The sequence below is a fragment of the Streptomyces sp. JJ66 genome (assembly GCF_019303495.1).
Lineage (GTDB): Bacteria > Actinomycetota > Actinomycetes > Streptomycetales > Streptomycetaceae > Streptomyces.
In genome coordinates this window covers 1-57,201 of sequence record NZ_JAEVFI010000024.1, presented here as the reverse complement: position 1 = coordinate 57,201, position 57,201 = coordinate 1, and the positions used below count along the sequence as shown (strand labels likewise).

At 72.7% G+C, this 57,201-nt stretch carries 45 protein-coding genes, 1 tRNA gene and 3 pseudogenes (1 of these 49 only partly in view); 29 read left to right on the top strand and 20 right to left on the bottom strand.

The genetic code is table 11. The annotated features are described in order from the left end of the window. A protein-coding gene (locus tag JJV70_RS17230) for a DNA methyltransferase (RefSeq protein WP_219048890.1) crosses the window boundary here: on the bottom strand, nucleotides 1-1,849 show its 5' portion. The gene continues 791 nt to the left of window position 1, outside the view; 1,849 of the gene's 2,640 nt are visible here — the first part of the coding sequence; it begins with the start codon at nucleotides 1,847-1,849; its stop codon lies beyond the left edge, outside the window. After that, complete coding sequence (gene drmD, locus JJV70_RS17225; protein WP_257574103.1) at nucleotides 1,846-5,079, bottom strand: DISARM system SNF2-like helicase DrmD; 3,234 nt, start codon at nucleotides 5,077-5,079, stop codon at nucleotides 1,846-1,848. The genes JJV70_RS17230 and drmD overlap by 4 nt, the downstream gene beginning before the upstream one ends. Nucleotides 5,080-5,293: 214 nt before the next feature. Here drmD and JJV70_RS23285 point away from each other — a divergent pair, with 214 nt between their 5' ends. Then, a complete protein-coding gene (locus JJV70_RS23285; protein WP_308294867.1) occupies nucleotides 5,294-5,944 on the top strand; it encodes an AfsA-related hotdog domain-containing protein in 651 nt (216 codons plus the stop codon). A 41-nt stretch (nucleotides 5,945-5,985) separates the two neighbouring features. On the opposite strand, the gene JJV70_RS17215 is transcribed toward JJV70_RS23285, so the two are convergent. After that, nucleotides 5,986-6,921 carry a LysR family transcriptional regulator gene (locus tag JJV70_RS17215; RefSeq protein WP_219048888.1) on the bottom strand — a complete coding sequence of 312 codons (936 nt, stop codon included), beginning with the start codon at nucleotides 6,919-6,921 and terminating at the stop codon, nucleotides 5,986-5,988. 196 nt (nucleotides 6,922-7,117) lie between these two features. Here JJV70_RS17215 and JJV70_RS17210 point away from each other — a divergent pair. After that, nucleotides 7,118-8,112 (top strand): annotated as a pseudogene (locus JJV70_RS17210) (DMT family transporter). 388 nt (nucleotides 8,113-8,500) lie between these two features. Here the strand turns inward: JJV70_RS17210 and JJV70_RS17205 are convergent. Beyond that, entirely contained in the window at nucleotides 8,501-8,932 is a 432-nt protein-coding gene (locus tag JJV70_RS17205; RefSeq protein ID WP_219048887.1) for an ATP-binding protein, read from the bottom strand. A gap of 86 nt (nucleotides 8,933-9,018) precedes the next feature. Between JJV70_RS17205 and JJV70_RS17200 the strand changes: the two genes are divergently transcribed. Continuing rightward, nucleotides 9,019-9,600 (top strand): Uma2 family endonuclease, encoded by a 582-nt coding sequence (locus tag JJV70_RS17200; protein ID WP_219048886.1) that lies wholly within the window; start codon nucleotides 9,019-9,021, stop codon nucleotides 9,598-9,600. 21 nt (nucleotides 9,601-9,621) lie between these two features. On the opposite strand, the gene JJV70_RS17195 is transcribed toward JJV70_RS17200, so the two are convergent. After that, nucleotides 9,622-9,801 carry a hypothetical protein gene (locus JJV70_RS17195; RefSeq protein ID WP_219048885.1) on the bottom strand — a complete coding sequence of 60 codons (180 nt, stop codon included), beginning with the start codon at nucleotides 9,799-9,801 and terminating at the stop codon, nucleotides 9,622-9,624. Nucleotides 9,802-9,916: 115 nt separating this feature from the next. Between JJV70_RS17195 and JJV70_RS17190 the strand changes: the two genes are divergently transcribed. After that, nucleotides 9,917-10,864, top strand: a complete 948-nt coding sequence (locus JJV70_RS17190; RefSeq protein ID WP_219048884.1) for a collagen-like protein — start codon at nucleotides 9,917-9,919, stop codon at nucleotides 10,862-10,864. After that, nucleotides 10,861-11,691, top strand: a complete 831-nt coding sequence (locus JJV70_RS17185) for an MBL fold metallo-hydrolase (RefSeq protein WP_219048883.1) — start codon at nucleotides 10,861-10,863, stop codon at nucleotides 11,689-11,691. Before JJV70_RS17190 ends, JJV70_RS17185 begins: the two co-directional genes overlap by 4 nt. A 140-nt stretch (nucleotides 11,692-11,831) precedes the next feature. Here JJV70_RS17185 and JJV70_RS17180 read toward each other — a convergent pair whose 3' ends face one another. Next, entirely contained in the window at nucleotides 11,832-12,506 is a 675-nt protein-coding gene (locus JJV70_RS17180) for a Crp/Fnr family transcriptional regulator (protein ID WP_219048882.1), read from the bottom strand. Nucleotides 12,507-12,847: 341 nt separating this feature from the next. Here JJV70_RS17180 and nth point away from each other — a divergent pair, with 341 nt between their 5' ends. From nth to JJV70_RS17165, 3 genes are all read left to right on the top strand, one after another. Then, a complete protein-coding gene (gene nth, locus JJV70_RS17175) occupies nucleotides 12,848-13,594 on the top strand; it encodes an endonuclease III (protein ID WP_257574111.1) in 747 nt (248 codons plus the stop codon). Then, a complete protein-coding gene (locus JJV70_RS17170) occupies nucleotides 13,591-14,304 on the top strand; it encodes a CoA pyrophosphatase (RefSeq protein WP_219048880.1) in 714 nt (237 codons plus the stop codon). The genes nth and JJV70_RS17170 overlap by 4 nt, the downstream gene beginning before the upstream one ends. Before the next feature lie 203 nt (nucleotides 14,305-14,507). Continuing rightward, a complete protein-coding gene (locus JJV70_RS17165; RefSeq protein ID WP_219048879.1) occupies nucleotides 14,508-15,707 on the top strand; it encodes a MarP family serine protease in 1,200 nt (399 codons plus the stop codon). Nucleotides 15,708-15,798: 91 nt separating this feature from the next. Here the strand turns inward: JJV70_RS17165 and JJV70_RS17160 are convergent, their stop codons facing one another. The 5 genes from JJV70_RS17160 to JJV70_RS17140 form a co-directional block, all read right to left on the bottom strand. Then, complete coding sequence (locus JJV70_RS17160; protein ID WP_219048878.1) at nucleotides 15,799-15,975, bottom strand: hypothetical protein; 177 nt, start codon at nucleotides 15,973-15,975, stop codon at nucleotides 15,799-15,801. A gap of 109 nt (nucleotides 15,976-16,084) precedes the next feature. Continuing rightward, a complete protein-coding gene (locus tag JJV70_RS17155; RefSeq protein ID WP_257574101.1) occupies nucleotides 16,085-17,092 on the bottom strand; it encodes an alpha/beta fold hydrolase in 1,008 nt (335 codons plus the stop codon). A 73-nt stretch (nucleotides 17,093-17,165) separates the two neighbouring features. Beyond that, nucleotides 17,166-17,663, bottom strand: a complete 498-nt coding sequence (locus tag JJV70_RS17150) for a phage holin family protein (protein ID WP_219048877.1) — start codon at nucleotides 17,661-17,663, stop codon at nucleotides 17,166-17,168. A gap of 186 nt (nucleotides 17,664-17,849) precedes the next feature. Next, a complete protein-coding gene (acs, locus tag JJV70_RS17145; RefSeq protein ID WP_219048876.1) occupies nucleotides 17,850-19,811 on the bottom strand; it encodes an acetate--CoA ligase in 1,962 nt (653 codons plus the stop codon). A gap of 112 nt (nucleotides 19,812-19,923) precedes the next feature. After that, on the bottom strand, nucleotides 19,924-22,473 hold the full coding sequence (locus JJV70_RS17140; RefSeq protein WP_219048875.1) for a bifunctional SulP family inorganic anion transporter/carbonic anhydrase: 2,550 nt from the start codon (nucleotides 22,471-22,473) through the stop codon (nucleotides 19,924-19,926). 361 nt (nucleotides 22,474-22,834) lie between these two features. Here JJV70_RS17140 and JJV70_RS17135 point away from each other — a divergent pair, with 361 nt between their 5' ends. Beyond that, nucleotides 22,835-24,085, top strand: a complete 1,251-nt coding sequence (locus JJV70_RS17135) for a hypothetical protein (RefSeq protein ID WP_219048874.1) — start codon at nucleotides 22,835-22,837, stop codon at nucleotides 24,083-24,085. A 117-nt stretch (nucleotides 24,086-24,202) separates the two neighbouring features. Here the strand turns inward: JJV70_RS17135 and JJV70_RS17130 are convergent, their stop codons facing one another. After that, nucleotides 24,203-25,216 (bottom strand): ATP-binding protein, encoded by a 1,014-nt coding sequence (locus JJV70_RS17130; RefSeq protein WP_219048873.1) that lies wholly within the window; start codon nucleotides 25,214-25,216, stop codon nucleotides 24,203-24,205. Between the two features lie 125 nt (nucleotides 25,217-25,341). Between JJV70_RS17130 and JJV70_RS17125 the strand changes: the two genes are divergently transcribed. Continuing rightward, nucleotides 25,342-26,163 (top strand): oxidoreductase, encoded by an 822-nt coding sequence (locus JJV70_RS17125; protein WP_219048872.1) that lies wholly within the window; start codon nucleotides 25,342-25,344, stop codon nucleotides 26,161-26,163. A 386-nt stretch (nucleotides 26,164-26,549) separates the two neighbouring features. Here the strand turns inward: JJV70_RS17125 and JJV70_RS17120 are convergent, their stop codons facing one another. Next, the gene (locus tag JJV70_RS17120; RefSeq protein WP_219048894.1) at nucleotides 26,550-27,377 is read right to left on the bottom strand and encodes an HAD family hydrolase; all 828 of its coding nucleotides are present in this window, start codon (nucleotides 27,375-27,377) and stop codon (nucleotides 26,550-26,552) included. A 457-nt stretch (nucleotides 27,378-27,834) separates the two neighbouring features. On the opposite strand from JJV70_RS17120, the gene ssd reads away from it, so the two are divergent. The 7 genes and pseudogenes from ssd to JJV70_RS17085 form a co-directional block, all read left to right on the top strand. Further along, nucleotides 27,835-28,929 (top strand): septum site-determining protein Ssd, encoded by a 1,095-nt coding sequence (gene ssd / locus JJV70_RS17115; RefSeq protein ID WP_219048871.1) that lies wholly within the window; start codon nucleotides 27,835-27,837, stop codon nucleotides 28,927-28,929. Further along, nucleotides 28,926-30,152, top strand: coding sequence for a TadA family conjugal transfer-associated ATPase (locus JJV70_RS17110; protein ID WP_219048870.1), 1,227 nt, complete (start codon nucleotides 28,926-28,928; stop codon nucleotides 30,150-30,152). Before ssd ends, JJV70_RS17110 begins: the two co-directional genes overlap by 4 nt. A 233-nt stretch (nucleotides 30,153-30,385) precedes the next feature. Then, the gene (locus JJV70_RS17105) at nucleotides 30,386-31,099 is read left to right on the top strand and encodes a type II secretion system F family protein (RefSeq protein WP_308294866.1); all 714 of its coding nucleotides are present in this window, start codon (nucleotides 30,386-30,388) and stop codon (nucleotides 31,097-31,099) included. Next, nucleotides 31,089-31,877, top strand: coding sequence for a type II secretion system F family protein (locus tag JJV70_RS17100; RefSeq protein ID WP_219048868.1), 789 nt, complete (start codon nucleotides 31,089-31,091; stop codon nucleotides 31,875-31,877). The genes JJV70_RS17105 and JJV70_RS17100 overlap by 11 nt, the downstream gene beginning before the upstream one ends. Before the next feature lie 104 nt (nucleotides 31,878-31,981). Beyond that, the gene (locus JJV70_RS17095; RefSeq protein WP_219048867.1) at nucleotides 31,982-32,215 is read left to right on the top strand and encodes a DUF4244 domain-containing protein; all 234 of its coding nucleotides are present in this window, start codon (nucleotides 31,982-31,984) and stop codon (nucleotides 32,213-32,215) included. Then, nucleotides 32,202-32,612 (top strand): TadE family type IV pilus minor pilin, encoded by a 411-nt coding sequence (locus JJV70_RS17090; protein ID WP_308294865.1) that lies wholly within the window; start codon nucleotides 32,202-32,204, stop codon nucleotides 32,610-32,612. Before JJV70_RS17095 ends, JJV70_RS17090 begins: the two co-directional genes overlap by 14 nt. Beyond that, nucleotides 32,584-32,862 (top strand): annotated as a pseudogene (locus JJV70_RS17085) (Rv3654c family TadE-like protein); the annotation flags it as partial. The gene JJV70_RS17090 and the pseudogene JJV70_RS17085, both read left to right, overlap by 29 nt. A gap of 63 nt (nucleotides 32,863-32,925) precedes the next feature. Here the strand turns inward: JJV70_RS17085 and JJV70_RS17080 are convergent. Beyond that, nucleotides 32,926-35,438, bottom strand: a pseudogene (locus JJV70_RS17080) (DEAD/DEAH box helicase). 40 nt (nucleotides 35,439-35,478) lie between these two features. Here JJV70_RS17080 and JJV70_RS17075 point away from each other — a divergent pair. From JJV70_RS17075 to JJV70_RS17050, 7 genes are all read left to right on the top strand, one after another. After that, on the top strand, nucleotides 35,479-35,820 hold the full coding sequence (locus JJV70_RS17075) for an STAS domain-containing protein (protein ID WP_191209393.1): 342 nt from the start codon (nucleotides 35,479-35,481) through the stop codon (nucleotides 35,818-35,820). Between the two features lie 108 nt (nucleotides 35,821-35,928). After that, the gene (locus JJV70_RS17070) at nucleotides 35,929-36,405 is read left to right on the top strand and encodes an ATP-binding protein (protein WP_219048866.1); all 477 of its coding nucleotides are present in this window, start codon (nucleotides 35,929-35,931) and stop codon (nucleotides 36,403-36,405) included. 355 nt (nucleotides 36,406-36,760) lie between these two features. After that, on the top strand, nucleotides 36,761-36,892 hold the full coding sequence (locus JJV70_RS22880) for a hypothetical protein (RefSeq protein WP_257574100.1): 132 nt from the start codon (nucleotides 36,761-36,763) through the stop codon (nucleotides 36,890-36,892). A 131-nt stretch (nucleotides 36,893-37,023) separates the two neighbouring features. Next, nucleotides 37,024-39,423: a sodium-translocating pyrophosphatase gene (locus JJV70_RS17065; RefSeq protein ID WP_219048865.1), complete on the top strand. Its 2,400-nt coding sequence runs from the start codon at nucleotides 37,024-37,026 to the stop codon at nucleotides 39,421-39,423. Nucleotides 39,424-39,616: 193 nt separating this feature from the next. Then, on the top strand, nucleotides 39,617-40,207 hold the full coding sequence (locus JJV70_RS17060) for a small secreted protein (protein ID WP_308294864.1): 591 nt from the start codon (nucleotides 39,617-39,619) through the stop codon (nucleotides 40,205-40,207). A gap of 205 nt (nucleotides 40,208-40,412) precedes the next feature. After that, nucleotides 40,413-41,954 carry a class I SAM-dependent methyltransferase gene (locus JJV70_RS17055; protein WP_219048892.1) on the top strand — a complete coding sequence of 514 codons (1,542 nt, stop codon included), beginning with the start codon at nucleotides 40,413-40,415 and terminating at the stop codon, nucleotides 41,952-41,954. Between the two features lie 105 nt (nucleotides 41,955-42,059). Then, on the top strand, nucleotides 42,060-42,266 hold the full coding sequence (locus tag JJV70_RS17050; protein WP_219048863.1) for a hypothetical protein: 207 nt from the start codon (nucleotides 42,060-42,062) through the stop codon (nucleotides 42,264-42,266). Between the two features lie 139 nt (nucleotides 42,267-42,405). On the opposite strand, the gene JJV70_RS17045 is transcribed toward JJV70_RS17050, so the two are convergent. The 3 genes from JJV70_RS17045 to JJV70_RS17035 form a co-directional block, all read right to left on the bottom strand. Beyond that, entirely contained in the window at nucleotides 42,406-42,654 is a 249-nt protein-coding gene (locus JJV70_RS17045; protein WP_219048862.1) for a TM2 domain-containing protein, read from the bottom strand. 210 nt (nucleotides 42,655-42,864) lie between these two features. Beyond that, the gene (locus tag JJV70_RS17040) at nucleotides 42,865-43,278 is read right to left on the bottom strand and encodes a DUF2752 domain-containing protein (RefSeq protein WP_308294863.1); all 414 of its coding nucleotides are present in this window, start codon (nucleotides 43,276-43,278) and stop codon (nucleotides 42,865-42,867) included. A 2-nt stretch (nucleotides 43,279-43,280) separates the two neighbouring features. Further along, nucleotides 43,281-43,733 carry a TM2 domain-containing protein gene (locus JJV70_RS17035; protein WP_219048861.1) on the bottom strand — a complete coding sequence of 151 codons (453 nt, stop codon included), beginning with the start codon at nucleotides 43,731-43,733 and terminating at the stop codon, nucleotides 43,281-43,283. Between the two features lie 544 nt (nucleotides 43,734-44,277). On the opposite strand from JJV70_RS17035, the gene topA reads away from it, so the two are divergent. Both topA and tmk read left to right on the top strand, forming a co-directional pair. Next, nucleotides 44,278-47,094: a type I DNA topoisomerase gene (topA, locus tag JJV70_RS17030; protein WP_219048860.1), complete on the top strand. Its 2,817-nt coding sequence runs from the start codon at nucleotides 44,278-44,280 to the stop codon at nucleotides 47,092-47,094. A 157-nt stretch (nucleotides 47,095-47,251) separates the two neighbouring features. Next, nucleotides 47,252-50,320, top strand: coding sequence for a dTMP kinase (gene tmk, locus JJV70_RS17025; RefSeq protein WP_219048859.1), 3,069 nt, complete (start codon nucleotides 47,252-47,254; stop codon nucleotides 50,318-50,320). Nucleotides 50,321-50,502: 182 nt separating this feature from the next. Here the strand turns inward: tmk and JJV70_RS17020 are convergent, their stop codons facing one another. Then, complete coding sequence (locus JJV70_RS17020; RefSeq protein WP_219048858.1) at nucleotides 50,503-51,438, bottom strand: hypothetical protein; 936 nt, start codon at nucleotides 51,436-51,438, stop codon at nucleotides 50,503-50,505. Between the two features lie 489 nt (nucleotides 51,439-51,927). Between JJV70_RS17020 and JJV70_RS17015 the strand changes: the two genes are divergently transcribed. From JJV70_RS17015 to JJV70_RS17005, 3 genes are all read left to right on the top strand, one after another. Further along, nucleotides 51,928-53,166, top strand: a complete 1,239-nt coding sequence (locus JJV70_RS17015) for a DNA polymerase III subunit delta' (RefSeq protein ID WP_219048857.1) — start codon at nucleotides 51,928-51,930, stop codon at nucleotides 53,164-53,166. A gap of 98 nt (nucleotides 53,167-53,264) precedes the next feature. Continuing rightward, on the top strand, nucleotides 53,265-54,839 hold the full coding sequence (locus JJV70_RS17010; protein ID WP_219048856.1) for an alpha/beta hydrolase: 1,575 nt from the start codon (nucleotides 53,265-53,267) through the stop codon (nucleotides 54,837-54,839). 58 nt (nucleotides 54,840-54,897) lie between these two features. Beyond that, a tRNA-Thr gene (locus JJV70_RS17005) sits at nucleotides 54,898-54,971 on the top strand. Nucleotides 54,972-55,018: 47 nt separating this feature from the next. On the opposite strand, the gene JJV70_RS17000 is transcribed toward JJV70_RS17005, so the two are convergent. Both JJV70_RS17000 and JJV70_RS16995 read right to left on the bottom strand, forming a co-directional pair. Next, nucleotides 55,019-56,404, bottom strand: a complete 1,386-nt coding sequence (locus JJV70_RS17000) for a tyrosine-type recombinase/integrase (protein ID WP_219048855.1) — start codon at nucleotides 56,402-56,404, stop codon at nucleotides 55,019-55,021. A 62-nt stretch (nucleotides 56,405-56,466) separates the two neighbouring features. Then, a complete protein-coding gene (locus JJV70_RS16995) occupies nucleotides 56,467-56,682 on the bottom strand; it encodes a helix-turn-helix domain-containing protein (protein WP_219048854.1) in 216 nt (71 codons plus the stop codon). Between the last annotated feature and the right edge of the window lie 519 nt (nucleotides 56,683-57,201).

The window sequence follows — 57,201 nt, the reverse complement described above, 5'->3', positions numbered from 1 at the left end:
CGATGCGCAGGTCGAGGATCTGGTCGGAGTCGATGGGCCGCCACGCGTCCTGGTCTGCGGTCTGGTGTGGTCCGGGCGAATAGACGAGAGGTTCCAGCGCGTACCGGACGACTTCCTCGGCGAGTGAGCGGGGCGTGTAATGCGCGCCCGCCGAGGCGCGCGAGGGGGTCTCCACCAGCAGAACGCCGCCGGGCTCGACAACGAGCGGCCGGATGCGCAGATCGCGGCGGATGATTCCGATGAACGGGCGCAGACGGTTGCGTAGTTCGGGGTCGTCGGTGACGTCGCGCAGGGCGATCTCGGTGTCATCCAGTGTCTCGCCCGCCTTCAGTGCCTTGGTGAGGGCGGCCTTGCTGGATGGCTTCGCGGCCGGCTGGTGCTGCTTGATCCAGGCGAGGATCGCGTCGGCCAGCGCGGTCTCGGTGTGCTTGGCCTGGCTGAGTTCTTCTAGGGTGGCGAGGGGGATCTCGGGTTCGGATCCCGCGCTGCCGGTCAGGCCAACGATGATCTCTTCGGCGGGTTCGCAGGAGTAGCCGAGTAGGCCCTCATAGATGTAGCCGATCTGTTCGACGTCGATGTCGCGGAAGGAGATCCGTCGTGCTCCGCCGGGCAGCTGGGCGATCTGGACGGCGCGCAGGACTTCGAGCATGACGCGGTCGCTGGCCGTGATGGCCAGGGTGTCCTGGGAGTCGCAGGCGGTGAGGAAGGGGAAGCGGGCCGGGTCGAAGAGGGAGCCGCCGTACTCGGGCAGGCGCAGGTCCTCGAAGCTCGCGCCCCGGTACAGGGCCTGGGAGGTGGCCAGGAGCCGGTGCCAGGTCAGGAACGTTGCGTCGAGGGCCTGTTCGCCTTCCTCCTTCTCGCGCGCATCGAGGAGGTCGAGTTCGTCGCTGATGCCGTAGCCCATGGCGAAGAGGCGGCTTTGGGGCAGTAGTCCGCGTTCTTCGGCGAAGAGGAGGAAGACGACGCGCATCATGACGGTGACGGCGGCCTCGTAGACCTCGCCCCTCGCCGCCGGCAGCGGGTCGGGCTCGCCGCGTCGCTGTGCGTCTAGGGCGCCTTCGGACAGGGCCTGGACGATGAGTTCGACGGCGCGGCGGACCTGGGTGCCGAGCGCTTCGGTGATCTTCTCGGCGGCGGTGACGGACTCGCCGAAGAGTTCCGTCAGCCGGTCCTGCTGTTTGCCGCCGACCAGGCGGCGGCGCTGGAGGAGCTCGATGAAGGCGTTGCGGGTCTGGGGCTCTTCGATCCAGGTCTGGGCGTCGACGATGCCGGAGGCGACCATGGTCTGCGGGCGAGCGCTCACGATCCCCCACCAGCGGCCGTCGGTGACGACACCGATGGGGACGCCACAGGCGCGCAGCAGCTCCTCCATGCGGTCGATGGGGCTGGCCGCCCAGCCGTCGGTGAGGGGGTCGCGCAGGGAGTCCGTGGGATCGGTGATCAGGACGAGGGCGCCGGTGGTCTCGCCGTGAACGAGGGCGCCGTCGGCGCGCACGGTGACGGCGTAGTCGGGTGAGCGGATCTCGGCGGCGGCCGGGGCGGGCACGGTGTAGGAGGCGCCCCAGCGCAGGCCCTGGCGCAGGACGACGTCGACCCAGGTGTCGCGGGCCTCGCGGTACAGGTCGAGGGCGGCTTCGTCGCCCGGGTGCTCGTCCCAGTTCTCCCATGCCTTCTCGAAGGCGGGCTTGGCGTCCTTGATGGCGTCGAGCGCGCGGGAGTCGGGCTGGGGGATGCCCTGGGGGTAGACGCGCTCCAGGGCGGGGACGGCGAGGAAGGGGCCGTCGGTGTCGACGAGTTCGAGCCAGGCGCGGTGCAGGCCGGCGGCAGTCGGGGGGTAGCGGCGGCTCATGCCTTGACCATTCCGTTCTTCGCGTCTTCGGGGGTGAGGGCGAACACGACCGCGGCGGCGGATACGTAAGGCCGGATGTCGCTGTAACGCTCCTGGATCGAGGCGATCTCGCGCGCCTCCTCGTCGTCCAGGCTGTCGAGGCGCTCGTTCATGTGGTGCAGGTCCCGGCGGCGCTGCTTTTGCTGGTCGTCGGTGAACAGCAGCTCTTCCTCGGCTCGGATGGCCTGCTCCAGGCGGTCACGGGACTCGCGCAGGTTGAGGCGGAAGGCGCCGAAGATCTCGTGGGCGCGCTGAACGTCGGCGTCCCGGCGCTGGCTGAGAGCCTCGGTGACCTTCTCCTGGCGGCTGGTGCTCTTACGTTCCATCGCGGTCAGCAGGCGGGTGCGCAGCCGGGAGCCATCGTCATTCCACTGCTCCGCGAGGTGAGCACGTACCTTCTCGTCGGCGAGGAGCAGATCGGCGGAGTCGAGGGTCTCGTCGAGGACCTGCTCGACCTTGGACTCGGCGAGGGCCTGACCGCGCAGCCGGACGCCGGTGAGGAACACCTCCTCGTGCAGCCGCAGCCCGCCGCGTCCGACCAGGACGAGCCGGGAGACGGCGGCAACGCAGGACTCGGGCAGGCCGGGCGCGACGACGGCGGTGACCCGGTTGACCTGGGAGTCCGTGCTGAACAGCGCGGAGCGCAGGATGCGGGTGGCGCGCTGCATGAGGGCGTGCCCGAGGTGGATGTGGACCAGGTCGGTGCGGTGCTGCGCGGCCTGGTCGTCGAAGGTGATGGGACGCGGGACGCCCGGCTCCAGGCGGGTGTCCAGGCCGCGCAGGGCCGACTGCCAGGACCGGCCGAGGTTCGGGATCTCGAAGACCTGTGCCTCGGTGCGGTCGTCGCCGATCTCGACGAGCGGGGGCTGAGACGTCAGGGTGAGCGCGGTGTCCACCACTCGGCGGGCGTTGGCGGGCGTGAGGTGCATCGCGGCCTTGCTCTCGCGGTACGTCTCGGAGAGCTTGGTGAGCCGACGGTTCAGTTCCATTCCGCCGGCCAGGACGCGAGTGATCACCTCGTTGCCGTCGTCCGGCGGGGTCAGCCGGGCCTTGCGCGTCGTGCGGGTGGGGACGAAGTGCTCCTGCACCTCGGCATCGATGACCTGGTTGACCTTGCCGAGGTCCTCGGTAGCCTGTCCGACCTTGGTCGCGATGATCCCCATGAATCGCATGTCCGCGTCGTACGTCGTGGAGCCGGAGACCGGGACGAAGTGGAAGATCTCCGGATGATTCGTCTGCCCGTAGCGGTCGATCCGGCCGATGCGCTGCTCCAGGCGGGACGGGTTGAAGGGGATGTCGAAGTTGACCAGGCGGTGGCAGTGGGTCTGCAGGTCGATGCCCTCGCCGGCGGAGTCGGTGGCGAGCAGGACGCGGACCGGGTGCTTGTCCGGACTCTCGGTGAACCGGGCGCGGATCTTCTCGCGCTCCTCGGTCGGGGTCGAGCCCTGGATGACCTCCAGTACGTCGTCGTACCCGCGCTGGCGCAGGACGCGTTCGATCCATTCCAGGGTGGCCGCGTACTCCGTGAACACCACGACCCGCTCGTTCTGCCAATGCTTGCCGTCTGGGCGGCAGACCGCGTTGAGGTACGTCAGCAGCTCTTCCAGCCGGGAGTCCGGCTTGTACTCATACCGACGCCCCCACTCGACCAGCGAGGCGATCTCGCTGCTGGTGGCCGCGACCAGGGGGTCCGAGCCCTTGGAGTGGCGCAGTGCGGTGAACTCGGGATGCTCGGCCGCGCCCTCCTCCTCGTCCGACTGGCCGCTGCCCAGCACTTCCGTGTAGTACTCGTCCTCGTCGTCCACCCGAAGCTGACGGTCACCGCCGTCCGCGCCCTCGTACAACTCGAGAGTGCGGGCGAACGACCACGGGCTGGACAGGAAACGCTTCTTCAGCAGCATCGCCACGATGTCGCCGCCCGAACCCTTGCCGTTCGCCCGGGCACTGTCCGCCAGCAGCCGCTCCAGCCGTGCGAACTGCTGCTGCTCCTCTTCCGACGGCGTGAACGGAAGGGTTTTAAGCTCTCGGGTCTTGAACCCCTTGTCCGGCAGATCGGTCTTCAGCCACCGCACCATCACCTCCTTCAGCGCCTGCTCGTCGATGCTCGCGCCACGGGTGAACCGGCGGCCGTCGATCATCTCCAACAGGGCGGTGAACGACTCCGAATAGCCGTTATGCGGCGTCGCACTCAAGAACAGCCGGTGCTCGCACGCCTCCGCGAGCCGCATCGTCGCCGTCGTCCGCTTGCTGTCGACCGCGTAGCCGCGCTGCCCCGGTGCCGTCGTCGGGCTGGCCGGCGCCACATGGTGCGCCTCATCGACCACCAGCACATCGAACGCGTACCGCCTGGCCGTGCCCGAGCTGCGCACATCGGCCAGCACGTCGCGCAACAGGCGCTGCGCCCGCAGCGACGGCAGCCACGCCATGCTCACGATCACGCGCGGGAAGAGGCGGAACGGATTGGCGTTCAGCCCGTGGCTCCGCCGCACCTTGGCCATCAGCTCGCTGTTGACGATGACGAAGTCCAGGCCGAACTTCTCCCGCATCTCGTCCTGCCACTTCAGCGACAGGCTCGGCGGGCACACGATCACCACGGACCGTGCTCGGTGCCGCAGTAGCAACTCCTGCACGACGAGCCCGGCCTCGATGGTCTTGCCCAAGCCGACATCGTCCGCGAGCAACAGGTTCGTCCGCGACGACTGCAACGCCCGGCTCAGCGGCACGAGCTGGTACGCCTCTACGTTCGCGCCGCTGCGGAAAGGCGCCTGGTACGAGTCAGCGTCCGCCGAGGTGACCGCACCCCAGCGGACCGCGTCCACGAACGCGGCGAGTGTGTTTGGATCGTCGAACGCCTCCGCCCGAACGGTCTCCGGCAGCCCCTGGTTCGGGGCGACGGTGTGCCCGACCTCCAGCTCCCAGACCACCGTCAGCTCCTGCCCGAGCCGGTCCTCGTCCAAAGCCTGCAGCGTGACCACATGGGAGAGCCCCGGCGCACCCTCGTCGGCCGGGCTGCGGGGAAGACCCTGCCTCTGGATGTCGGACACGGCCCAGGTAGAGCCCCGCACCTTGACGACCTGCCCAGGCTCCGGGACCGGGGGGAGGGCCGTCACACTGGCGGTACTGCTCACCGATTCCTGCTGGTGCTCCGTAACGGTTTCCACCTGGGCCGACTCCCTCGCCAACGACGTCATTGCCGGAGCGTGACCCTGCTGCGCCGACCTGCTCCGGGCCGAATGAGGTCACGTGGCACCAGTATCTCTGACGCAAGACGCTGCCCGATCAAGAGTTCCGGGACCCTCAACGGTGCTGCTAGAAGCGCATGTACTCGGGCGCTGTCAGGGGCTCCCCATAGCGTGGTACCTGTCCGATCCGACAAAGAGTGGAGCAGGAACGTTCGATCGCGACGTGAGCCACCCCTGCGCTGTCGCCAGCTATGACGCTGAGGGCGTGGGCGCGGCCATCGACTGGTGCTGTGAGCACATGGAGGACGGTGACACGCTCACCGTGTGGACCAGCCTCGAGTCCAACCTGCAGAACTGCTCGGAGTTGGAACAGCTCGTCTCCCGACACTCCAACGTTGAGCACGTCACCGGCAGGGGCGGGGGGTTCATCCGCGGAAACGGTCCGGTGCTCATGGCCTGGCCGGACATGGCAGACATCGGGAAGCTGGTGCACTACGGCGGCCACCGCATCCGGGCACTGTGTGTCATCGCCTGGAACGAAGACGAGATCGGGCCGTGGGTGACAGCTGTGAGACCGTCGATCCTTGGCGACGGTTCGGCGTGGGAAGAGCTGACGCCAGAACTCGGCATGCTGTTGCTGGAGGCCGCACGCCAGGCCGCCCTGGCCACCGCGTCTCCCCGGCCGGTGTGCGTCACCGGTATGGACTCCGACTTCGTGAAGTACGCCGAGATGGACGCCCCCTGCTGGCTGGAAGCCGAGCCGATGGCGGAGCCCGGGCGGGTCCGGGTCGGCGCGCACCAGCACAACCGGGAGATCTTCTCGGCCGTGGTCACGCTGACCGCACCGCCCGCCCACCCCTCCCGCACCGCCTGACGTGCCCGCCCGACCGGTCGGGGCCCGGCGCTCGGGTCGGGCTACCCCGCGGACAGGTCTGTCCCCACGGACGGGACCGGTCCGGCAGGCGGGTGAGCGGCGGCCCGCAGCGCGTCCAGCAGCCCCCGCAGCGCGGGCTGTTCGAGTGCGGTCTCCCGCACAACCGCCGAGATGACCCGGAGCGGCTCGGGGTTGCGGACCGGGCGCACGACGACACCCGGATGCCGGTTGCGCAGCCCCAGCCTCGGCATCAGGCCGACTCCAAGCCCGGCCGCGACGAACCCCTGAGCGGTGGCATAGTCCTCGCTCCGGATCGCGAAGTCCGGGCTGAAGCCCGCTGCCGCGCAGGAGTCGATCACCGGCTCCAGGCACGGGCCGGGCGGCTCACTGCCGACCCACTGTTCACCGGAGAGTTCGTGCAGATCGACGACCTCTTTGGCGGCAAGCACGTGTCCGGGCGGCAGGACGGCGTCGTACGGATCGTCGAGGAGGTGGACGACCCGGAAGCCGGGACCGGCACGGTCCCGCGCCTGCACGGCGACGGCCACGTCGGTCCGGCCCGGCGCCACGTCGTGGAACGGCACGTCCGCGTCGTTGAGTTCGAGGTCGATACGGACGCCCGGATGCTCCCCCCGGACCTTGGCCAGGGCGGGCGCCACCAGCGTGGAACCCGCCGTGGCGAAGTAGCGGACCGCCAGACGGCCGGTCCGCCCGGCCCGGAGATCGGCGAGCGCCGTCTCGGCCTGCGAGACCGCCGCACCGATCAGGGCGGCGTGCTCGGTCAGCAGCAGCCCCGCGGCCGTGGGGCGCACCCCCCGGCCGGCCCGTTCGAGCAAGGGGGTGCCTGCCTGTTTCTCCAGCGCCGCAACCTGCTGGCTGACTGCCGAAGGTGTGTAACCGAGGTGGGCCGCGGCGGCGGTGACCGTGCCACTCGTGACCACCGCGCGCAGGACTTGCAGGCGCCTCACATCAAGCATGTAGCACAGCTTAACAAAATAAGTAGAATCATTCGCTTGCTCGTAGGTCTCGGCTGAGGCACCTTCGAAGGGCGGGCACCGCCCCGCACCACCCCGTGACGACCTGTGACGGCCGACCGTCCGCGCGAGGCCGGACGAACCCGATGGAGGACGCATCGTGAACAGCAGCGCACAGAGTCTGTGGGGCGGCTTGCGGGTGGCCGTGCTCGCCCTGCTCTGGGGTTCCACGTTCCTCTGGATCGAGCTGGCGCTGAGGGGACTCTCACCGCTCCAGGTCACCTTCGCCCGGTGCGCGCTGGGAGCCCTCGTCCTCGTGGTCGCCTGCTACGCGACGGGGCACCGGTTGCCCCGGGCCGGTGCTGTGTGGCGGCACATAGCGGTGGCGGCGTTCTTCTGCAACGCCCTCCCCTTCGCGCTGTTCAGCCTCGGTCAGCAGACCGTCGACTCCGGTCTCGCGGGCGTCCTCAACGCGACGACACCCCTCTGGTCGATCGCCCTCGGTCTGGCCCTCGGTTCGGAGCGGGGAATCCACCGGGTGCGGGTGGCCGGTCTGCTGCTCGGCTTCGCGGGCACCATCGTCATCTTCGCCCCCTGGCAGACCACCGGCGGCGCCAGCTGGGGCGCCCTCGCCATCCTCGGCGCGGCCGCCAGTTACGCCGTCGCGTTCACCTACATGGGCCGCACGCTGGTCCGTAAGGGGACCCCGACCATCTCGCTCTCCGCAGCCCAACTCCTCGCCGCGACCGGACTGACCGCCTCCGCGATGCCCGTCGGCGGGCTGGAGCGGATCGACCCAGCCTTACGGTGGTGACGGCCGCCGTCGCCCTCAGCATCCTCTGCACCGCGATCACCTTCCATCTCACCTACCGGATCATCAACGACGAGGGGGCTACCAACGCCGCCGTGGTCGGCTATCTGCTGCCCGTCGTCTCCGTGCTGCTCGGCACTGTCGTCCTCGGCGAGGATCTTGGTATGCGCGTGGTCCTGGGCATGGCCGTCGTCCTGTGGGGGGTGGGGATGACACGGCGGCCGGCTGCGGCGAACGTCGGGAAGCCGACACGCGGGGAAGCGGTCTCCGGGGAGCTGGCCGCTGGTGAACCCGGCCACGCGGGCGGCGCGGCGGTCTCCGGGGTTCCGGCGGGTGCCGCCCCCGCCACAGTGGCCACAATCCCGCCGGAGGAAGCCCGCTGAGCGCCCGAGCCTGGCAGCCCCGTCGAGGGTGTGCCATCGGTGACCGACGGGAGCCTCTGGTGCAACGGACATGGCCGTGGCAGGCCCGTCCCGCCAGGGGCTTCACACTGTCCAGCCCGGGCCGTCCGGCCCGATCAGCCCGGGCACCTGCCGGTCAGCCCGCTTCACCGAGGTGATCTCGCTGAGAAAACCTCAGCAGTCGAGTCCCTTCACAACACCGGACTGATGCTCAGCCAGGCCGATTTGCTGCGCAACTATCCCTTCATGTGCCTGCCGACCCGTGGCAAGCAGGTGTACGAGACGCACTGGCTGCCGCTGCAGAGCAGTTTGAGCAATGACGAGCTTGAGCAGTCGGGCCGGGGAGCACCTTCGCCCGCCGGGGCACGCCTCACGGGGCGGGGAGGGCGTCCGCCAGTGTGAAGCAGACGGCGGTGCCGCCGAAGGGGCTGGGGGCGGTGTCCCAGGAGTCGGCGAGGGCGCTGACCAGGAGCAGGCCCCGGCCGTGCGGCTGGTCGGGACGTGGGTGGCGTAACCGCACGGCCTGCGGCGGCGGCCCGGGGTTGTGGACGCACACGCGCAACGCCGTGCCCTCGCGGTGCCATTCGACGCGGATGCGGTCCTCGGTGCCCACGTCGCCGTGCAGCAGGGCGTTGGTGACCAGCTCCGACAGGAGCAGCACGCAGTCGTCCAGCGAGCGGGCCAGGGGGTAGGGAGCGATGAGTTTGCGGAACCAGCGGCGTGCGGTAGACACCGAATCCGCCCGTGGGTGGAGCGTCATCGTCCCGAGCTGTTCTCCGAGCGGTTGACTGACCTCGTCCATCGCGACCACTCCCTCGACTCACGGAGAGGTACGCCTGGTGCGGATGGTGCGTTCAGCTTCGTCACGGGTGCGTGATAATGAAGCCTATGACGGCGAGCGACGACCGGCCGCAGATGCTGCCGGAGCAGTTCGAGGAGTTCGCGCGCCGTGCCGCCCACCCGGTCGAAGGGCTCCGGCTGGAGTTCCTGGGGGGAAAGCCGCGCGTCAAGGCAGGGCCTGACGGTGACCACGGCAGAGCCCTCCAGTGGCTCACGCGGGTGTGCATGCAGGCGCGCCCCGAGCTGTGGCTGCATGACCAGGGGTTGAAGGTGCAGGCGTACCGGGCGGGGCGTGCCCGGCCCGACGGGGCGCTGGCGGACAGCGAGGCGTTCGTCGGGGCGGGGGAGTGGGCGGAGCCCGAGCCTGTGCTCATGGCCGTGGAGGTCACCTCGTACGACGCGGACACCGATCGCCGGGACCGGGCGGACAAGCCCCGGGCTTACGCGGAGTCGGGCATCCCGGTGTATCTGCTCATCGACCGCGCCAGCTGCGAGGTGACCGTGTACGCGCGGCCCGACGGCGTCCGGTACGAGCACGCGCACACCGTGCCGTTCGGCAGGAAGGTGGAGCTGCCGAGCCCGGTCGGGATCACCCTGGAGACGGAGCCGCTGAAGAACTGGGTGCGCTGACGGGCACCGCAGCCCGGCGGGTCAGCGCCCGCGGTGCTTGAGGGTGGCCTTCTGCGTCTTGCCGTGGTTCTTCGCGCGGCCGCCCCACGCGGTGTCCCGCATCGCCTGCCGGGCGCGCTGCTCGGCGGCGGTGTTGCGGGAGTGTTCCCGGTCGGTGAAGCCGCGTTCACCGTGGGGCTGGCGGTTGTGGTGTTTGGACATGGCGGGCCCCTCCTCGTCGTCCCTCCACTGTCCCCCGGGTGGCGGAATCCGGCATCTCGGACGCCGCTGCCCCGGGCGCTCGAATCCGCGCACCCCGGCGCCGTACGATCCGCTCATGGCGAGCAACGGGCGGGGCGGCGGCCGGCGAGACGGCCAGTGGTACCCCGCGTCCTGGCCGGAGCGGATCAGGGCGCACCAGCGCGGCGAGCTGACGCCGGTGACGCCGAAGCCCGCGGCCACGGTGATGCTGCTGCGGGACGACAGCGCGGACGGCGAGCGCGGCCCCCGGGGCGCGGACGGCGAGCGCGGGTCCCGGGGCGCGGATGGCGCGCGCGGCCCCCGCGTGCACATGCTGCGGCGGCGGACGTCGATGGCCTTCGCGGGCGGCGCCTACGCCTACCCCGGTGGCGGTGTGGACCCGCGCGACGAGGCCGAGGTGCGCTGGGCCGGACCAGCGCGCGCGGTGTGGGGCGAGCGGCTGGGCGTGGGCCCGGCCGAAGCGCAGGCCATCGTCTGCGCGGCCGTGCGGGAGACGTTCGAGGAGGCGGGCGTGCTGCTCGCGGGCCCGGACGCGGTCACCGTCGTCGCCGACACCACGGGCGCCCAGTGGGAGGCCGACCGGCGCGCGCTGGTGGACCGCGAGCTGTCCTTCGCCGACTTCCTCGCCCGCCGTGACCTCGTGCTGCGCAGCGACCTGCTCGGTGCGTGGGCCCGCTGGATCACCCCGGAGTTCGAGGAGCGCCGCTACGACACCTGGTTCTTCGTCGCCGCCCTGCCCTCTGGCCAGCGCACCCGCAACGCCTCCAGTGAGGCGGACCGCGCGGTGTGGATCGCTCCGGCGGAGGCCGCCGCGCGTTACGACCGTGGCGAGCTGACGATGATGCCGCCCACCATCGCCACCCTGCGCGACCTCACCACGCTGCGCCGCGCCGACGAGGCGCTGGCCCGCGCCGCCGACCGCGACCTGACGCCCGTGCTGGCCCGCGCCACACTGGACGGAGACGAGATCGTGCTCAGCTGGCCGGGGCACGACGAGTTCGAGAAGAGGATCTTCCGGGTATGACGAACGCCGCCCAGCTTCCCGGCCAGCCGCGCGGAGCCGTCGCCAGTGGCCCCGCCACGGCACGGGCCACCTGTGTGCTCGCGCCGAACGCGTCACCGATGACGCTGGACGGCACGAACACCTGGATCGTCGCCGAACCGGACGCGGACGTGGCCGTCGTCATCGACCCCGGTCCGCTGGAGGAGGGACACCTGCGGGCGGTCGTCGAGGCCGCCGAGCGCCAGGGCCAGCGGGTGGGGCTGACGCTGCTGACCCACGGCCATCCCGACCACGCCGAGGGCGCCGCCCGCCTCGCCGAGCTGACCGGCTCGCCGGTGCGCGCACTGGACCCGGCGCTGCGGCTCGGCACCGAAGGGCTCGCTCCGGGCGACGTCGTCACCACCGGCGGGCTGGAGCTGCGCGTGGTCGCCACGCCCGGCCACACCCACGACTCGCTCAGCTTCCACCTGCCCGCCGACGCCGCCGTGCTCACCGGCGACACCGTGCTCGGGCGCGGCACGACCGTCGTCGCCCACCCCGACGGGCGGCTCGGCGACTACCTGGACACGCTGCGCCGCCTGCGCTCCCTCACCGTGGACGACGGGGTCAGCACGGTGCTGCCCGGGCACGGCCCCGTACTGGCCGACGCCCAGGGCGCCATCGACTACTACCTGGTGCACCGTGCGAAGCGGCTGGCGCAGGTGGAGACGGCGGTCGAGAACGGCTACCGCACACCTGGGCAGGTCGTGGCGCACGTCTATGCCGATGTGGACCGCAGCCTGTGGCCCGCCGCCGAACTCTCCGTCCGTGCCCAGCTGGAGTACCTGACCGACCACGGTCTGATCTGACGCGGGAACCGCCGGAACCGCCGGGACCGCAAGAACCGCCGGAACCGCAGCCGCCAGGCCCGCCAGGCTCTCACCGGCGCAATCCCGGCCCCAGCGCGACCGTGCCGCCCCGGCCCCAGCGCGTCAGCGCAACCCCGGTGTCAGCGCGACCGCTTGGCCAGGCGCTCGACGTCGAGCAGGATCACCGCGCGGGCCTCCAGCCGCAGCCAGCCACGGCTGGCGAAGTCGGCCAGTGCCTTGTTCACCGTCTCGCGGGAGGCGCCGACGAGCTGTGCCAGCTCCTCCTGGGTCAGGTCGTGCACGACGTGGATGCCCTCCTCGGACTGCACGCCGAACCGGCGCGAGAGGTCCAGCAGGGCCTTGGCGACGCGGCCGGGCACGTCGGAGAAGACCAGGTCGGACATCGAGTCGTTGGTGCGGCGCAGACGGCGGGCGACGGCGCGCAGCAGGGCGGAGGCCACCTCGGGCCGCACGTTCAGCCAGGGCTGGAGGTCACCGTGGCCCAGGCCCAGCAGCTTGACCTCGGTGAGCGCGCTGGCCGTGGCCGTGCGCGGACCGGGGTCGAACAGGGACAGCTCGCCGATCAGCTCGCCGGGGCCGAGGACGGCCAGCATGTTCTCGCGCCCGTCCGGCGAGCTGCGGTGCAGCTTGACCTTGCCTTCGGTGACGACGTAGAGCCGGTCACCCGGGTCCCCCTCGTGGAACAGGGCCTCGCCGCGGGCCAGGGTCGTCTCGGTCATGGAGGCGCGCAGCTCAGCCGCCTGCTCCTCATCGAGCGCCGCGAAGAGCGGGGCGCGCCGCAGAACGTCGTCCACGAGTCTTCTCCTTGTCGGCCTGCGCATGAGGGTACGGGCCCCATGATGCCGGACGTGCGAAACAGTGCGATCGCTCACAAGTTTGACGCACCCCCTCTTCCCAGTGTGCGGCAGGGGGCCGGTCGGGCCGGGATTATCCGAGGTCCGGCCCGAATGTCGGCGCGTCCCCTTACGCTGGCCGGGTGGCAGGCAGCTCAGGAGGAGCACAGGAGAAAGGGGCCGGACGGGTGAGCGCTGGCGAGGATTCCGCCGTGGGCGAACAGCGGCCCGCACGCCGGACGGATGTGACGCCCAAGGCGGTGCGCGGGGCGCGGCCGCGCAAGGGCGAGACGCGGCTCGGCATGGTGCGCCGGGCCCGCCGTATCAACCGCGAGCTGGCGGAGGTCTACTACTACGCCCATCCGGAGCTGGATTTCGAGAACCCGTTCCAGCTCCTGGTCGCCACGGTGCTGTCCGCCCAGACGACCGACCTGCGGGTCAACCAGACGACGCCCGCCCTGTTCGCGGCCTACCCCACGCCCGAGGAGATGGCGGCGGCCGATCCCGAGAAACTGGAGGAGCTGATCCGGCCCACCGGCTTCTTCCGCAACAAGGCGAAGTCCCTGACCGGCCTGTCCACCGCGCTGCGCGACCGCTTCGGCGGTGAGGTGCCGGGGAAGCTGGAGGATCTCGTCAGCCTGCCCGGCGTCGGCCGCAAGACCGCCTTCGTCGTCCTCGGCAACGCGTTCGGACGCCCCGGGCTCACCGTGGACACGCACTTCGGCCGCCTGGTGCGCCGCTGGAAACTCACCGAGCAGACGGACCCGGACCGGGTCGAGGCCGAGATCGCCGAGATCATCCCCAAGAGCGAGTGGACGGACTTCTCGCACCGCACGATCTTCCACGGCCGCCGCATCTGCCACTCCCGCCGCCCGGCCTGCGGTGCCTGCCCGATCGCGGAGCTGTGCCCGGCCTACGGCGAGGGCGAGACGGACCCTCAGAAGGCGAAGAAGCTGCTCAAGTACGAGATGGGCGGCCAGCCCGGCCAGCGCCTGAACCCCCCGGCCGACTACCCGGGCCGCCCCGCTCCGCCGCTGGGCACGCCGTGAGGGTCCCCCGGCCGGACGGCGCGGCCGCCGCGTCCGTCGCCGTCAGCACCGACGGCCTGCCCGCGTGGCTGACGCCGCTGGCGGCGGCCACCGACACGGTGCTGCCCGAGCAGCTCAGCCGCTTCCTGCCGCCGCCCACCGGGGGGCGGCCCTCCGCCGTGCTCGTCCTGTTCGGCGAGGCCCGGGGCGCCGACGGGGCGCCCGGCCCCGAACTGCTGCTGACGGAGCGTGCCGGGAACCTGCGCGCGCACGCCGGGCAGCCGTCCTTCCCCGGCGGCGCGCTCGACCCGGAGGACGGCGACCCGCGGGGGGAGGGTCCACTGCGGGCCGCGCTGCGCGAGTCCGAGGAGGAAACCGGGCTTGACCCGGCGGGCGTGCAGGTCTTCGGGGTGCTCCCGCGCCTGTACATCCCGGTGAGCGACTTCGTCGTCACGCCCGTGCTCGGCTGGTGGCGCGAGCGGACACCGGTGCAGGCGGTGGACATGGGGGAGACGGCGCGGGTGTTCACCGTGCCCGTCGCTGAACTGGCCGATCCCGCCAACCGGGGCACGGCACTGCACCCCAGCGGCTACCGAGGCCCTTGCTTCCAGGTGGCGGACGCACTGGTGTGGGGTTTCACCGCCGGGATCATCGACCGTCTCCTGCACTTCGCCGGCTGGGAGCGCCCCTGGGACCACAGCCGTGGCATACCGCTGGACTGGCACGCCTGACGGCCCCGCCGCCGGTCCCGCGCCGTACCGGCCGCACGTTCCGCGTCCGCCCCGGTCCCGCGATGCGCGGGGCGCTGATGGTGCTTACGGTGCTGCTGATGTGCCCCAACGCGACGAGCGCGGTGAGCGAACGAGAGTCCGAAGCCAACCGAACGGAGCGGCTGTGAGCCCCCTGATACGGCGACCGAGGCGTAGGTGACACGGTGAACGTGCTGGACCTCCTGCTGGTGCTGGCGGCCGTGTGGTTCGCCCTCATCGGCTACCGCCAGGGATTCGTCGTCGGCGTGCTGTCCGTGGCGGGCTTCCTGGGCGGCGGGCTGGCCGCCGTCATGGTGCTGCCGCCGCTGTGGAAGGAACTGAGCGGCGGCGCCTCGGCGGGGACCCCGCAGGCGGTGGCGGCCGTGGTGCTCGTCGTGGTGTGCGCCTGCGTCGGGCAGGCGCTGACCACCCACCTGGGCAACCGGCTGCGGGCGCACATCACCTGGTCACCGGCGCGGGTGGTGGACGCGACGGGCGGCGCGCTGGTCAACGTCGTGGCCATGCTGTTCGTCGCCTGGCTGGTCGGCTCGCTGCTCGCGGCTACCACGCTCAACACCGTGGGCCGCGAGGTGCGGGCCTCCAGCGTGCTGCACGGCGTCTCGCAGGCCATGCCGGGCCAGGCGGGCACCTGGTTCACCGACTTCACCTCCGTGCTCGCGCGGGGCGGCTTCCCGCAGGTGTTCTCGCCGTTCACCAACGAGCCCATCACCAGCGTCCCGGAGCCGGACCCGGAGCTGGCGGGCAGCCCGGCCGTCGCCCGCGCCCGGGAGTCCATCGTCAAGATCACCGGGACGGCGGCGAGCTGCGCCAAGTCGCTGGAGGGCAGCGGGTTCGTCTTCCACCGCGAGCGCGTGATGACGAACGCGCATGTCGTCGGCGGGGTGGAGGAGCCCACGGTGCAGGTCGGCGGGGAGGGGCGGCTCTACGACGCCCAGATCGTGCTCTACGACTGGGAACGCGACATCGCCGTGCTCGACGTCCCCGGCCTCGACGCGGCCCCGCTCCCGCTGGCCGAGGGCGACGCCACCACCGGCGACGGCGCGATCGTCGCGGGCTTCCCCGAAAACGGCGGCTTCGACGCCCGCTCAGCCCGCGTGCGCGGCCGGGTGCAGGCCGACGGGCCCGACATCTACCACCGTGGCATGGTGCGCCGTGACGTCTACTCACTGCGCACGATCGTGCGGCAGGGCAACTCCGGCGGCCCGCTGCTGACGCCGGAGGGCGCGGTGTACGGCGTCATCTTCGCCAAGTCGCTGGACGACGCCAACACCGGGTACGCGCTGACGCTGGACGAGGTGCGCGAGGACATCACCCGTGGCCGGGCGGCGGGGCGCCCCGTGGACACCCAGAGCTGCGCGATGTAGCCACCCGCCCGGCGGAGCCGTGCGGACCAGCGCCACGAACGCCAACACCGGCGTGCTCAGTTCCGGCGGGATAGGGCGAGCCGCGCAGGCGCTAGCGGTGCCGCAGCCGCGCGCCCATCCAGCGGGCGCGGCGGCCCAGGAGGTGCGGGATGCCGATGCGTGGGTCCCGCACCACACCGGGCGCGCCACGGAGCGGCCGGGGATGCGAACCGGCGCCGCGAGAGGGGATGTTGCGGGACACGTCACGTTGGTCGTATGTCCAACCCATACCCCGCACTCTGCCCGTCGTCCAAGGTCGATAACCGTACGAGGCGCACACAAGCGGAGTAGGCGTCAGGCACCTGTGCGGATGGGCGCGGCCGGGTGGGCGCTCGCCGTCAGCGGTCCGGCTCGGGGTCCTTCAGCCAGTCCGTCAGCTCGGTGGTGAACGCGGCCGGATCCTCCTCGTGCGGGAAGTGGCCGAGGCCCTCGAACAGGCGCCAGCGGTAAGGGGCCTCGACGTACTGGCCGGAGCCCGCCGCGCTGCGGGTGCGCAGCACCGGGTCGAGCGAGCCGTGCAGATGCAGCGTCGGCACCCGCACCGGGCGCTTCATCCGCCGGTAGAACTGGACGCCGTCGGGCCGCGCGAGCGAGCGGACCAGCCAGCGGTACGGCTCCACCGAGCAGTGCGCCGTGGACGGGATGCACATGGCCTGCTGGTAGGTGCGCACGGCGTCGTCGTCGAACGCCTCGGGCAGTCGCGGCCCGGACCACTCGTGGATCAGCCGCCCCACCAGCGCGCCGTCGTCGGCGACGAGTTGCCGCTCGGGCACCCACGGGCGCTGGAAGCCCCAGATGTGCGAGCCCGCCGCCGTCTGCCGCATGTCCCGCAGCATCGCCGAGCGCCAGCGCCGCGGGTGCGGCATGGAGACGACGGCCAGGCGGCGGATCAGTTTGGGCCGCATCACGGCGGCCGTCCAGGCGAGGTAGCCGCCGAGGTCGTGGCCGACGAGGGCGGCGTCCGGCTCGCCCAGGGAACGGATGACGCCGGTGATGTCCAGCGCCAGGTTCGCCGGGTCGTATCCGCGCGGGGTGCGGTCGCTGCCCCCGACGCCGCGCAGGTCCATCGCGACGGCGCGGTAACCGGCGTCGGCCAGCGCCGTCAGCTGGTGCCGCCAGGTCCACCAGAACTGCGGGAAGCCGTGCACCAGCAGCACCAGCGGTCCGTCGCCGAGTTCGGCGATGTGGAAGCGGGCGCCGTTGGCGGCGACGTCCCGGTGCGTCCAGGGACCGTCCAGCGCGGGAACAGGCGACGCGGGGACGGACGGTGCGGGGACGGACGAGAGGGGGACGGGCGGTGCGGGGACGCCGGGGGCGCCGGGCGGGTCGGCGGCGGGGGTGGTCATGGGAGCAGTCTGTCACCAGACAGCGGTCTTCTTCCCCGGTTCGCCCCTGGGCCGCTCATGCCCCCTGGGCCGCTCATACCCCGCCGGGGTTCGTGCCCGTGGGCAGCGCCTGCTCGTCCTTCACCATGGCGACCGCCCGGGGCTCTCGCGCGGGACGTGGGTGAGGCTTGGCGTTCGACAGCACGGCGGCGGTCTTCTTGGTGGAGGCGATCGTCTCCTGGGGCGGCTGGATCTTCCGCAGCAGCGAGCGGGCGATCAGCCCGCACACCACGGCGAACAGGAGCATCAGCCCGCCGACGATGGCCAGCGCCACCGCCAGCGGGATCTTCCACCAGGCGTGGAGCCAGTAGGCGAGGGCGAAGCTGAAGACGGGCAGCGAGAAGAGCGCGAGCACGCCCGCGACGACGATGGCGCCGGTGCCCGCGATGCCCCGGGTGACGGACGCCTTCATCTCCGTCTTGGCCAGTGCGATCTCCTCGTGCACCAGCGCCGACAGATCCGACGAGGCCGAGGCGACCAACTGGCCGAGGCTGCGGCCGTCCCGCGCTCCGCCGTCCTGGGCTCCGCTCATGGCTCACTCCCTTGACTGTGCTGACTCGTTCCGTGGGGCGTCTTCCGGCTTCCCGGCGCGCGCCACGTTACCCGGGGGCACCCCGTTCCCCGCGATCACCGGCAGACGGGGCGCCCAGCGTAGCGGGCACGCGCGAAGGGCGCCGAAGCTGCCACGCTCCGGCGCCCTTCCCCGTCCCGAACCGGGTCAGTCTTCGCTGGCCGCGTTCGGTAGCTGGTCCTGGATCAGCCGCATCACCGAGGAGTCGGTCAGGGTGGTGACGTCACCCAGCTCGCGGTGCTCCGCGACATCGCGCAGCAGGCGCCGCATGATCTTGCCCGAGCGCGTCTTCGGCAGCTCCGCGACGGGCAGGATGCGCCGGGGCTTGGCGATCGGACCCAGCTGCTGGGCGACGTGCGCGCGCAGCTCCTCCGTCAGCCCCCCGCTCTCGGCCACCGAGCCGCGCAGAATGACGAAGGCGCAGATGGCCTGCGTCGTCTGCGGGTCCGTCGCGCCGACGACGGCGGCCTCCGCGACGGAGGGGTGGGAGACGAGTGCTGACTCCACCTCCGTGGTGGAGATGTTGTGCCCGGAGACGAGCATGACGTCGTCCACCCGGCCCAGCAGCCACACATCCCCGTCCTCGTCCTTCTTCGCCCCGTCACCGGCGAAGTAGCGGTCCGGGAAGCGGGACCAGTAGGTGTCCAGGTAGCGCTGGTCATCGCCCCAGATCGTGCGCAGCATCGACGGCCACGGCTCGGTCAGCACCAGGTAGCCGCCGCTGCCGTCCGGCACCTCGTGTCCGTCGTCGTCCACCACCGTCGCGGCGATGCCGGGCAACGGCACCTGGGCCGACCCGGGCTTGGTGGCGGTGACCCCGGGCAGCGGGCTGATCATCATGCCGCCGGTCTCCGTCTGCCACCAGGTGTCCACGATCGGCGTACGGCCGCCGCCGATGTGCTCGCGGTACCAGATCCACGCCTCCGGGTTGATCGGCTCGCCGACGGAGCCCAGCAGGCGCAGCCTGGACAGGTCGAACGCCTCGGGGATGTCGTCGCCCCACTTCATGGCGGCCCGGATCGCGGTGGGCGCGGTGTAGAAGAGCGTGACGCCGTACTTCTCCGCGATCTCCCACCAGCGTCCCTTGTGCGGGGTGTCCGGCGTCCCCTCGTACATGACCTGGGTGGCGCCGTTGGCCAGCGGGCCGTAGACGATGTAGGAGTGGCCGGTCACCCAGCCGATGTCGGCCGAGCACCAGAACACGTCCGACTCCGGCTTGAGGTCGAAGACGGCGTGGTGGGTGTAGGCGACCTGGGTGAGGTAGCCGCCGCTGGTGTGCAGGATGCCCTTCGGCTTGCCCGTGGTGCCCGAGGTGTAGAGGATGAACAGCGGCTGCTCGGCGCCGAACGCCTGCGGCGTGTGCTGGTCGCTCTGCTGGCTGACGACCTCGTGCCACCACAGGTCCCGGCCCTCGGTCCAGGCGACGTCCTGCCCGGTGCGGCGCACGACGAGTACCGAGCGCACGTTCTGGGTACCGGGACGCGTCAGCGCCTCGTCAACGGCTGGCTTCAGCGCGTTGGGCGCGCCCTTGCGGTAGCCGCCGTCGGCGGTGATGACGACGCGGGCGTCGGCGTCCTCGATGCGGGTGGCCAGCGCGTCGGCCGAGAAGCCGCCGAAGACCACCGAGTGCGGGGCGCCGATGCGGGCACAGGCCAGCATGGCGACGACCGCCTCCGGGATCATCGGCAGGTAGATCGCCACCCGGTCCCCGGCCGCGACGCCCAGTTCGGTGAGCGCGTTCGCGGCCTGGCACACCTCGCGCTGGAGGTCGGTGTAGGTGAGCGTGCGGGTGTCGCCGGGCTCGCCCTCGAAGTGGATCGCGACCCGGTCGCCGTGCCCGGCCTCCACGTGCCGGTCCACGCAGTTGTAGGCGACGTTGAGCGTGCCGTCCTGGAACCACTTGGCGAACGGGGGGTTGGACCAGTCGAGCGTCTCGGTCGGCTCGGTAGCCCAGGTGAGCCTGCGGGCCTGCTCAGCCCAGAACCCGAGCCGGTCCGCGCGGGCGCGCTCGTAGGCATCGGCGGTCACGTTGGCGTGCGCGGCCAGCTCGGCCGGGGGTTCGAAGCGGCGTTCCTCCTTCAAAAGGTTCGCCAAGCTCTCAGTGCTCACGGCATCCGCCTTTCCCGGTGTCTGGCTGTGTCTGAGCTCATACCTCAGCAGCTTGGCAGGGGGCGTGACAAGGGTTCTCAGGCATGTGGTGTAGACCTTTCGCGGTACGCGGCTACTTCGGGTGCACCGGGGTGAACAGCGGCGGCGTCGCGCGGTCCGAGGCGTCCGACGCGTCCAGGACGTAGGTCTGCGCGTCACCGACGTGGAAGTACATGCCGTGCAGCTCCAGCGAGCCCTCGGCCACCCGCTGGGCCACCGGTTCGTGGGCGCGCAGGTGCTCCAGCTGCTGGACGACGTTGGCCAGGCACAGCGCCTCCACCTCGTCGGCCGCCTCCCGGTCCGCCAGCCGGGGTGCCGGGCGCACGCCCGACGCCAGGCGCGCCACGCTCGGCTGGCCGTGCCGCAGCCAGCGGGTGAGCGCCTGCGGCAGCGCGTCGCCCGGCGCCTGGCCCCGGCTGGCGTGCAGCGCCTGCATCGCGCCGCAGCCGGAGTGGCCGCACACGGTGATGGCGCCGACCTCCAGCACGTGTACGGCGTACTCGATGGCCGCCGCCACGGAGTGGTCGCCCCCGTCCTCGCCCGGCAGCGGCACCAGGTTGCCGATGTTGCGCACGGTGAAGAGGTCACCTGGGCCGCTGGAGGTGATCATGCTGGTCACCAGGCGGGAGTCCGCGCAGGTGAGGAACAGGTGCGAGGGTTGCTGGCCGTCCCGGGCCAGGCGGGCCAGCTCCTCGCGCACCAGGGGGGCGGTGTGCCGCTGGAAGTTCCGCACCCCGCCGAGCAGCTGTCCGCGCCGGCCCCCACGCGCGTCGCCGGGGGCGGGGTCCCCGGCCGCCTGGGTGGCCGGGGACCCGTCGTCCGCCACGGGCTCGGGCCGGGTGCACTGGTGGTTGCGCCACGGCGTCCACGGCGTGCAGTGGTGGGCGGTGCTGGGCTCGGCGATGCGCACCCCGGCCCGGCCGGAAATCTCCGCCCGGCCGCCGTGCGCCTCGTGGGCGGTGCGCCAGTCCTGCAGCGTCTCGTAGGCGGCGTGGTCCATGAACGAGCCGTCCAGCTCGACGTGGGCGCGGCTGCCGTGCGGAACCTGGCCCAGGGTGCGGCTGAGCCGGGGCACGGCCAGGAACGTCAGCTGGCCGCGCACCAGCACCCGGTGTGTCCCCCCGCCCTCCCCGTCGCCGGGCGGCGCGTACGCGATCCGGGTGTGCGCCAGCCGGTGCAGCGCGACGCCGACGGCCACCGCGATGCCGATGCCCACACCCTCCAGCACGCCGAGGAACACCACGCCCAGCGTCGTCGCCACGTACACCAGTGCCTCGCGGTGCCGCGTCACGGTGCGGATGTGCGTGATGTTGACCATCTGTACGCCGACGACCATGACCAGCGCCGCGAGCGCCGCCAGCGGAATCAGCTCCAGCGGCCCCACCAGCAGCAGCGTGGCCAGCGCGACCCAGCAGCCGTGCAGCATGGCCGAGCGGGGGCTGACGGCGCCCGCGCGCACGTTCGCGGTGCTGCGCACGGCGACGCCGGTGACGGGCAGCCCGCCCAGCGCGCCGCACAGGACGTTGGCGGCGCCCTGGCCGCGCAGTTCGCGGTCGAGGTCGGCACGCGGGATCGGCGGCTCGCCGGTGCGCTGGACGCGGGCGGCGGCCAGCTTGTCGATCGCGATGGCGGACAGTAGTGACTCCACGCTCGCCACCAGCGTGATCGTCAGCACCGCGGCCAGCAGCCCGAGCACGGGGCCCTCGGGGAGGGAGGGCAGCGCGTGACTGCTCCAGGACGGCAGGTCCACGCGCGGCAGGTCGAGCGCGGCGAGCGCGGCGAAGCCGGTGGCCAGGACGACGGCGACCAGCGGTGCGGGCGCGGTGCGCAGCACCTGCCCGAACCGGCCGCGCAGCCGGGGCCACAGCAGCAGCACGCCGACGGTCAGCACGCTGACCGAGAGCGCGGCGGGGTGCAGGTGCGTCAGCTGGTGTGGCAGCTCGGCCACGTTGGCGATGACGGAACTCTCCGGGCTCCCGCCGAGCACGATGTGCAGCTGGGCGATGGCGATCGTGACGCCGATGCCCGCGAGCATTCCGTGCACGATCGCGGGGCTGACCATCAGCGCCGAGCGGGCCACCCGGAACCGGGAGAGCGCCAGCTGGGTGAGCCCGGCCAGGACGGTGATCGCGCAGGTCGTCCGCCAGCCGTGGGCCTGGATCAGGTCGGCCACGACGACCGTCAGCCCGGCGGCCGGGCCGCTGACCTGGAGCGGGGCGCCGCCGAACCGGCCGACGACGATGCCGGCCACGGCCGCGGAGACGAGACCGGCCTGGAGCGGCGCCCCGGTGGCCAGCGCGATGCCCAGGGACAGCGGCAGGGCCACCAGGAACACGGTGATGGAGGCCGAGAGGTCCGCTCCCCAGCGCCCGCGGGGTGCCCGGGGCGCGGAAGCACTCGCGGTGCGCCCGCCGGGGGGTTCGGCGGTGTGGTCGGCGGTGCGTGCGGCGGTGCGGACGCCGGTGGCCGGGCTGGGCTGGCCGCTGTCCAGGACGGGGACGCCGGGGCTGGGGGCGTCCGCCGGGGCGGCTGGCGCGGTGGAGGCGGCCGTCGGGGAGGGGGAGCGCGGGGTGCCGGTGCCGGGCGGGCCGGCGGAGGGGGGCGTGGAAGCGCAGTCGGACATCGATCCCTCTTCGTCTCGGTCACGGCAGGGGGCCGGGCGCGCCCCCCTGCCCCGGCCGCACCGGGCCACTGAGCAGGGGAAACGCACACCGGCGCCCCGCCAGACGGGGGTCACGGTGTGTGCAGGACTGATTACTACCAAGGAATGGTAAACGGCGCGTAATGCCAGGTAAAGCCGATGCCTGTCTTTCACGGAGATCGGCCCGCAGCATTCCTCCCTTTGAGTGAAGCTCGCACCGAAGTCTGTTTGTCATATCAATACTTCAATCACACTGTGCGACCTTTTGTGTACGCGGTGCGCGGGACGCGCGGAGCGGGACGGGGCGCGCCGCGAGCGAAGGCGCCGAGTGGAGAGGTGAGCGATGGCGGACGCACGGAAGCGCTGCGGTGGGGCGGCGGCAGTGATCGCGACGACGGTCCTGGTGGCCGGGTGCGGCGGCGCGGCGGACGACGCCGGGGACACCAGCGGCAAGAGCCGGACGGGGGCAAAGGCGGCCGCGCCCGAGGTACCCCGGGTGATCGGTGACGGCTCCACCGCCTTCACCGGAGCGCAGCCCCACCAGCCCAAGGTGACCCGGCTGGACCCCGGGGAACGTCCGCCCCAGTTCGTGGTCTTCTCCTGGGACGGCGCCGGCGAGGACGACAAGCAGCTCTTCTCCCGCTTCCGCGAGATCGGCCGCGAGCACGACGCGCACATGACGTACTTCCTCAGCGGCATCTACCTGCTGCCCGAGGACGAGGCCCACCGCTACGCCCCGCCCGGGCGTTCACCCGGTGCCTCCGACATCGGCTACCTGAAGGACGAGAACGTCCGCGCCACGCTGGAGCAGGTGCGCGGCGCCTGGCGCGACGGCAGCGAGATCGGCACCCACTACAACGGCCACTTCTGCGGGCCCACCGGCGTCGCGAGCTGGTCGGAGGCTGACTGGAAGAGCGAGATCCAGCAGGCCAAGTGGTTCGTCACCCACTGGAAGACAACAACCGGGTGGAAGGATGCGAAGCCGCTGCCGTTCGACTACGAGCGCGAGCTGATCGGCGGCCGCACCCCCTGCCTGGAGGGCCGGGAGAACCTGGTCAAGGCCGCCCGCGACGTCGGTTTCCGCTACGACTCCAGCGGCATCGGGCAGCAGGTGTGGCCGGAGAAGGAACACGGGCTGTGGGACATCCCGCTCCAGCTCGTGCCGATGCCGGGCCGCAAGCTGGAAACACTGTCGATGGACTACAACTTCATGGTCAACCAGTCAGGCCCCGGCAGCGGCGATCCGGCGATGTGGCCGCGGTGGGAGCGGCAGATGCGGGACGGTCTGCTCCAGGGCTTCGAGCGCGCCTACCACGGCAACCGGGCGCCGCTCATCATCGGAAACCACTTCAACGGGTGGAACGGCGGCATCTACATGAGCGCCGTCGAGGACGTCATCAAGACCGTGTGCGGGCAGGACGAGGTGCGGTGCGTGTCGTTCCGTCAGCTCGTGGACTGGCTCGACGCGCAGGACCCAGCCGTCCTGGAGAAGCTGCGCACGCTCGGGGTGGGTGAGGAGCCGGCCCAGGGGTGGCAGGCGTTCCTCGCGGCCCCGGCGGCTGCCGAACCGGCCCGGGAGCCGGAGGGCGCCTGACCGGCTTCCGGCACGGCTGCGGCCCGACGGCGCACCGCGCGCACCGTCGGGCCGCAGCGCATGCCCGGCGCGCTGGTCGGGGCGCCCGGCGCGCTGGTCAGGCGCCCGGCGTGCTGCTCACGCGGGTTGCGGAGCGCTCGGGGTGCGAGGTCCCACGACCTCGCGGGGCTCCTCGCGGAGGACGAAGTCCGGGTCCACCTGGGCCGCGAGGTCCGTCCCCGTGCGCGCGTTGCCCCAGCTCTCGGCGTTGCGCAGGTGGAAGTGGACCATCTGCCGGGTGTACCGCTCCCAGTCCCGCCGTTCGTAGGCGGCGTCGGCCGTCGCGTACAGCGTCTCCAGCGCCTGCCGGTTGACGTCCTCCAGCGCGGCGAGCGGCTGCGGGCGGCCCTTTTCCATCGCGCGCACCCAGGGAGAGTGGCCGACGGTCACCAACAGGTCGTCACCGACCTCGGCGCGCAGGAACTCCAGATCGTCCGGCCCTTCCACCTTGTTGCCGACGACCTTCAGCGGCACCCCGAAGTCGCGGGCGTACTCGCGGTACTGGCGGTAGACGGCGACGCCCTTGCGCGTGGGCTCGGCGACGAGGAACGTCATGTCGAACCGCGTGAACAGACCGGAGGCGAAGGAGTCGGAACCAGCCGTCATATCGACGACGACGTACTCCCCGCGCCCGTCCACCAGGTGGTTCAGGCACAGCTCCACGGCACCCACCTTGGAGTGATAGCAGGCGACGCCGAGGTCCGCCTCGGTGAACGGGCCGGTGACCAGCAGCCGCACCTCGCCGCCGTCGAGGGTGAGGGCGCGCGCGCAGGCGTCGTAGACCGGATTGTCCTCGGTAACGCGCAGCAGGCGCGACCCGGCGCCGGGCGGCGTCGTCTTGATCATCGCCTCGGCGCCGCTGATCCGCGGGTTGGTGCCGCGCAGGTACTCCTTGATGAGCGGCAGCTGGGCGCCCATCGGGGGCAGCGCGGCGGACTGAGCCTCTTCCAGGCCGAGCGCCGCCCCGAGGTGCTGGTTGATGTCGGCGTCCACGGCGATGACCGGGGCGCGGCGGGCGGCGAGGTGACGGATGAACAGGGAGGACAGGGTCGTCTTGCCGCTGCCGCCCTTGCCAACGAAAGCGATCTTCATGTTCAAAAGCGTAGGGGTGCTGCGCGGCGGCTCGTGCCGAAGTCGGTAGCCGAGTGAAGAAGACCACCCGTTCGTGGGCCGCCTGCCGCACGGGGCCCGGGCCTGGGTGCGTAGGGTCTCTACTCATGAGTACGAGTCGTGACGCGCTGGCGCCGCTCGCCGCGCTGCCCGGCATCGACGCCGCCGTCGCGTCGATGCGCAAGACGGTGGACCGGGTGTACGGGCACCGGGTGATGCGGCGGCGCAGTACGGAGGTCACCGCCGAGGCGGTGCTGCGCGGGGCCCGTGCCTCGGCCGCGCTCGCCGGGGCGGACTGGGCGCTGGAAGAGGTGCGGCGGCGCACGGACTTCAGCTCCGACGCGCAGGCCCGGACGATGGGCGCGGCGCTGCGGGTCACGGCGGAGGCCGGTCAGCTGTTGCCGATCTGGCGGCAGTCGCCGTTGCGGGTCCTGGCCCGGCTGCACCTGGTGGCGGCCTCCGGAGCGGCCGACGAGGAGGCGGTCGGCCGGCCCCGGCGCGCGGGCGAGCCGGTGGACGAGCCGGGCGTCCCGTTGCCGCTGCCCGACGCCGCCGAGGTCTCCGCCCGGCTCGACGGCCTCGCTGACGTCATCGTGACCGGCTCCTCGGCGCCCGCGCTGGTGACAGCGGCGGTCGTGCACGGAGAACTGCTGGAGCTGCGGCCCTTCGGCTCGTACAACGGCCTCATCGCCCGCGCGGCGGAACGCATCGTCCTCGTCGGCAGCGGGCTGGACCCGAAGTCCATCTGCCCGGCGGAGGTCGGCCACGCGGAGGAGGACGCCGACGCCTACCGGCGCGCGCTGACCGGGTACGCGGAGGGCACGCCCGAGGGCATGGCCGGGTGGATCAACCACTGTGGGCGGGCGGTCGAGCTGGGCGCCCGGGAGTCCACGGCCGTCTGCGAGGCGTTGCAGCGCGGCGCGGCCTGACCGGGCCCGGGCGGAGCGTCAGGGCGCCCGGGTGTCCGCTTTGGTGATGTTTGAAGGAGAAAGTAAAGAACTGACGCAGGGCTTCCGCTTCGCCCGCGCCGGGGGTACAAAGGACTTAACGGCCCGCGAGACCAGCGGAGATCCGAGAGGATCACCGTTTAGTACCAAGGCCCCACGGACCGAAGCATGGTCATCCAGAACCCACGCGACGCCGACCCGTCGATTACGGGCCTACCGCATCAGCAGGCGGGCAAAGACTCCGCCCTGATCGGGCATATCGAGCACGCACTGGTAACTGGGTGAACATGCCAGCGGCGGCCCTGCTCCCCGGAGCGGGACCGCCGCAACCGTGTGCGCTCCCGCCGTTGTGCTGGCTGCCCCGCCCGTCAGGCTCTCAGCGCCCGCCGGCGGCTGGTGTACCAGACCAGTCCGGCCGTCGCCGCGGCCGCGCCCAGCGCCGCCGCGGCGAGCACCGGCCCGGAGGGCATGGACAGCTGTGGCAGCCGCTGCCGCAGCCGCACCTGACGCGAGAAGGCCAGCACCGGCCACTCCCGGGCCGCCGCCTCCCGGCGCAGCGCGCGGTCGGGATTGACGGCGTGCGGGTGGCCGACGGCCGCCAGCATCGGCAGATCGGTGGCTGAGTCGGAGTAGGCGTAGCAGCGGGAGAGGTCATACCCCTCGGACGCCGCCAGCTCGGCTATGGCTTCCGCCTTCGTGGGGCCGTAGGCGTAGTACTCCACCTCGCCGGTGTAGCGGCCTTCCTCCACCACCATGCGCGTCGCCACCACGCGGTCCGCGCCGAGCAGTTCGCCGATCGGCTCGACCACCTCGGCCCCGGAGGTGGAGACGATGACCACGTCCCGCCCGGCGAGGTGGTGCCGCTCGATCAGCGAGGCGGCCTCGTCGTAGATGATCGGGTCGATGATGTCGTGCAGCGTCTCGGCGACGATGTCCTTGACCTGCTCCACGTCCCAGCCCTGGCACAGGGCGGACAGGTAGGTGCGCATCCGCTCGATCTGCTCATGGTCCGCGCGGCCGATGAGAAAGATGAACTGCGTGTAAGCGGAGCGCAGCACAGCGCGCCGATTCATCAGCCCGCCCCGGTAGAAGGACTTACCGAAGGTAAGCGCGCTCGACTTCGCAATGACCGTCTTGTCCAGGTCGAAGAAGGCGGCGGTGCGCGGCAGCGAGGTGTTTTCCACGAGGGAGAGGATAGAGGGACACCATTCGGCGTAGGCTGTGGCGTGTGGGTTTGCCTGAGAGGCCTCTCGGGTACACCATGGAAGTCACGGATCGTTCGCGACCGTGCTAACCCGGTTCGACTCCTCCCCCCCCGAGTCGACCGAGGAAGACGACCCCCGCTCTCCCCCCCGGCGGGGGTCGTCGCATGTCCGGGGGTGTTTTCGCGCTGGGACATCGCGATCTCTCCGTTCCGCGGGTCAGTCGTGGCCGCAGTGCGCCACCCATCAAACACGTAACCGAACGTAATCGGTGTGCTGCGCTGTGCCCGTCACCGAGAAGTGTGGCGGAGTTATTCACAGGTGGAGAGTTCTCCACAGATTTGGGCCAAGATCCCCGAAATTCTCCCGGCTTCCGCACGGTGATTGCGCAAGCGCCTTCCGTGTCGAGTTCGCGGAGGCGAGAGCGCTGAAGCCGGAAGGGGAGAGACCGATGGCCGAAACACACCGTGAACCAGTCCTGATCCTCACGGAGGACGCACCGCTACTCGACGATCTGCTGCGGCTGTGTGCGGCCGCGGGCGCGGAGGCCGAGGTGGCACACGGCGCACCGGTCGGCGAGGCCCGGTGGCGCACGGCCCCGCTGGTCCTGGTGGGGGGCGACAGGGCGGACTGGCTGCGGGGCGCTCCGGGCCGCCCGCCGCGCCGGCCGGGCGTGCTCCTGATCGGGCGGGATCTGGACGACCACGGGATCTGGGAACGCGGCATCCGCATCGGCGCCGAGCAGGTGGTCTTCCTGCCCGACTCCGAGGCGTGGCTGGCCGGGCGCATCGCCGACGCTACCGAGGGCGTGGCGGAACCGGCGCTCACGGTCGGCGTGGTCGGCGGTCGCGGGGGCGCGGGCGCCTCCACCCTGGCCTGTGCCCTGGCGGTCACCGCAGCCCGCAGCGGCCGGCGCACGGTGCTGGTGGACGGTGACCCGCTCGGCGGCGGGCTCGACGTCCTGCTGGGCGGCGAGGCCGCGGAAGGGCTGCGCTGGCCCGCGTTCACCGGCTCCTGCGGCCGCCTCGGCGCCGTCGCCCTGGAGGAGTCCCTTCCGCTGCTGCACGGCGTGCGCGTGCTCAGCTGGGACCGGGCGGCTCCGGCGGCACCGGGTCCGGAGGCGATGCACTCGGTGCTGGCAGCTACCCGGCGGCGCGGTGGGCTCGTCGTGGTGGACGTGCCGCGCGGGGTGGACGCACCGACTGCTCAGGCGTGGGCCCAGGCCGATGTGGGCCTGCTGGTCGTCCCGGCCGAACTGCGCGCGCTCGCCGCGTCCGGGCGGCTGGCGTCCCGGCTCTCGCTGGCCGTGCGCGATGTGCGCGCCGTGGTACGCGGGCCGTTCACCCCGGGGCTGGACGGCGCCGAGATCGCCCGGCTGCTCGGGGTGCCGCTGGCCGGTGAACTCCCGGCCGAACGCGGGCTGTCGGCGGCTGTGGACAGCGGGGTACCGCCCGGAGCGGCGCCGGGCAGCCCGCTCGCCCGCTTCTGCGCCGCCTTCCTCCAGCACGCCCTGCCCGTCGGCGGCCAAGGGAGCGTGGCGGCATGAGCACGCTGACGGCGGCGGTGGGCGGTACCCAGGCGGCTCCCGCCCCCACGCCACCGCCCGCCCTGCCGTCCCCCGAACTGGTGGACGCCGTACGGCTGCGGCTCGCCGAGTCCGGGAGCGAACCGACGCCCGCCCGGGTGGCCGCCGCGCTCCGGGCCCAGGGGCGGCTGCTGGGGGACAGCGCGGTGCTCGGCATCGTCGCCGCCCTGCGCTCGGAGCTGGTCGGCACCGGCCCGCTCGAACCCCTGCTGGCCGACCAGGCGGTGACCGACGTCCTGGTCAACGGCCCCGCCGACGTCTGGGTGGATCGCGGCCACGGGCTGGAGCGCACCGCCGTCCGCTTCCCCGACGCGGGCGCCGTGCGCCGCCTCGCCCAGCGCCTGGCCGCCGCCGCGGGGCGCCGGCTGGACGACGCGTGTCCCTGGGCCGACGCCCGGCTGCCCGACGGCACCCGCCTGCACGCCGTCCTGCCGCCCGTCGCCGTAGGCGCGCCCTTCCTGTCGCTGCGGGTGGCCCGGCCTCGCGCCTTCCACCTGGCCGAGCTGGTGGCCGCCGGCACGCTGCCGCCCGGCGGGGACCGGCTGCTGCGCGCCGTGGTGGAAGCCCGGCTGTCCTTCGTGGTCTCCGGCGGCACCGGTTCCGGCAAGACGACGCTGCTGAGCACTCTGCTCTCGCTGGTGGGCGACGGTGAGCGGATCGTCCTCGCCGAGGACTCGGCGGAGCTGCGTCCCGCCCACCCGCACGTCCTGCGGCTGGAGGCCCGCCCAGCCAACCAGGAGGGAGCTGGCCTGGTCAGGCTGCGCGATCTGGTGCGCCAGGCGCTGCGCATGCGTCCCGACCGGCTGGTGGTCGGCGAGGTGCGCGGCGAGGAAGTCGCCGACCTCCTCGCCGCCCTGAACACCGGTCACGAAGGCGGCTGCGGCACCGTCCACGCCAACGCGGCCAGTGACGTACCGGCGCGGCTGGAGGCGCTGGGCATGACGGCCGGGCTCGACCGGGCTGCCCTGCACAGCCAGCTCGCCGCCGCGCTGGCGCTCGTCGTCCACCTCACCCGTGGGCGGTCCGGGCGGCGCCGGGTGGCCGAGATCCACGTGCTGGAGCGGGATACCGCCGGGTTCGTGCACACCGTTCCGGCAGCCCTGTGGGGCGCGGAGGGGTTCGTTCCGGCGGCGGGCTGGGCGCGGCTGCGGGAGCTGTGCGAGCGCGGCGGGGGCGCGCTGTGACGGGGCCGGGCGGCGCACCCGCTCCCGTCTACGCGGCGCTGGTCTGCCTGGGGGCGGCAGCCTGGCTGGTCGGCGGCCTGGGCACTCCCGCGCGGCGCGCTCGCCTGCTGCTCGCCGGAGCCACCGGGACGGCGGACCATGCCATGCCCGGCACGCGGTCGGCGCTTGGCGGCCGGCCTCCGCCGCGCTGGTGGAGGCATCCGCCGCCTTGGTGGGGAGGCGTCAGGCGGCGGGTGGGGCCGCACTGGCTCGCGGTTCCGGCCGGCGCGGTGCTCGCCGTGCTCGGCGGCTCGGTCCTGCCGGTGCTCGCCGGTGTCGCCGTCGCACCGCTGCTCGGACGCCGGTTGGCGCGCCGTGCGGCGGGCAGGGCGGCCGAGCGGCGGGCTGCGGCCGTGGTGGAGCTGTGCGCCTCCGTCGCCGCCGAACTGCGCGCGGGCCGCCAGCCGGAGCAGGCACTCGGCGCGGCGGGTGTGGGTGCCGCACTCGGTGACGCGGGCGCGGCGGTGCTGGCCGCGGCCCGCTTCGGCGGAGACGTCCCCGCCGCCCTGCACCGGGCCGCGCGGCAGCCGGGTGCCGAGGGGCTGACCGGGGTCGCGGCCTGCTGGCGGGTCGCCGCCTACGGAGGCGCCGGGCTCGCCGACGGGCTTGACCGCGTGGCCGAGGCGCTGCGCGGCGAGCAGGGCCAACGGGAGGAGTTGCGCGCCCAACTGGCCGGGCCGCAGGCCACAGCGGTGGCGCTGGCCCTGCTCCCGGTCCTCGGGCTGCTGCTGGGCACCGCGATGGGCGCGGAGCCCCTGCGGTTCCTGCTGCACTCCCCGGCGGGCTGGGCGGTTTCTGTCGCCGCCGCCCTGCTGGAGTGGGCGGGGCTGGCATGGACAGGGCACCTCGTCCGCACCGCCGAGGGCGCGCGCCCGCTGCCACGGAAGGAGCGGGCCGATGGCGCCTGACACCATGCACAGCCTGTGGACGGCCGCTGTCCTGGCCGTCGCCGCGGCTCTGGCAGCGGCCCGGTTGCGCACGCACCGCGCGTCGCGCGCCGTACGCCGGCGCCGTCGCACCGTCCTGGGATCGGTTGCCCCCGCGAGCCGCCCCGCCCCCGGGCGCCGCGTCACCATCCCGGCCTCCGCCCAGGACGCCGGGGTGGCGGCCGGCGCCGGAACCCTGGCGTTCCTCCTGGTCGGCGGGAGGGTGGGAACGCTGGCCGGACTCGCCGCGGCCTGCGCCATGTGGTGGTGGCTGCGGGTGCGCAGGGCGGGCGCCGACCAGCGGGCCGACGCCGCGCTGGAGCAGGCCGTCACCGGGCAGCTCCCGCTGACCGCCCAACTGCTGGCCGCCTGCCTGGCCGCCGGTTCCAGCCCGGCAGAGGCCGCCCGGGCCGTCGGTTCCTGTCTCGGCGGCCCGCTGGGGGACCGGCTGCTGCGCACGTGCGACGAACTCCGGCTGGGCGCGGAACCGGTGCGGGCCTGGGCCCGGCTGGCGGAACTGCCCGCGGCCACCGCGCTGGCCCGGTGCCTGGAACGGGCCCACGGCTCCGGTGCTCCGGCCGTGGATCAGGTCGAGCGGCTGGCAGCCGAGTGCCGGGCGCGTTCGGCCCGCGCGGCGCAGGCACGCGCCCGCCGGGCCGGAGTGCTCGTCACCGGCCCGCTGGCCCTGTGCTTCCTGCCCGCCTTCCTCCTCGCCGGCGTCACTCCGGTGATCGTCGGCCTCGGTCGCTCCCTGCTGTGACCGGGCCGCCCCACACACCTACCGCACCACACCACACCACACCACACCACACCACACCACACCACATCACATCACTGAGAACTCGAAAGAACGGGAGACCCACCATGGTGACGAAGATTTGGCACCTGACGCGCACGCTGCCGCTGGCGCGGACGCCCCTCGCCAGGGGTGTGCTGCGCGGCCTCCGGCGCGACGAGGGGATGTCAACGGCGGAATACGCGGTCGGGACCATCGCGGCGTGTGGCTTCGCGGCGGTCTTGTACCAGGTAGTGACAAGTGAACCGGTCAGCTCGGCCATGCGGCAACTGGTGGAAAGGGCGCTCAGTGCGAGCTTCTGAGCGGCGAGCCGCCGAGCGTCGCCGCACCGGGCGGCGCTCGGCGGACGACCGGGAACACGACAGGGGCCAAGCCACGGCCGAGATGGCGGCTGTGGTGCCCACCCTGGCCCTCCTGGTCAGCGTCCTGATCTGGGGCCTCCTCGCCGCCGGGGCGCAGATCCAGTGCATGGACGCCGCGCGGGCCGCCGCCCGTGCGGCGGCCCGCGCCGAACCCCCGGGCGTCGCGGTGGCCGCCGCCCGCTCGGTGGCGCCGGAGGGCGCCAAGGTGAGGGTGGAACGCGAGGGTGAGCGGGTGCGGGTGCGGGTGACGGCCCGCTCCACTGGCCCAGGACCCCTGTCCGTCGGCGTGCGGGGAGAGGCGGTGGCCCATGTGGAAGACGGCGTTCCGGGGCGCTGACCGGGGCTCGGCGACGGTGTGGGCGGTGGCGTGTGCCGCGCTGCTGTGCACCCTGTTCGGTGGCGTGCTCGCCCTGGGCCAGGTCGTCGCCGCCCGCCACCGGGCCGCGGCCGCCGCCGACCTGGCCGCACTGGCCGCCGCCGACCACGCCCGGCACGGCCAGCGCCGGGCCTGCGCGGCGGCCGAAGCGGTGGCCCGGGCGCAGGGGGCCGACATCGTGCGGTGCGCGGTGCGGCTGCTGGTCGCCGACCTCACCGCACGGGCGAGCTGGGGGCCGTACGACGTGCGGGTCCGGGCCCGCGCCGGGCCCGCCTCACTCCCCGCCGGTGTCCCGCAGCAGCTCCGTCAGCAGGCGGACCGCGCCGCGCTTGTGCAGCGGATCGTTGCCGTTGCCGCACTTGGGGGACTGAATGCACGAGGGGCAGCCGCTCTCGCACTCGCACGAGGCGATCGCCTCCCGGGTGGCGGTCAGCCACTCCCGCGCGGTGTGGAAGGCGCGCTCGGCGAACCCGGCACCGCCGGGGTGGCCGTCGTAGACGAACACGGTGGGCAGCAGGGTGTCGGCGTGCAGGGGCACCGAGACGCCGCCGATGTCCCACCGGTCGCAGGTGGCGAACAGTGGCAGCATGCCGATCGACGCGTGCTCGGCGGCGTGCAGCGCCCCGCCGAGGATCTCCGGGGTGATACGCGCGGCCGCCAGCTGGTCCTCGGTGACCGTCCACCACACGGCGCGGGTGCGCAGGGTGCGCGGCGGCAGGTCCAGCCTGCTCTCGCCCAGCACCTCACCGGTGATCAGCCTCCGGCGCAGATAGGAAACCACCTGGTTGGTGACCTCCACCGAGCCGAACGCCAGCCGCCCGGCCCCCCACGGCACCTCGGTATCCGTCTCCAGCACCGTGATCGCGGTGGTGTCGCGGGCCATGGTGCTCCACGGCGGGCTGGCCTCCTCCACCAGCGCGACGGGCCCGCCCGCCTCTTCGTCCAGCTCCAGCTGCCGCACCACGTAGGAGCGGCCCTGGTGCAGGTGGACGGCGCCTTCGTGCACGGTGTTGTGCGCGGCGGCGGCGTCCACCGTGCCCAGCAGCCGTCCGGTGCCTTCTTCCACGACCTGCACGGGGCGTCCGCCCTGCCCCCGGATGTCGGTGAGGTCGGCGGCCCGGCGGCGGCTGGTCCAGTACCAGGCGGCACCCCGGTGGCGCAGCAGCCTGCGCTGCTCCAGCTGCGGTATGAGCCCGGCGGCGGCCGGGGAGAACAGCGCGAGGTCCGCCTCGGTCAGGGGCAGCTCGGCCGCGGCGGCGCACAGGTGCGGCGCGAGCACATACGGGTTGTCCGGGTCGAGCACGGTGGACTCGACGGGCTGGCGGAAGACCGCCTCGGGATGGTGGACGAGGTAGGTGTCCAGCGGGTCGTCGCGCGCCACCAGGACCGCGAGCGCGCCCTGCCCCCGGCGCCCGGCGCGCCCGGCCTGCTGCCACAGGGAGGCACGGGTCCCGGGGTAGCCCGCCAGCAGCACGGCGTCCAGCCCGGAGACGTCCATGCCCAGCTCCAGCGCGGTGGTCGCCGCCAGGCCCAGCAGCTCACCCGAGTGCAGCGCCCGCTCCAGCGCGCGCCGCTCCTCGGGCAGGTAGCCGCCCCGGTAGGCCGCTACCCGGCCGGGCAGCGCGCGGTCCACTTCCGCGAGCCGCTCCCGCGCCAGCACGGCGATCAGCTCCGCCGCGCGCCGGGAGCGCACGAACGCGACGGTGCGCACGCCCCCGGCGGTGAGGTCGGTGAGCAGTTCGGCCGTCTCGGCGGTGGCCGTGCGCCGCACCGGGGCGCCGCGTTCACCGCGCAGCTCCGTCAGCGGCGGCTCCCACAGCGCGAACACCAGCTCCCCGCGCGGAGAGGCGTCGTCGGTGATCTCGCTGACCGGAAGCCCGGTCAGCCGGGACGCGGCCCGCCCCGGCTCGGCGGCCGTCGCCGAGGCGAGCAGGAACGCCGGCTCGGCCCCGTACCGCGCGGCCACCCGGCGCAGTCGGCGCAGCACATGCGCGACGTGGGAGCCGAACACACCGCGATAGGTGTGGCATTCGTCCACCACGACGTAGCGCAGCGCCCGCAGGAAGGAGGCCCAGCGGGGGTGCCCGGGCAGGATGCCCCGGTGCAGCATGTCCGGATTGGTGAGCACGTAGGTGGCGTACTGCCGCACCCACTCCCGCTCCTGCGGCGGCGTGTCTCCGTCGTAGACGGCGGGCCGCACCGCGGTGCCCAGCGGGGCGGCCAGCTCGGCCAGCGCCCGCCGCTGGTCGGCGGCCAGGGCCTTCGTCGGCGACAGGTACAGCGCGGTGGCCCCGCGTCCGCCAGGTTGTCCGGCGCCGTCCAGCAGGGCGCTCAGCACCGGCACCGCGTAGGCGAGTGACTTGCCCGACGCCGTCCCGGTGGCCACCACGACCGACTCACCCCGCAGCGCCCGCTCGGCGGTCCGCGCCTGGTGTTCCCACGGCCGCCCGATACCGGCCGCCTCCACCGCGGCGACCACTTCCGGCCGAATCTCCGCAGGCCAGCGCGCATGACGTCCGGCACGAGGGGGCAAGTGCTCCGTATGGGTGATGCGTGCGGAGCGTCGCGCCCCGGCGGTGAGCTGCTGAAGCACTGTCCGGGGCGGAGTTGAGGCGGCGGCCGACGCCGTGGAGGGTGGGCGCCGCCTGCCGGGTGATCCCTCGGAGCGCGGGTCGGAGTTGCTGGCCATCGGCCCGAGTGTGTCACTGGCGCGACGGACAATGGCGGCAAGGCGTCGTGCACGCTGGGACTGAAGTGATTGAATGCCCTTGCGGCTGCCGATTCCATGGGGGGCGACCGCTCGCTAGCAAGCTGCTGGAGGAGATCCGTGGACCTGTCCTTGTCGACCCGGACTGTCGGTGATCGCACGATCGTCGACGTTGGCGGCGAGATTGATGTGTACACCGCTCCCAAGCTGCGCGAGCAGCTCGTGGAGCTGGTGAATGATGGAAACTTCCACCTTGTGGTGGACATGGAGCGCGTCGAGTTCCTCGACTCCACCGGTCTCGGTGTGCTGGTCGGTGGGCTCAAGCGGGTGCGGGCCCACGAGGGCTCGCTGCGCCTGGTGTGCAACCAGGAGCGCATCCTGAAGATCTTCCGGATCACCGGTCTGACCAAGGTGTTTCCCATTCACAACTCGGTCGACGAGGCCGTCGCGGCCACCGACTGACGTGACTTCATCCGGCCCCGGGCGGTCCTGCCCGGGGCCCCGTCCGGGGCCGGGCACCGCGTTCGCCGCCCCGGTACGAGTACCCGTACGACCTGGCAGGGGGATGGCATGGCCACCGTCGAACTGCGTTTCAGCGCGCTTCCAGAGCACGTACGGACGGCGCGTCTCGTCGCAGCCGCGGTCGCCCGCCGCGCCGGGGTGGACGAGGCGGTGCTCGACGAGGTGCGCCTGGCCGTCGGTGAGGCGTGCAGTCGTGCGGTGGGCCTGCACCAGAGCAGTGGTCTTCAGTCACCGGTGCGAGTCGCGCTGATCGAGGACGAGAAGTCGTTCTCCATCGAGGTCGGGGACGACGCCACCGCGCCGAAGGCCGCCACAGCCCCTTCCGTGCCCGGGTCCGTTCCCGGCGCACGCGGCCAGGAAGCGGCCGCCCCAGGCGCGGCCGCCCCGGGGTCGGCTGAACCGGACGTGGACATGGGCCTGGCCGTCATCAGCGGCCTGGTGGACGACGTGGAGGTCACCGCGAACGAGCACGGCGGGCTCATCCGCATGTCCTGGCCCACGGCCACCGCGGCCGTCCTGCCGTAGCCCCGGCGCCGTCTTGTCACAGCCCGGCGCCGTCCCGCCGTAGCCTCGCCGGAGTCCGGCGCGGGCGCCCGGAGCCGCGTGCCGCACCCCGCTCGTCGCTCCCTGTCCACTCGCCCGCGCATCACCGCATGTGCGCGCCTCCGCGACGAAGCCCCCGCGCACGTCGGGCCCCTGACGCCCGCTGTCCTTCCGCTGACGCCCGGCGTCCTTCCGCGCCGTCAGGGCCCGCACGGCTGCCGGTTCTTCCTCCCCCGTCCGAACGCGCCTCCGGCGCTGTCGCCGTGCGGCGCGGCCCGGTGCTCCGCGCCCTCTGCTTCCTCGCGGCGTCCGCAGCCGCGCGAACCTGCCCCCTCACGTGCTGATCGCAGCCGTTGAACTGGCGATAAACCATGAACTGAAGATCATTTATTGGGATCACTTTACCGGCGTCATCTCCTTCGCCCCCTTCCTCCTTGTGAGCGAATTCTCAAGCTGCGCCACCTTTTGATCTTCGCTGGTGCAGGTTAATTCCCGTTACCGCGCCCTGTTTTGGTGCGACGGTGATCCCTAGAATCCGCCACACATCTTTCTCGCACAACGCCACCAGCGCGCCCACGCGCCACACGTCAAGGAGGACGAATGGCGGGGCAACTCTCCCCACTTCAGAACCACCACCACCTGGCCGACGCCGTACTCACGTCCGGCAACCGCTCCCTGGTGCTGGTGATCGCCGCGATCGCGGTGGCAGCCCTGGCCGTCGCGGTGGTGCTGCTGCGTCAGGTCCTCGCGGCCGGTGAGGGCACCGACAGCATGAAGAAGATCGCCGCGGCGGTACAGGAAGGCGCGAACGCCTACCTCGCGCGCCAGCTGCGCACGCTCGGCATTTTCGCCGTCGTCGTGTTCTTCCTGCTCATGCTGCTGCCCGCGGACGACATGAACGAGCGCCTGGGCCGCTCGCTGTTCTTCCTGGTCGGTGCGGCTTTCTCAGCGGCGACCGGGTATATCGGCATGTGGCTCGCCGTGCGCAGCAACGTGCGGGTCGCCGCGGCCGCGCGCGAAGCGAGCCCGGCGGCCGGGGAACCGGAAAAGGACCTCACCGCCGTTTCGCACACCGCGATGAAGATCGCTTTTCGCACGGGCGGCGTCGTCGGCATGTTCACCGTCGGCCTCGGCCTGCTCGGCGCGGCCTGCGTCGTGCTCGTCTACACCGCCGACGCGCCGAAGGTGCTGGAAGGTTTCGGCCTGGGGGCCGCGCTGATCGCGATGTTCATGCGGGTGGGCGGCGGCATCTTCACGAAGGCCGCCGACGTGGGTGCCGACCTCGTCGGCAAGGTCGAGCAGGGCATCCCCGAGGACGACCCGCGCAACGCCGCCACCATCGCGGACAACGTCGGCGACAACGTGGGTGACTGCGCCGGGATGGCGGCCGACCTGTTCGAGTCGTACGCGGTGGTCCTCGTCGCCAGCCTCATCCTGGGCACGGTCGCCTTCGGGGACGCGGGGCTCGCGTTCCCGCTGATCGTCCCGGCCATCGGCGTCGTCACCGCGATGATCGGCGTCTTCGTCGTCGCGCCCCGGCGCACCGACCGCAGCGGCATGACGGCGATCAACCGCGGCTTCTTCCTCTCGGCGGTCATCTCCCTCGCCCTGGTCGCCGCCGCGGCCTACGCCTACCTTCCCGCCACCTTCGCCGAGCTGGACAACGTCACCGACGCGGGGATCGCCGCCCACGACGGCGACCCGCGGCTGATCGCGCTCATCGCCGTGGCCATCGGCATCGTGCTCGCCGCGCTGATCCAGCAGCTCACCGGCTACTTCACCGAGACCACCCGCAAGCCCGTGCGGGACGTCGGCCGCACCTCGCTGACCGGTCCGGCCACCGTCGTGCTGTCCGGCATCTCGCTCGGCCTGGAGTCGGCCGTCTACACCGCGCTGCTGATCGGCCTCAGCGTCTACGGCGCCTTCCTCCTCGGCGGAACGTCGATCATGCTGGCGTTGTTCGCGGTGGCGCTGGCGGGCACCGGTCTGCTGACGACCGTCGGTGTCATCGTCGCGATGGACACCTTCGGCCCCGTCTCCGACAACGCGCAGGGCATCGCCGAGATGTCCGGCGATGTGGAGGGCGCGGGCGCCCAGGTGCTCACCGATCTGGACGCCGTCGGCAACACCACCAAGGCCATCACCAAGGGCATCGCGATCGCCACCGCCGTGCTGGCGGCGGCCGCCCTGTTCGGCTCCTACCGGGAGGCGTTCACCACCGCTGCCACCGAGGTGGGCGCGCGGGCGGACGAGCTGGGCCTGAGCCTGGACATCGCCCAGCCCAACAACCTCGTCGGCCTAGTGCTCGGCGCGGCCGTGGTGTTCCTGTTCTCCGGGCTCGCCATCAACGCCGTCTCCCGCTCAGCCGGCGCCGTGGTCTACGAGGTGCGCCGCCAGTTCCGCGAGCGTCCCGGGATCATGGACTACACCGAGCAGCCGCAGTACGGCCGCGTGGTGGACATCTGCACCAAGGACGCGCTGCGCGAGCTGGCCACCCCCGGTCTGCTGGCGGTGATGGCGCCGATCGCGGTCGGCTTCACCCTCGGGGTGGGCGCGCTCGCGGCGTTCCTGGCGGGCGCGATCGGCACCGGCATCCTCATGGCCGTCTTCCTCGCCAACTCCGGCGGCGCCTGGGACAACGCCAAGAAGCTGGTCGAGGACGGCCACCACGGCGGCAAGGGCAGCGAGGCGCACGCCGCGACGGTCATCGGCGACACCGTGGGCGACCCGTTCAAGGACACCGCGGGTCCGGCGATCAACCCGCTGCTGAAGGTGATGAACCTGGTGGCGCTGCTGATCGCGCCCGCCATCGTCACCCTCTCCTACGGCGAGGACGCCAGCGCGGGTCTGCGGGCACTGGTGGCGGTGGTGGCCATGGCGGTCATCGTCGCCTCGGTCTACGTGTCCAAGCGGCGTGGTGTGGCGATGGGCGAGGAGGGCGAGGGCAAGGCCGAGCGTCAGTCCGCCGCGCCGTCCCCTGACCCCGTGACGGCGCCCTGACGCGTCGCGCGAACCGGTCACCACGAGTGGGTGGCGTGCCCCGGGCACGCCACCCACTTTCCGTCGCCCGCGCAATATGCGGCAAACGCCTGCTTTAATGCCCGAAACGGGCTAACCGTGCGCCCGGGTCGCCGTCCCGGGCGCCACGGCGTGTATCTTCCGGGCCGAAAGCCACGAAGGGATGGGTCAACCGGTGAACAAGAAGCTTGCCTTGGCGCTGTGCGGCAGCGCGATCATGGCGGTGACGGCGACCGGTTGCGGCGACGACACCGGGGAACAGATCCAGTCGTGGGCGCAGAACGTCTGCGACGAGGTCGCGCCGCAGGTGGAGAAGATCCAGAACGCCAACAACGCCATCGCCGAGGTAGGCGACGCGGACACGCCGCCGGCGGAGGTCCAGAAGGTCGACTCGCAGGCGTTCCAAGACCTCTCCGAGGCGTATGGCGGCCTGGCAGGCGCCGTTGACGGCGCCGGGGACCCGCCCGTCGAGAACGGCGCCGAACTGCGCGAGAACGCGGCGGAGGAGCTGAACGACATCTCCACCACCTACACCGGGCTCAAGAAGCGTATGGACGGACTGGACACCAAGGACCAGAATGCCTTCGCCGACGGCCTCAACGGCATCGTCGAGGAGCTTCACCAGCTCGGCGACAGCAGCCAGGAGGCGCTGAGCGAGCTGCAGGCCGGTGAGCTGGGGCAGGCGATGGCGGAGCAGGAAGGCTGCCAGTCAAAGCCCGCCGGGACCGGCGGAGGCGACGACGGCGCGAGCGGCGACGCGGACTGACCGGCGCCCACCCGGCCCGCACCGCCAGCCCGCCGCCACCCGCCAGTCCGCCGCCACCCGCCAGTCCGCCGTCACCCGCCAGCCCGCCGTCACCACCACCCGGTGCGCACCCGCCCGCGCGCCCCCCGGCCCCCGGCGTGCCCACAATGGAGCCGTGAGTACGCATCAGGAGACCCAGCAGCCGCACACCCCGCACCCGCAGCTCCTGCCCTCCGGGTGTACCGCCACGACATCACGCCTGCGCGAGGCGTTCCTCGCCGCCGACTTCACCGCCGACGGCCTGCTGGAACTGCTCGGCGCCCCCGCTTACACGGCCCTGGCCCGCAGTGAGACGGTGCCCGCCCTGCGCGTCACCCGCGGGGGCAGCCCGCTGGAGACCCTGGTGCGGCTGTTCCTGCTGCAACGCCCGGTGCCGCGCGCCCAGGCCCACGCCGCCCTGTCGCAGGCGTACGACGCGGCCCTCGCGTCCGGCTGGCTCGTCCCGGCAGCCCTCCCGGGGGACGCAGACGACGTCCGCGCCGCCGTGGACGTCCGCCCCTACGGCGGTCCCGAGGGCCAGGACTGGTGGATCGTCTCCGACCTGGGCTGCGCGGTCGGCGGCACCAGCGGCGTAGGCGACCGCGCGGCGGACGTCGTGCTCGGCGTCGGCGGCGCGTCCACCACGCTGGCCGGGATCACCGTGCGCACACCGGTGCGGCGCGCCCTGGATCTCGGCGCCGGTTCCGGCATCCAGGCGCTGCACGCCACCCAGCACGCCTCGTCCGTCACCGCCACCGACGTCAACCCGCGGGCCCTGCGCTGCACCGTGCTGACCCTGGCCCTGTCGGGGGCCGCGCCGCCGGACGTGCGCGAGGGGTCGCTCTACGCTCCGGTCGCCCACGACGAACCGTTCGACCTCATCGTCTCCAACCCGCCGTTCGTCATCACCCCCCGCGCCGACGAGGCTTCCCGCCTGGTCTACCGCGACGCGGGCCTGAGCGGCGACGACGTCTGCCGCACCCTCGTGCGGAACGCGGCCGACCACCTCGCCGACGGCGGCTACTGCCAGCTGCTGGCCAACTGGCAGCACGTCGCCGGGCAGGACTGGCGTGAGCGGCTGCGCTCCTGGCTGCCGCCCGGCTGCGACGCCTGGGTGGTGCAGCGCGAGGTGCAGGACGTCACCCAGTACGCCGAGTTGTGGCTGCGGGACGCCGGTGACCACCGCGCGCAGCCGGACGGCGCCCGGAGCTACGCGGCCCGCTATGACGCCTGGCTGGACGAGTTCGAGCGCACCGGTACGCAGGGCGTCGGCTTCGGCTGGATCGCGCTGCGCAAGTCCGGCGCCGCCGACCCGGCCGTGACGATCGAGGAGTGGACGCACCCCGTCGAGCAGCCGCTGGGCGACACCGTCCGCGCGCACTTCGAGCGGCAGGACTTCCTGCGCGCGTACGACGACGCCGCCCTGCTCGGCACCCGCTTCCGGCTCGCGGACGGGGTGCTCCAGGAGCAGATCGGGCCGCCCGGCGCGGAGGACCCCGAGCACGTCGTGCTCCGCCAGAGCCGTGGCATGCGGCGCGCGTCCCAGGTGGACACGGTGGGCGCGGGCTTCGCGGGCGTGTGCGACGGGACGCTCCCGGCCGGACGCATCCTGGACGCCATCGCCCAGCTGGTGGGCGAGGACCAGACCGTGCTGCGCGACCGCACGCCCCAGGCCATCCGCCTCCTGGTGGAACAGGGCTTCCTGCTCCCGGAGCCGACCGACCGCTGAAGCCGGTCGCGGGCGTCCGCTTGCAGCCGTCCGCTGGAGGGATCTTCCGCCCGCTGTTCACCCGGTGTTCGAGCCGTCGCCGCCCACGCCTGTCACGCTCGCCGCATGGAGAGTGCACCCGCGGCTTTCGCCGGAGGCGTCTGCGCGCTGTTCGGCGCGGCTCTGTTGCTGTGGACGACCCGGCGCGTGCGGCAGGGCCGCCCGGTCGCCGTGGGCACGACGACGGTCACCCGCACCAGGGCCGCCGCCGTCGCCGCCGGCTGGGGCCTGACCCTGTCCGCCGCCGGCCTCTGGCTCCTGTCCGGCCTCTGACCCGTGGTCGCCCCGCCCCCGGGCCGGTGCCGCCCGGCTTGCGGTGCGTGGTGTGCGCGCGGGCAGACCCCTGGCACGCGAACGGCCGGTACCCCGGGACCCGCGAGGGGCGAGCCGGGGCACCGGCCGTCAACCTGGATCAGCCCTGGAGTATGCGGCCCTGGGCGTCGGTGCGGTCGTTGCTGGTGAGGAACAGGATTCCGTCGATCAGGGCCCAGATGCCCGCGCCTCCGCAGGTGAGCAGCTGGGCGATGGCCATGCCGGTGTGGCCGGTGTAGAAACGGCCGACGCCGAGGCCACCGAGCAGGATCTGCAGGATGCCAGCGGTGACCTTGGACTTGTCGGAGTAGGGCTGGCCGTTGGGGGCGACAGCGCCGGGGTGGGTCATGACGTGCTCCTCATAGCAATGCACAGTTGAGCGGGAAGCGCCCTTGAGAGGCGTCCACCGCGCTCCCCGGGGACTGACAGAGGGGAGGCGGCGCATGTCACGACTCCGGACACCGCGCGGGGGTTGTGGTCGCCGCCCATCCGTGATGCAACCGTGATCATGTCAAGGAGCGAGCCGGGCCATGGCGGTCACGGCAGGCCGCGCAGCGGCTCAGCCCAGCAGGTTCCGCGCCACCATCCACCCAGCGGCGACGCCGACGACGGCGAGGACGGCACGGGGGCTCAGCGCGGGCCGGTAGCGCCGCCCGCGCAGCCCGGCCAGGAGCCAGCGTCCGCCCAGGTACGCGGCGGCTGGCAGGCCGAGCGTGAGCAGCAGCGCGTTGTCGGCGAAGGCGGCGGCCACGTCACCGTGCAGCAGGTCGTACGCCATGCGGGTGCCGCCGCAGGACGGGCAGTCGAGCCCGGTGAGCCAGTTGACCGGACACCGCGGCAGCAGCTGGCCCGGCTGGTGCGGATCGGTGCCGTAGAGGTACGCCGCGCCCGCCCCGGCGGCGGCGAGGGCGGCCAGGGGCGGCACAGCCGGGTGCAGCCGGGGCGGGCGCGGGGCGGTCCTCAGCGTCGTCACCTTCAGCCGCGCAGGGGGCGGCCCTGGGCGTCGGTCGCGTCGTTCTGCGTGAGGAAGAGGATTCCGTCGATCAGGGCCCAGATGCCCATGCCTCCGCAGGTGAAGAGCTGCGCGATCCCGATGCCGATGTGGCCGGTGTAGAAGCGTCCGATGCCCAGGGTGCCGATGAGGATCTGGAGCACACCGGCGACGACCTTGGACTTCTCCGAGTACGGACGGCCGTAGGGGTCGTAGCCGTACGGCGCGTTCGGGTCCCCGGTGTACTGCCCCGGGGGAACGGCGTAAGCGGGCGGAGGCGGTGCCTGCGGGTAGCCGGGTCCGGATGCGTGGCCCGGGCCTGGCTGCTGCGGGTACCCCGGCGGACCGGAAGGCCCCGGCCCACCCGGCGGCTGCGCTTGCCCGTAGGGGTTGTCCCCCGGCTCCTTGCTGTAGGGATTCTGATTCGGGTCTGCCATGCGAGCCCCCCGTTGTCGTGTGTGATGCGTTCGGCTGCCGGTCATAGTGCCAGGTGGCGGAGACGACGGCCATGGCGGCCGTCGGGTGCGGCGTGGGGCAGCACCCGGGCGCGTGGGGCGGGGCTGGCCGTCGGCGTTCGTGCCCCTGGCGGCCCTCGCGTCGGGGTCGAGGCGTCCGTCCCCAGGCGTGCGGCCGGTAGCGGTCGCACGGTACCGGCCGCACGCCCGGCCGGCTGCCGGGCCGCCTCGGTACCCTCGGTGGTGGAGCAGGAGCGCTGTGGCCGGGCTGGCCGGCTGCCGCCTTGCCGGAGGGCGGCAAGGCGATAAGTCGGGTTACCGTTCGAGTGGCGTTGCTGACTTTTCCCGTTTGACAGAAGAGCGGGAGGTACGGTCACACTCCGGCCCCACCGGCGCGGTGCGCAGACGGTACGCGCGTCGGGCACGGGGCGGGCCGGGATGCCGGTGCCTCGCGTACCGGGCGTGCACCACCGCACACGACCGACCTCGGGCACCGCTGACCACCGACCGGAGAGAAGAGCAGAAGTTGTCCCCGACCAGCGATACCGCAACCGGCGGGCGCCGCCTCGTCATCGTCGAGTCGCCCGCGAAGGCGAAGACGATCAAGGGCTACCTCGGCCCTGGCTACGTGGTCGAGGCGAGCGTCGGGCACATCCGCGACCTGCCGAACGGCGCCGCTGAGGTGCCCGCCAAGTACAAGGGCGAGTCCTGGGCCCGGCTCGGCGTGAACGTGGACCACGACTTCGAGCCGCTGTACGTGGTCAACAGCGACAAGAAGGACCAGGTCAAGAAGCTCAAGCAGCTGCTCGCGGAGTCCGACGAGCTCTACCTCGCCACCGATGAGGACCGCGAGGGCGAGGCCATCGCCTGGCACCTGAGGGAAGTGCTCAAGCCCAAGGTGCCGGTGCGCCGGATGGTCTTCAACGAGATCACCAAGGACGCCATCCGCGACGCCGTCAACAACACCCGCGACCTGGACCAGAAGCTCGTCGATGCCCAGGAGACCCGCCGCATCCTGGACCGCCTGTACGGCTACGAGGTCTCCCCGGTGCTGTGGAAGAAGGTCATGCCGCGGCTGTCGGCGGGCCGGGTGCAGTCGGTGGCCACCCGCCTGGTCGTGGAGCGCGAGCGCGAGCGTATGGCGTTCCGCACCGCCGAGTACTGGGACCTGACCGGCGTTTTCGGCACCGGCCGACAGGGCGACGCGTCCGACCCGGACCAGCTCACCGCGCGGCTGTCCGCCGTGGACGGCCGCCGCGTCGCCCAGGGCCGCGACTTCGGCGCCGACGGGCAGCTCAAGCGCGCCGACCAGGTGCTGCACCTGGACGAGGCAGGTGCCCGCGCGCTGGCTGAGGCGCTGGCGGACACGCGGTTCGCCGTGCGCTCCGTCGAGTCCAAGCCTTACCGCCGCTCCCCGTACGCCCCCTTCCGCACGACGACGCTCCAGCAGGAGGCGTCGCGCAAGCTCGGCATGGGCGCCAAGTCGACGATGCAGGTCGCCCAGCGCCTGTACGAGAACGGCTTCATCACCTATATGCGCACGGACAGCACCACCCTGTCCGACACCGCGATCAATGCCGCCCGCGCCCAGGTCACGCAGCTGTACGGCGCTGACTACCTGCCGGACAAGCCCCGCTCGTACGCCGGAAAGGTGAAGAACGCGCAGGAGGCGCACGAGGCGATCCGCCCTTCGGGTGATCGTTTCCGCACCCCGGCCGAGACCGGTCTGACCGGCGAGCAGTTCAAGCTCTACGAGCTGATCTGGAAGCGCACCGTCGCCTCGCAGATGAAGGACGCCGTCGGGCAGTCCGTCACCGTCAAGGTCGCCGGGCGTTCCGCCGACGGCCGCGACGCCGAGTTCTCCGCGACCGGCAAGATCATCACCTTCCACGGCTTCCTCAAGGCCTACGTCGAGGGCGCCGACGACCCGAACGCCGAACTGGACGACCGCGAGCGCCGCCTGCCCCAGGTCAGCGAGGGCGACGCGCTCACCGCCGACGAGCTCACCCCCGACGGCCACGCCACCAAGCCGCCCGCCCGCTACACCGAGGCCACGCTGGTCAAGGAGCTGGAGGAGCGCGAGATCGGCCGCCCCTCGACGTACGCGTCGATCATCAGCACCATCCTCGACCGGCGGTACGTGTTCAAGAAGGGCACGGCCCTCGTCCCGTCCTTCCTCTCCTTCGCCGTCGTGGGCCTGCTGGAGAAGCACTTCGGCCGGCTCGTGGACTACGACTTCACCGCGCAGATGGAGGACGACCTCGACCGCATCGCGCGCGGCGACGCCGAGTCCGTGCCGTGGCTGCGCCGGTTCTACTTCGGCGAGGGCGGCGTCGAAGGCGCCGCGGCCGCCGACGCGGGCAACGGCGACGGCGACCACCTGGGCGGCCTGAAGGAGCTGGTCTCCGACCTCGGCGCCATCGACGCCAAGGGTGTGTCGTCCTTCCCGGTCGGCGAGGGCATCGTGCTGCGCGTCGGCCGCTTCGGCCCGTACGTCGAGAAGCCCGGCCCGGAGGGTGAAACCGGCCAGCGCGCCGACGTCCCCGACGACCTGCCGCCCGACGAGCTGACCGTCGAGCTGGCCGAGGAGCTGTTCGCCAAGCCCAGCGGCGAGCGTGAACTGGGCACCGACCCGGTGAGCGGCCACCCGATCGTCGCCAAGTCCGGCCGCTACGGCCCCTACGTCACCGAGGTGCTGCCCGAGGGCACGCCGAAGACCGGCAAGAACGCCGTCAAGCCCCGCACGGCGTCCCTGTTCAAGACGATGTCCCTGGACACCGTCACCCTGGACGACGCCCTGCGCCTGCTGTCCCTGCCGCGCGTGGTCGGCGTGGACCCCGAGTCCGGTACCGAGATCACCGCGCAGAACGGCCGCTACGGGCCGTACCTGAAGAAGGGCACGGACTCCCGCTCCCTCGAAACCGAGGACCAGCTGTTCACCGTCACCCTCGAACAGGCCCTCGCCCTCTACGCCCAGCCCAAGCAGCGCGGCCGCGCCGCCGCCAAGCCGCCGCTGAAGGAGCTGGGCACCGACCCGTCCAACGACCGCCCCGTCGTCGTCAAGGACGGCCGCTTCGGCCCCTACGTCACCGACGGCGAGACGAACGCCACCCTCCGCCGCGACGACGACGTCGAGACGATCACCCCGGAGCGCGCCTACGAACTCCTCGCGGAGAAGCGCGCGAAGGGCCCGGCGAAGAAGACGGCCGCGAAGAAGACGGCCGCTAAGAAGACGGCGGCGAAGAAGACGGCGGCCAAGAAGACGACCGCCAAGAAGACGGCGGCCAAAAAGGCGACCGGGAAGAAGACCACCGCGAAGAAGACCACCGCCTCCACGGAGTAACCCACCGCCCACGCCACCCCGCGTCCGGTGCCCCGGCATGGGACGCGGGTGTGGGGCGGGGCCGGGGGCGGGACATCTCTGGTCGGCCAGCCCGGTGCGTAGGCCATACGTTCGGGTCCAGCACCATCCTGTCGGCCGCACTCGATACGCTGCCCGTATGACGCGAGCAGAGCAGCCAACGGCCGCCAACCCGGCTTCCGAAGCCCTGGCCGCGGACTCCCGCGAGCGCGCCGTGCGGGCCTTGGTCCGCTACGCCCCGCTGCGCCGCCTGTGGAGCGCCCACTACGTCAGCGGCATCGGTGATGCCCTGGCCCTGCTGGTGCTGACGCTGCTGGCGATGCAGACGGTCGTCGGCGTCGCCAGCGCCGGGGGCGACCCCGTGTTCGGCGTCGGCTACAGCGGCGTCGCCCTCGCCGTCGCCGCCGTGTTCGCCACCCGTCTGCTCGCCACCCTGCTCTTTGGCGCGGTGCTGCTCGGCCCGGTGTCGTCCCTGCTCGCGCCGGGCAGCGCGCTGGACCGCCGCTGGACGATGATCGGCGCCGACGGGGTGCGCGCCGCGCTGCTCATCGTGGCGCCGCTGTGGATCACCTGGACACCAGCCAGCGCGTACGCGTTTTTGCTGATCACGGTGTTCCTGACCGGCGTCGCGGAACGCCTGTGGGCCGTGGCCAAGGACAGCGCCGCGCCCGCGCTGCTGCCTGCCCCGCCGCCGGAGGGCGCGGCCGTGCGTCCGCTGCCGGACCAGCACGAGGCGCTGCGCCGCCTGTGGGTGCGCGGCAGCTTCCTCGCCTTTCCGGCCGCCGCGGCCGTGCTGCTGGTCGTCTCGCTGCTGAGCAACCTGCTCGGCACGGGCATCACCTGGTTCGGCGAGCACCAGGCCGCGCTCGCCTCCTACGTCGCCGCCGGCCTGTTCGCGGCGTCGGTCTCGCTCCTGGTCTTCCTGCACCTTCCCGGCGGTCAGACGCCGCGTCCGCGCTCGCCGCTGGAGGGCCTGCGTCGTCCCCGCACCGCCGAAGGCCCGGACACCGGACGCACCGGCACGGTGCCGCTGCTGGTGGTGTCGGCCGCGGCCGTCGCGGGTACGGTCGCGGCGTCCGTGGCGCTCGCGGTGCTGCACGCCTTCGACCTCGGCGGCGGCCCGGTGACGTACGCCCTGCTCGTCCTCGGCCTGCTCGGTGGCACCGCGGCGGGCACCCGGCTGGCGGCACGCGGCCTGCCGGGCCTGACCCCGCGCCGTCTCCTGGCCCTCGCGCTGACTACGACCGGCGTGTTCCTGCTGCTCACCGGCCTGATCGCGGACACCGCGACCGCGCTGGCCGCAGCCCTGCTCGCCGGTGTCAGCGCCGGTGTCGCCGCCCGCACCGCGCACACGCTGCTGGACCAGGAGACGGAGGACGCGCGCCGTCCCCGGATGACCGAGCACCTGGGCGCCGTCGTCCGCCTCAGCGTCGCGCTGGCCGCCGTCCTCGCGCCGGTGCTGGCCGCGCTGATCGGCGACCAGCGGGTGGAAAGCGGCACGTTCGTCTTCGCGCACGGTGGCGCCGCGTTCGTCCTGATGCTGCTGGGCGCGCTGCTGCTGCCCGTCGCCGCGCTGGTGCTCACCAAGGCCGACGACCGCCGTGGCGTGCCGCTGCGCCGCGACCTGCTCGACGCCTTCCGCGGCGGTGACCCGGCGCAGGCCCCGTCCGCCACTGGGTTCTTCATCGCCCTGGAGGGCGGCGACGGCGCGGGGAAGTCCACCCAGGCCGAGGCGCTCGCGGAGTGGATACGCGGCAAGGGCCACGAGGTCGTCGTCACCCGAGAGCCGGGCGCCACGCCGCTGGGCAAGCGGCTGCGCTCGATCGTGCTCGACGTCTCCTCTGCCGGGCTTTCGCACCGCGCGGAGGCACTGCTGTACGCCGCCGACCGGGCCGAGCACGTGGAGAACGTCGTCCGTCCCGCGCTGGAGCGCGGCGCCGTCGTCATCACCGACCGCTACATCGACTCCTCCGTGGCCTACCAGGGCGCGGGCCGCGACCTCGCGCCGACCGAGGTCGCCCGCATCTCCCGCTGGGCGACGGGCGGTCTCGTCCCGCACCTGACCGTGCTGCTCGACATCTCCCCGGAGACGGCGCGCGAGCGGTTCACCGAGGCGCCGGACCGGCTGGAGTCGGAGTCCGCCGACTTCCACCAGCGGGTCCGCGCCGGATTCCTGGCGCTCGCCGCCGCCGACCCGGCCCGCTACCTGGTGGTGGACGCCGGTCAGGAGCCGGAGTCCGTCACCAGCGTGGTGCGGCACCGGCTGGACCAGGTGCTCCCGCTGTCCGAGCAGGAGATCAAGGAGCGCGAGGAGGCCCGCCGCAAGGCGGAGGAGGAGCGCAAGCGGCGCGAGGCCGAGGAGGCCGCGCGCCGGGCCGAGGAGGAGCGCCGCAAGGCCGAGGCCGAGCGGCTGGAGCGCGAGCGCCAGGCGGAGCTGGCCCGGCTGGAGCGCGAACGCGAGGAGGAACTCGCCCGCCAGCGCGCCGAGGAGGAGGCCCGCGAGCAGGAGCGCCGCCGCCAGGAGGCCGAGGCCGCCCGCCGCGCGGCGGAGGCCCGGCTCGCGGAGGAGACCCGCCGCCGCGCGGAGGAACTGGAGAGCCAGCGGGAGGAGGAGCGCCGCCGCCAGGAGGCGGAGGCGGCCCGGCGCGCGGCCGAGGAACATGCCCGGGCCGAGGAACAGGAACTCCTGCGTCAGCGCTACGAGCAGCAGGAGCGGGAGCGCGCGGAGGAGGCCGCCCGCCGCGCCGAGAAGCAGCGCCAGGCCGAGCGGGCCTTGCTGCGCGCCGAGCAGGCCCGGAAGTCCGCCGCCGCCAGCTCCGGCCCCGACGACAAGACGGCGCAGATCCCGCAGGCCAGCCCCGCATCGCCCCCGGACGCGGACGAGACGCGGGCGCTGCCCCGGGTGCCAGGGGAGAAGGACGAGACGCGGGCGCTGCCCCGGGTGCCAGGGGAGAAGGACCAGCAGGACGCCGAGCCGCAGGACACCATCGGCCCCGACGACAGCACCCGCGAGATCCCGCAGCCCCCCGTGCCGGACGCCCCCACCCGCCAGCTGCCGCAGGTGGACGCCGAGACCCGTCCCCGCCCCCGCCCCGCCTGGGCCGAGGAAACCCCGATGGACGACCTGCCCACCTTGGCCGACAAACTCCTGGGCCCCCACAGGGACAGCGACGAGGACACCGAAGAGAACCGCCGCAAACGCCGCTGACCCGGCACCCGGCACAGCGCCCGTCTCACCTCACGGTGATCACTCGCACCACGGCCACTCAGCCCGGGACGCCGACGTGGGGAGTGGCGCGACTCCTGCCGGAGCGAGCCTCGGGGCGGCGAGGGGCGTGCCAGCACGCGGTGCGGGGCGGCGGGTGCCCTCCCGGGGACGCGGCGCAGGGCCTACCGGAGCGTGAACGGCTCCAGCGTGGCCCGCTCGCCCGCCTCCACCCGCACGGTGCGGCACGGGCGCGCCGGGGGCCGCGTGCCGTCGGGAACGGCGGTGACGCAGACGCGGTGCCGGTCGGGCCCCAGCTCGTAGAGGTCGCACCGCCCGGTGTGGTCGGTGACGCAGTCGGTGACCAGCAACCCGTCCGCCGCCCGCGCCGCCTCGAAGCCGACGTCCGCGACCGGTCGGCCGGCGGCGTCCTGGGCGGCGACCGTGATCCGCGCCGGGTCCGCCTCGCCCGCCGCACACCGCACCGTGGCAGCGGTCAGCTGACCGCCGTACCGGCCCGTGCCCCTGTCCAGCTCCAGCCGTAGCGCGGTGATGGTCAGGGTGCCGTCGGCGGCCCGCGAGCGCTCGCCCAGCACGACGCGTCCCACCCCGTCCGGCAGCTCGACGACGGTACCGGGCGCCGCGTCGGCTGGCAGCGGGACCGGCGCTCCCCCGGAAGCGGGCATGAACGTGCCCCCGCGCACGCCGGAGCCCCCGGCCGCCGGGACGACCGGGGCCGCGGTGCAGGAAGCCGTCACCGGGCCGGTGCGCAGCCGCGCGTCCCCGATGCGCAGGTCGAGCGCGTCCACCCGGGCCGCCGCGCGCACGGTACCGGCCGCCTGGTCACCACCCGCCGTCGCCCGCGCTCCCCGCGCGGAGCCCACCCCACTGATCAGCACGTTGTCCGTGGTGGCGGTGGAGGCGAAGCCGGGGAAGCGGGCCTGCCCCACGCCCACGTGGACGCGTCCGTCCGAGGAGGTCAGCTCGGCAGAGAGCGCGGTGGCGGTGGCGGAGCCGTCCGCCGCCTGGGCCGCCCCCGCGACCCAGGCGACGAGCAGCCCAACCGCTGCGGTGGCGGCGACCGACGCCCTGCGCACGGTCCGACGGGCGGTGCGGTGCATGGGCGTCCCTCCTGGAGTCCGGCAGGGAAGGAACCGGACGGCCGATGGTCACGCAGCGTGCCGGGCCGACGGCTGCACCGCGAACATGCCATAGGACTAGTCCTACTTCGCGGTACTGTGCCCGCGACCCCGGCGCGTCCTCCCCAACTTCCCCCACTCGGCCCAACACGCCCGCCCCAGCCACTCCCGGCTCCCTCGGCAGGGACTGTCCGACGCATGCCGGACAATGGACCACCGGCAGCCAGCGAACGAGGCCACGCCGACAGCCGACAAACCGCCGCAGCACCCGCGACGCGGCACCACGCCGCAGCCGGTCCGTCCCGCACGACACGGCGGAACCGCACACAGCAGACACCTCACAGAGCCCAGAACAGACACAGCACACAGCACAGAGGCACACAGCGCACCCAGCGCGGCCGCGCAGCCCACCCGGCGAAGCCGGTGAGCGTGCGCCACGCGACCGGCGCAGCACACACGAAAGGGCAGCACATGGCGGTGTGGGACGACCTGGTGGGCCAGGCCAGGGTGGCCGAGCAGCTCGCCGCCGCCGCCCGGGACGCGGACGCCTACGTCAGCGCCCACGCCCGGGGTGACGCCGGGGCCGAGGCGGCCGTCTTCGCGGGCTCCGCCATGACGCACGCCTGGCTGTTCACCGGCCCGCCCGGCTCCGGCCGCTCGACGGCCGCCCGCGCCTTCGCCGCCGCCCTGCAATGCGTCAGCCCGGACCGCGCGCTGGGCGGCGCCCCGGGCTGCGGCTTCTGCGAGGGCTGCCACACCGCGCTCGTCGGCACCCACGCCGACGTGGACGTCATCCGCACCGAGCTGCTGACGATCGGCGTGAAGGAGACGCGGGAGCTGGTGCGCCGCGCCCAGCTCGCCCCGGCGGGCGGCCGCTGGCAGGCGATCGTGCTGGAGGACGCCGACCGCCTCACCGAAGGCGCGGGCAACGTGCTGCTGAAGGCCGTGGAGGAGCCCGCGCCGCGCACGGTGTGGCTGCTGTGCGCACCGTCCACCGAGGACGTCCTGCCCACCATCCGCTCCCGCTGCCGCCACCTGGGCCTGCGCACGCCACCGGTCGATGCCGTCGCCGACCTCCTCGTCCGCCGCGACGGCATTGATCCCGCCCGCGCCGCCGCCTGCGCCCACGCCACCGGCGGTCACATCGGCCGCGCCCGCCGCCTGGCCACGGACGAGCGGGCCCGGGCCCGCCGCGCCGCGGTGCTGCGTCTGCCCCTGCGGGCGGAGACCGTCGGCGGCTGCCTGGGCGCGGCCCAGGAGTTGATCGAGGCGGCCGAGGAGGACGCCAAGCAGGTCGCCGAGGAGTTGGACGCGCGCGAGACGGAGGACCTGCGCGCGGCGCTCGGCGCGGCCGAGGGCAAGCGGCTGCCGCGCGGCACGGCCGGTGTCATGAAGGAGCTGGAGGACAAGCAGAAGCGCCGCGCCACCCGCACCCAGCGCGATGCGATCGACCTCGCCCTCACCGACCTCGCCGCCTTCTACCGCGACGTCCTCGCCCACCAGCTCGGCGCCGCCCCGGCCCGCCCGCACCCCGGCCCGGACGCCGGGCTCACGGCGGCCGAGGGCGTCGCCCAGGTCGCCGCCGCCTCCCGCCCGGAGCAGACCCTCCGGCGCATGGAGGCGATCCTGGCCTGTCGCGAGGCCCTGGACCGCAACGTCGCGCCGCTCCTGGCCGTCGAGTCGATGGCGCTGGCGCTCCGCGCGGGGTGAACCCGTCCGCCCACCCGGCGGTATACGCTCCGGGTACCGACCGGAGCGAACCGCCCGATCGGGTACGGATCGGTCCGACGATACGGGCGAGGGTGGACATGGCACACCGGCGGCACTACCGCGTCTTCGGCGCCGCCCTCACGGCGGCCCTGCTGCTGACAGCCTGCACCGGGCAGGACGACGAACCGGGCTCGGACCGGTCGAACACCGCCGCGGGCCAACGCGGCGTGGACCGTGTCCTGGAACCGCTGCCCGCCGAGATCCCCGACGAGCTGCGCCCCTACTACGACCAGCGGCTCGCCTGGGAGGACTGCGGCCCCACCGGCTTCCAGTGCGCCACCCTGCGCGTTCCGCTCGACTACGCCGCGCCGCAGGCCGCCGACGACCTGGAACTGGCCGTCATCCGCTCCCGCGCCACCGGATCGGGTGACGCTGAGGGATCGCTGCTGGCCAACCCGGGCGGCCCCGGCGCCTCCGCCGTCGAGTTCGTCCGCGCCTTCGCGGGCGTCGGCTTCCCCGCCGAGATCCGCGAGCGGTACGACATCGTGGGCGTGGACCCGCGCGGCGTCGGCGAGAGCGAGCCCATCGAGTGCCTGTCCGACGCGGAGATGGACGAGCACACCCAGGTGGACATCACCCCCGACAGCGCCGCCGAGACCGCCACCCTCCAGCAGGCCAACGACGCGTTCGCCCGCGGCTGCGCGGAGGACGCCGGCGAGTTGCTCGGCCACGTCTCCACGGTTGACGCCGCCCGCGACATGGACGTCGCGCGCGCGGCCCTCGGCGACGAGAAGCTGACCTACGTCGGCTACTCCTACGGCACCCTGCTCGGCGCGACCTACGCGGGCCTGTTCCCCTCCCGCGCCGGACGCCTCGTCCTGGACGGCGCGATGGACCCGTCGCTGCCCGCCGAACTGCTCAACCGCGACCAGACGGCCGGCTTCAACACCGCCTTCACCGCGTTCGCCGAGGACTGCGCCCAGCGCTCCGACTGCCCCCTCGGCAAGGATTCCCCGCAGGACGCGGGCCAGCGCCTGAGCACCTTCTTCGACCAGGTGGACGCCGAGCCGCTGCCCACCGGCGAGGAGCGCGAGCTCACCGAGTCCCTGGCCACCACCGGCGTGATCAGCGCCATGTACACCCAGCGGTACTGGCCCCGTCTGCGCGAAGCCCTCACCGACGCCCTCGACGGTGACGGCGCGGGCCTGCTCTCCCTGGCCGACGACTACTACGAGCGCCTGCCCGACGGCTCCTACGGCAACCTGATGTTCGCCAACGCCGCTGTCAACTGCGTCGACCAGCCCCCCGCCTTCTCCGGCCCCGCCGAAGCCGAGGACGCCGTGCCCGCTTTCCGCGAAGCCTCCCCGGTCTTCGGCCGCAACTTCGCCTACGCCACCCTCATCTGCACCGACTGGCCCGCCGACCCCACCGGCCAGGCAGGCCGCGTCGAGGCCCAGGGCGCCGACCCGATCCTGGTCGTCGGCACCACCCGCGACCCGGCCACCCCGTACGTGTGGGCCGAGGGCCTGACCGCCCAGCTCGACTCCGCCACCCTCCTGACCTACGACGGCGACGGCCACACCGCCTACGCCCGCGGCATCACCTGCGTCGACTCGGCCGTGAACGCCTACCTCCTGAGCGGCACCGTCCCGCCCGACGGCAAGCGCTGCTGAACCCGGTCCCGACCACCCCGCCAACCTGTGTAAACTGTTCCGCGCTGCACCCCAGCAAGCCGCCTTAGCTCAGTCGGCCAGAGCGACGCACTCGTAATGCGTAGGTCAAGGGTTCGATTCCCTTAGGCGGCTCCGCGTGGAAGCCCCAGCTAGACGTCTTCTAGCTGGGGCTTTGTGGTTCAGTGCACCCGGCGGCGGCGCCGCGAGCGGTCCGCTCGCGTGCTGGTGGTCTCAGTTCTGGTCTCAGTTGCCGTTGTAGGCGCGGGCATGAACGCGGCTCCCACACGCTTCATGGCGTCCTTGGAGAGCTGCGAACGACCCTTCACGTAGCGCCGCGTCTGGCTGATCTGGGTGTGCCGCAGAATCTCCATGATGGTCACCATGTCCACCCCCAGCTCGTTGAGGATCGTGCCTGCGGTGTGACGGCTGCCGTCGTACAGGCGACGGTCATCGATCCCCGCTTCCGCGAGCAACTCCTTGAACTCTTGCCAGTCGTCGCGCGGGTCCAGTGGCCGACCATCGGGCCGCGTGAAGACGGCTTGGTGTTCCTGCCAGAGCTCCCCTGCGGCGGCCCGCGTCGCATCCTGCTGTTCCTTGTGTTGCCGCAGGTAGGGAATGAACGGCGGAGGGATCGGAACTGGGTTCTGGCTCTTCTTCGTCTTCGGCCGGGTGAAGACGAGACCACCCCCCTTCCGCTGCGGGCAAGCGCTCGCGTGTTTCGTACACGACTTCGCACAGGGCTGTGGACAGCCGCGCTTGTAGCCCTTGTGGGCGGTACACCCAGGCTGGCAGACGTCGAACCGGTGGAGTCGAGCCCCGCATGCGTGGGGGTCCGCGCAGCCATGGCGCCAGGTGAGGCGTTGGAGCTGCCACCGAGGGTGAAAGAGCTCGTTCTCCAGATCCACATAGGGCCACCGGAAGCCGAGGGTTTCACCCTGCCTGAACCCCATTCCGACGCCGACGATCCATCGCATAAACGTGGGTCGCTTCGCCGCAGCTTCAAGAAACGCCTTTGCCTCCTCCATGGTGAACGGGTTGGTCTCCGTCTCGTCCACACTCGGGGGGTCTACCAGCGTGGCGACGTTCTCCGAAATCATGCGGCGGCGGTGTGCGATCTTCAGGGCTCGCGAGAGGATGCGGTGCACTTTAAGCACATGCGACGGTGCGTGCCCCTCGTCGAGCATGGCGCGGTACATCCGCTCCAGGTGCTCCGGTTGAAGCTTGTCCAACCGGTGTTTGCCGACCCCAGGGATAATGTCGTTCCTCGTCTTGGACCAATAGTCGTCCAAAGAGCGCGGTTTAAGCTTCAGCGACGCGATGTCGGTCAGGTAGGTGGTCATCCACGTCTCTACCGTCGGCTTACGCCCGGCGTTGGGCGCGCGGCCTTTATTGCGCAAGTTCTCCAGCTCGCGGACCTTGCGCTTGATTGCTGTCTCGGACCGTGCCCTGCGGTGGCGGCGGTCGGGGCTGCCGTCGTCCTTGACGCCCATGGTCACGCGGCCGTGCCACCAGCCGTCATTTCCCAAGTAGATGGAAGATTCCAAGTTCGGCTTGCGGGGGCTCATTTTACTCCTCCATACGGAAGCGCCCCGAGCGGGGGGCTCGGGGCGTCTCAAAGTGGATTTGGTCAGTGGGGTATGGGGGCGAGGTTCGCTACGAAGCTTTCGAGGTCAATCCGCCTGACGCGACGCACGCGACCCACCTTGATGTACTTCAGGGCGCCATCGGCCATGAGTTCGTAAATGGTCGAGCGGCCGATTGCGAGGATTTCTGCCGCCTCCTCCGGCTTGTAGAGAAGGCGCCCGGGGGCGGCGAGGTCCGGTTCGCGGGCGAGGGTGCTCATGTGTCCTCCAGGGCGGTGATCAGTTGGTGCGTGGAAGGGGTGTCCTTTCAGACCTGCTGTGGGTTTCTGGCGCGGTGTGTCCGAGGTGGGGGTTTGTGCGTCACCGCGTCATCTGCGTCACGCGTGCTCGTTGAGCTGTGGGTTTGCGGTGACGCAGGGGGTTGGGGGGTGCGTCATCGGCGACGCGGGTGTGCGTCATGGGGTGACGCGGGTGACGCAGGGGTGACGCGGCCCGGGTGTCTTGCGTCACCGTTGTTACGGCTGGTCAGGGGGCGGTTTCGGGGTGTGGGTGACGCGGGTGACGCAGGTTCTCTTCTCTTCGGACAAGGAAGGGGGTTGGGTTGGTGTGGGTGGGTGCTGCGGTGTGGGAGATGGAGCCGCTTCGCGGCGCGTCTATCGCGGGGCGGCGTTGCCGCCGAACGGCAAGAGGAGCACCCGGGGCGGTGGGTGGTGGTGCTCTTTTTGCTTGTTGCGGTGGTGCTGGTCAGTGGATGGGGTCTTGGTGGTGGGTGGGGGGTG

What these genes read in the sequence shown, in the direction of transcription:
- drmD (WP_257574103.1), bottom strand. Translation starts at nt 5,079, where the DNA reads ATGACGTCGTTGGCGAGGGAGTCGGCCCAGGTGGAAACCGTTACGGAG.
- JJV70_RS17215 (WP_219048888.1), bottom strand. Translation starts at nt 6,921, where the DNA reads ATGCTTGATGTGAGGCGCCTGCAAGTCCTGCGCGCGGTGGTCACGAGT.
- JJV70_RS17205 (WP_219048887.1), bottom strand. Translation starts at nt 8,932, where the DNA reads ATGGACGAGGTCAGTCAACCGCTCGGAGAACAGCTCGGGACGATGACG.
- JJV70_RS17200 (WP_219048886.1), top strand. Translation starts at nt 9,019, where the DNA reads ATGACGGCGAGCGACGACCGGCCGCAGATGCTGCCGGAGCAGTTCGAG.
- JJV70_RS17195 (WP_219048885.1), bottom strand. Translation starts at nt 9,801, where the DNA reads ATGTCCAAACACCACAACCGCCAGCCCCACGGTGAACGCGGCTTCACC.
- JJV70_RS17190 (WP_219048884.1), top strand. Translation starts at nt 9,917, where the DNA reads ATGGCGAGCAACGGGCGGGGCGGCGGCCGGCGAGACGGCCAGTGGTAC.
- JJV70_RS17185 (WP_219048883.1), top strand. Translation starts at nt 10,861, where the DNA reads ATGACGAACGCCGCCCAGCTTCCCGGCCAGCCGCGCGGAGCCGTCGCC.
- nth (WP_257574111.1), top strand. Translation starts at nt 12,848, where the DNA reads ATGGTGCGCCGGGCCCGCCGTATCAACCGCGAGCTGGCGGAGGTCTAC.
- JJV70_RS17160 (WP_219048878.1), bottom strand. Translation starts at nt 15,975, where the DNA reads ATGGGTTGGACATACGACCAACGTGACGTGTCCCGCAACATCCCCTCT.
- JJV70_RS17155 (WP_257574101.1), bottom strand. Translation starts at nt 17,092, where the DNA reads ATGACCACCCCCGCCGCCGACCCGCCCGGCGCCCCCGGCGTCCCCGCA.
- JJV70_RS17150 (WP_219048877.1), bottom strand. Translation starts at nt 17,663, where the DNA reads ATGAGCGGAGCCCAGGACGGCGGAGCGCGGGACGGCCGCAGCCTCGGC.
- JJV70_RS17140 (WP_219048875.1), bottom strand. Translation starts at nt 22,473, where the DNA reads ATGTCCGACTGCGCTTCCACGCCCCCCTCCGCCGGCCCGCCCGGCACC.
- JJV70_RS17135 (WP_219048874.1), top strand. Translation starts at nt 22,835, where the DNA reads ATGGCGGACGCACGGAAGCGCTGCGGTGGGGCGGCGGCAGTGATCGCG.
- JJV70_RS17130 (WP_219048873.1), bottom strand. Translation starts at nt 25,216, where the DNA reads ATGAAGATCGCTTTCGTTGGCAAGGGCGGCAGCGGCAAGACGACCCTG.
- JJV70_RS17125 (WP_219048872.1), top strand. Translation starts at nt 25,342, where the DNA reads ATGAGTACGAGTCGTGACGCGCTGGCGCCGCTCGCCGCGCTGCCCGGC.
- ssd (WP_219048871.1), top strand. Translation starts at nt 27,835, where the DNA reads ATGGCCGAAACACACCGTGAACCAGTCCTGATCCTCACGGAGGACGCA.
- JJV70_RS17110 (WP_219048870.1), top strand. Translation starts at nt 28,926, where the DNA reads ATGAGCACGCTGACGGCGGCGGTGGGCGGTACCCAGGCGGCTCCCGCC.
- JJV70_RS17100 (WP_219048868.1), top strand. Translation starts at nt 31,089, where the DNA reads ATGGCGCCTGACACCATGCACAGCCTGTGGACGGCCGCTGTCCTGGCC.
- JJV70_RS17095 (WP_219048867.1), top strand. Translation starts at nt 31,982, where the DNA reads ATGGTGACGAAGATTTGGCACCTGACGCGCACGCTGCCGCTGGCGCGG.
- JJV70_RS17070 (WP_219048866.1), top strand. Translation starts at nt 35,929, where the DNA reads ATGGCCACCGTCGAACTGCGTTTCAGCGCGCTTCCAGAGCACGTACGG.
- JJV70_RS17065 (WP_219048865.1), top strand. Translation starts at nt 37,024, where the DNA reads ATGGCGGGGCAACTCTCCCCACTTCAGAACCACCACCACCTGGCCGAC.
- JJV70_RS17050 (WP_219048863.1), top strand. Translation starts at nt 42,060, where the DNA reads ATGGAGAGTGCACCCGCGGCTTTCGCCGGAGGCGTCTGCGCGCTGTTC.
- JJV70_RS17045 (WP_219048862.1), bottom strand. Translation starts at nt 42,654, where the DNA reads ATGACCCACCCCGGCGCTGTCGCCCCCAACGGCCAGCCCTACTCCGAC.
- JJV70_RS17035 (WP_219048861.1), bottom strand. Translation starts at nt 43,733, where the DNA reads ATGGCAGACCCGAATCAGAATCCCTACAGCAAGGAGCCGGGGGACAAC.
- tmk (WP_219048859.1), top strand. Translation starts at nt 47,252, where the DNA reads ATGACGCGAGCAGAGCAGCCAACGGCCGCCAACCCGGCTTCCGAAGCC.
- JJV70_RS17020 (WP_219048858.1), bottom strand. Translation starts at nt 51,438, where the DNA reads ATGCACCGCACCGCCCGTCGGACCGTGCGCAGGGCGTCGGTCGCCGCC.
- JJV70_RS17015 (WP_219048857.1), top strand. Translation starts at nt 51,928, where the DNA reads ATGGCGGTGTGGGACGACCTGGTGGGCCAGGCCAGGGTGGCCGAGCAG.
- JJV70_RS17010 (WP_219048856.1), top strand. Translation starts at nt 53,265, where the DNA reads ATGGCACACCGGCGGCACTACCGCGTCTTCGGCGCCGCCCTCACGGCG.
- JJV70_RS17000 (WP_219048855.1), bottom strand. Translation starts at nt 56,404, where the DNA reads ATGAGCCCCCGCAAGCCGAACTTGGAATCTTCCATCTACTTGGGAAAT.
- JJV70_RS16995 (WP_219048854.1), bottom strand. Translation starts at nt 56,682, where the DNA reads ATGAGCACCCTCGCCCGCGAACCGGACCTCGCCGCCCCCGGGCGCCTT.